Origin of the sequence: Natranaeroarchaeum aerophilus, assembly GCF_023638055.1 — an archaeon.
Classification (GTDB): domain Archaea; phylum Halobacteriota; class Halobacteria; order Halobacteriales; family Natronoarchaeaceae; genus Natranaeroarchaeum; species Natranaeroarchaeum aerophilum.
On record NZ_JAKRVY010000003.1, the window covers coordinates 169,494 to 224,552 of the forward strand.

At 62.0% G+C, this 55,059-nt stretch carries 58 protein-coding genes, 1 tRNA gene and 2 pseudogenes (2 of these 61 running past the window's edge); 29 read left to right on the forward strand and 32 right to left on the reverse strand.

The features are described 5' to 3' along the window. Both AArcSt11_RS07705 and AArcSt11_RS07710 read left to right on the forward strand, forming a co-directional pair. A protein-coding gene (locus tag AArcSt11_RS07705) for a heme-binding protein (protein ID WP_250596038.1) crosses the window boundary here: on the forward strand, window positions 1-967 show its 3' portion. 893 nt of this gene lie to the left of the window's left edge; 967 of the gene's 1,860 nt are visible here — the last part of the coding sequence; its start codon lies beyond the left edge, outside the window; it ends in the stop codon at window positions 965-967. Between the two features lie 123 nt (window positions 968-1,090). Further along, complete coding sequence (locus tag AArcSt11_RS07710) at window positions 1,091-2,428, forward strand: metallophosphoesterase (RefSeq protein WP_250596040.1); 1,338 nt, start codon at window positions 1,091-1,093, stop codon at window positions 2,426-2,428. Here AArcSt11_RS07710 and AArcSt11_RS07715 read toward each other — a convergent pair. Beyond that, the gene (locus AArcSt11_RS07715) at window positions 2,425-2,916 is read right to left on the reverse strand and encodes a Tfx family DNA-binding protein (RefSeq protein ID WP_250596042.1); all 492 of its coding nucleotides are present in this window, start codon (window positions 2,914-2,916) and stop codon (window positions 2,425-2,427) included. The genes AArcSt11_RS07710 and AArcSt11_RS07715 overlap by 4 nt on opposite strands. Before the next feature lie 198 nt (window positions 2,917-3,114). Here AArcSt11_RS07715 and AArcSt11_RS07720 point away from each other — a divergent pair, with 198 nt between their 5' ends. Continuing rightward, complete coding sequence (locus AArcSt11_RS07720; RefSeq protein WP_250596043.1) at window positions 3,115-3,810, forward strand: SDR family NAD(P)-dependent oxidoreductase; 696 nt, start codon at window positions 3,115-3,117, stop codon at window positions 3,808-3,810. A 13-nt stretch (window positions 3,811-3,823) separates the two neighbouring features. Here the strand turns inward: AArcSt11_RS07720 and AArcSt11_RS07725 are convergent, their stop codons facing one another. The 5 genes and pseudogenes from AArcSt11_RS07725 to AArcSt11_RS07745 form a co-directional block, all read right to left on the reverse strand. Next, a complete protein-coding gene (locus AArcSt11_RS07725; protein ID WP_353617729.1) occupies window positions 3,824-4,339 on the reverse strand; it encodes a hypothetical protein in 516 nt (171 codons plus the stop codon). Window positions 4,340-4,427: 88 nt separating this feature from the next. Further along, a pseudogene (locus tag AArcSt11_RS07730) lies at window positions 4,428-5,093 on the reverse strand (cobalt-factor II C(20)-methyltransferase); the annotation flags it as partial. A gap of 85 nt (window positions 5,094-5,178) precedes the next feature. Next, complete coding sequence (locus AArcSt11_RS07735; RefSeq protein ID WP_250596046.1) at window positions 5,179-5,793, reverse strand: MogA/MoaB family molybdenum cofactor biosynthesis protein; 615 nt, start codon at window positions 5,791-5,793, stop codon at window positions 5,179-5,181. Then, window positions 5,790-7,076, reverse strand: coding sequence for a CobW family GTP-binding protein (locus AArcSt11_RS07740; RefSeq protein ID WP_250596047.1), 1,287 nt, complete (start codon window positions 7,074-7,076; stop codon window positions 5,790-5,792). The genes AArcSt11_RS07735 and AArcSt11_RS07740 overlap by 4 nt, the downstream gene beginning before the upstream one ends. After that, window positions 7,076-8,284 carry a GTP-binding protein gene (locus AArcSt11_RS07745; RefSeq protein WP_250596048.1) on the reverse strand — a complete coding sequence of 403 codons (1,209 nt, stop codon included), beginning with the start codon at window positions 8,282-8,284 and terminating at the stop codon, window positions 7,076-7,078. The genes AArcSt11_RS07740 and AArcSt11_RS07745 overlap by 1 nt, the downstream gene beginning before the upstream one ends. A gap of 106 nt (window positions 8,285-8,390) precedes the next feature. On the opposite strand from AArcSt11_RS07745, the gene AArcSt11_RS07750 reads away from it, so the two are divergent. Then, the gene (locus AArcSt11_RS07750; protein ID WP_250596050.1) at window positions 8,391-8,819 is read left to right on the forward strand and encodes a CopG family ribbon-helix-helix protein; all 429 of its coding nucleotides are present in this window, start codon (window positions 8,391-8,393) and stop codon (window positions 8,817-8,819) included. A gap of 3 nt (window positions 8,820-8,822) precedes the next feature. Here AArcSt11_RS07750 and AArcSt11_RS07755 read toward each other — a convergent pair whose 3' ends face one another. Then, complete coding sequence (locus tag AArcSt11_RS07755) at window positions 8,823-9,212, reverse strand: CopG family ribbon-helix-helix protein (protein ID WP_250596052.1); 390 nt, start codon at window positions 9,210-9,212, stop codon at window positions 8,823-8,825. A gap of 184 nt (window positions 9,213-9,396) precedes the next feature. Between AArcSt11_RS07755 and AArcSt11_RS07760 the strand changes: the two genes are divergently transcribed. From AArcSt11_RS07760 to AArcSt11_RS07770, 3 genes are all read left to right on the forward strand, one after another. Beyond that, window positions 9,397-9,579 (forward strand): DUF7501 family protein, encoded by a 183-nt coding sequence (locus AArcSt11_RS07760; protein ID WP_250596054.1) that lies wholly within the window; start codon window positions 9,397-9,399, stop codon window positions 9,577-9,579. Further along, window positions 9,576-9,809 carry a TrmB family transcriptional regulator gene (locus tag AArcSt11_RS07765; RefSeq protein ID WP_250596056.1) on the forward strand — a complete coding sequence of 78 codons (234 nt, stop codon included), beginning with the start codon at window positions 9,576-9,578 and terminating at the stop codon, window positions 9,807-9,809. The genes AArcSt11_RS07760 and AArcSt11_RS07765 overlap by 4 nt, the downstream gene beginning before the upstream one ends. Window positions 9,810-9,965: 156 nt before the next feature. Continuing rightward, entirely contained in the window at window positions 9,966-11,141 is a 1,176-nt protein-coding gene (locus AArcSt11_RS07770) for a hypothetical protein (protein ID WP_250596057.1), read from the forward strand. Here AArcSt11_RS07770 and AArcSt11_RS07775 read toward each other — a convergent pair. The 4 genes from AArcSt11_RS07775 to AArcSt11_RS07790 all read right to left on the reverse strand — a co-directional run bounded on the left by AArcSt11_RS07775 (window position 11,138) and on the right by AArcSt11_RS07790 (window position 15,511). After that, on the reverse strand, window positions 11,138-12,298 hold the full coding sequence (locus tag AArcSt11_RS07775; RefSeq protein ID WP_250596058.1) for a DUF5305 domain-containing protein: 1,161 nt from the start codon (window positions 12,296-12,298) through the stop codon (window positions 11,138-11,140). The genes AArcSt11_RS07770 and AArcSt11_RS07775 overlap by 4 nt on opposite strands. Window positions 12,299-12,434: 136 nt before the next feature. Continuing rightward, window positions 12,435-13,592 (reverse strand): signal peptidase I, encoded by a 1,158-nt coding sequence (locus tag AArcSt11_RS07780; protein WP_250596059.1) that lies wholly within the window; start codon window positions 13,590-13,592, stop codon window positions 12,435-12,437. 103 nt (window positions 13,593-13,695) lie between these two features. Further along, the gene (locus AArcSt11_RS07785; RefSeq protein ID WP_250596060.1) at window positions 13,696-14,835 is read right to left on the reverse strand and encodes a CARDB domain-containing protein; all 1,140 of its coding nucleotides are present in this window, start codon (window positions 14,833-14,835) and stop codon (window positions 13,696-13,698) included. Window positions 14,836-14,914: 79 nt separating this feature from the next. Further along, on the reverse strand, window positions 14,915-15,511 hold the full coding sequence (locus AArcSt11_RS07790) for a hypothetical protein (RefSeq protein WP_250596061.1): 597 nt from the start codon (window positions 15,509-15,511) through the stop codon (window positions 14,915-14,917). Window positions 15,512-15,989: 478 nt separating this feature from the next. Between AArcSt11_RS07790 and AArcSt11_RS07795 the strand changes: the two genes are divergently transcribed. The 6 genes from AArcSt11_RS07795 to AArcSt11_RS07820 all read left to right on the forward strand — a co-directional run bounded on the left by AArcSt11_RS07795 (window position 15,990) and on the right by AArcSt11_RS07820 (window position 24,351). Further along, window positions 15,990-16,475 carry a hypothetical protein gene (locus tag AArcSt11_RS07795; protein WP_250596063.1) on the forward strand — a complete coding sequence of 162 codons (486 nt, stop codon included), beginning with the start codon at window positions 15,990-15,992 and terminating at the stop codon, window positions 16,473-16,475. 42 nt (window positions 16,476-16,517) lie between these two features. After that, complete coding sequence (locus AArcSt11_RS07800) at window positions 16,518-16,940, forward strand: nucleoside 2-deoxyribosyltransferase (protein ID WP_250596065.1); 423 nt, start codon at window positions 16,518-16,520, stop codon at window positions 16,938-16,940. A 281-nt stretch (window positions 16,941-17,221) separates the two neighbouring features. After that, on the forward strand, window positions 17,222-17,752 hold the full coding sequence (locus tag AArcSt11_RS07805) for a DUF7344 domain-containing protein (protein WP_250596067.1): 531 nt from the start codon (window positions 17,222-17,224) through the stop codon (window positions 17,750-17,752). Between the two features lie 297 nt (window positions 17,753-18,049). Next, window positions 18,050-22,426: a LamG-like jellyroll fold domain-containing protein gene (locus tag AArcSt11_RS07810; RefSeq protein ID WP_250596069.1), complete on the forward strand. Its 4,377-nt coding sequence runs from the start codon at window positions 18,050-18,052 to the stop codon at window positions 22,424-22,426. Between the two features lie 46 nt (window positions 22,427-22,472). After that, window positions 22,473-23,345 (forward strand): hypothetical protein, encoded by an 873-nt coding sequence (locus AArcSt11_RS07815; RefSeq protein ID WP_250596072.1) that lies wholly within the window; start codon window positions 22,473-22,475, stop codon window positions 23,343-23,345. Between the two features lie 52 nt (window positions 23,346-23,397). After that, window positions 23,398-24,351 carry a nucleoside recognition protein gene (locus AArcSt11_RS07820; protein WP_254714777.1) on the forward strand — a complete coding sequence of 318 codons (954 nt, stop codon included), beginning with the start codon at window positions 23,398-23,400 and terminating at the stop codon, window positions 24,349-24,351. Here AArcSt11_RS07820 and AArcSt11_RS07825 read toward each other — a convergent pair. The 5 genes from AArcSt11_RS07825 to AArcSt11_RS07845 form a co-directional block, all read right to left on the reverse strand. Next, window positions 24,348-24,764, reverse strand: coding sequence for an RNA-binding domain-containing protein (locus AArcSt11_RS07825; RefSeq protein ID WP_250596074.1), 417 nt, complete (start codon window positions 24,762-24,764; stop codon window positions 24,348-24,350). The genes AArcSt11_RS07820 and AArcSt11_RS07825 overlap by 4 nt on opposite strands. Next, window positions 24,761-25,312 (reverse strand): AAA family ATPase, encoded by a 552-nt coding sequence (locus AArcSt11_RS07830; protein WP_250596076.1) that lies wholly within the window; start codon window positions 25,310-25,312, stop codon window positions 24,761-24,763. The genes AArcSt11_RS07825 and AArcSt11_RS07830 overlap by 4 nt, the downstream gene beginning before the upstream one ends. 48 nt (window positions 25,313-25,360) lie before the next feature. After that, window positions 25,361-26,239 carry a zinc metalloprotease HtpX gene (gene htpX / locus AArcSt11_RS07835; RefSeq protein WP_250596077.1) on the reverse strand — a complete coding sequence of 293 codons (879 nt, stop codon included), beginning with the start codon at window positions 26,237-26,239 and terminating at the stop codon, window positions 25,361-25,363. 465 nt (window positions 26,240-26,704) lie between these two features. Beyond that, entirely contained in the window at window positions 26,705-27,088 is a 384-nt protein-coding gene (locus AArcSt11_RS07840; RefSeq protein ID WP_250596079.1) for a PIN domain-containing protein, read from the reverse strand. After that, window positions 27,085-27,309, reverse strand: a complete 225-nt coding sequence (locus tag AArcSt11_RS07845; protein WP_250596081.1) for an antitoxin VapB family protein — start codon at window positions 27,307-27,309, stop codon at window positions 27,085-27,087. The genes AArcSt11_RS07840 and AArcSt11_RS07845 overlap by 4 nt, the downstream gene beginning before the upstream one ends. Before the next feature lie 152 nt (window positions 27,310-27,461). On the opposite strand from AArcSt11_RS07845, the gene AArcSt11_RS07850 reads away from it, so the two are divergent. The 4 genes from AArcSt11_RS07850 to AArcSt11_RS07865 are packed head-to-tail and all read left to right on the forward strand — an operon-like array spanning window position 27,462 to window position 30,511. Beyond that, a complete protein-coding gene (locus AArcSt11_RS07850; RefSeq protein WP_250596083.1) occupies window positions 27,462-27,755 on the forward strand; it encodes a UPF0175 family protein in 294 nt (97 codons plus the stop codon). Then, window positions 27,755-28,264, forward strand: coding sequence for a PIN domain-containing protein (locus tag AArcSt11_RS07855; RefSeq protein ID WP_250596084.1), 510 nt, complete (start codon window positions 27,755-27,757; stop codon window positions 28,262-28,264). The genes AArcSt11_RS07850 and AArcSt11_RS07855 overlap by 1 nt, the downstream gene beginning before the upstream one ends. 26 nt (window positions 28,265-28,290) lie before the next feature. Beyond that, a complete protein-coding gene (locus tag AArcSt11_RS07860; protein WP_250596085.1) occupies window positions 28,291-29,421 on the forward strand; it encodes a 60S ribosomal export protein NMD3 in 1,131 nt (376 codons plus the stop codon). Continuing rightward, window positions 29,414-30,511, forward strand: coding sequence for a class I SAM-dependent methyltransferase (locus AArcSt11_RS07865; protein ID WP_250596086.1), 1,098 nt, complete (start codon window positions 29,414-29,416; stop codon window positions 30,509-30,511). Before AArcSt11_RS07860 ends, AArcSt11_RS07865 begins: the two co-directional genes overlap by 8 nt. Here AArcSt11_RS07865 and AArcSt11_RS07870 read toward each other — a convergent pair. After that, a pseudogene (locus AArcSt11_RS07870) lies at window positions 30,512-30,983 on the reverse strand (cupin domain-containing protein). A 195-nt stretch (window positions 30,984-31,178) separates the two neighbouring features. On the opposite strand from AArcSt11_RS07870, the gene AArcSt11_RS07875 reads away from it, so the two are divergent. Next, complete coding sequence (locus AArcSt11_RS07875; RefSeq protein WP_250596088.1) at window positions 31,179-32,078, forward strand: NmrA/HSCARG family protein; 900 nt, start codon at window positions 31,179-31,181, stop codon at window positions 32,076-32,078. A gap of 136 nt (window positions 32,079-32,214) precedes the next feature. Continuing rightward, entirely contained in the window at window positions 32,215-32,403 is a 189-nt protein-coding gene (locus AArcSt11_RS07880; RefSeq protein WP_250596090.1) for a DUF7534 family protein, read from the forward strand. Window positions 32,404-32,533: 130 nt separating this feature from the next. Here the strand turns inward: AArcSt11_RS07880 and AArcSt11_RS07885 are convergent. Beyond that, window positions 32,534-32,618, reverse strand: a tRNA-Leu gene (locus AArcSt11_RS07885). 54 nt (window positions 32,619-32,672) lie between these two features. Then, complete coding sequence (locus AArcSt11_RS07890; RefSeq protein ID WP_250596092.1) at window positions 32,673-33,017, reverse strand: ferredoxin; 345 nt, start codon at window positions 33,015-33,017, stop codon at window positions 32,673-32,675. Between the two features lie 106 nt (window positions 33,018-33,123). Here AArcSt11_RS07890 and AArcSt11_RS07895 point away from each other — a divergent pair, with 106 nt between their 5' ends. Continuing rightward, window positions 33,124-33,579 (forward strand): hypothetical protein, encoded by a 456-nt coding sequence (locus AArcSt11_RS07895; RefSeq protein ID WP_250596094.1) that lies wholly within the window; start codon window positions 33,124-33,126, stop codon window positions 33,577-33,579. Here AArcSt11_RS07895 and AArcSt11_RS07900 read toward each other — a convergent pair whose 3' ends face one another. The 6 genes from AArcSt11_RS07900 to AArcSt11_RS07925 all read right to left on the reverse strand — a co-directional run bounded on the left by AArcSt11_RS07900 (window position 33,580) and on the right by AArcSt11_RS07925 (window position 39,294). Beyond that, entirely contained in the window at window positions 33,580-34,095 is a 516-nt protein-coding gene (locus AArcSt11_RS07900; RefSeq protein WP_250596095.1) for a peptidylprolyl isomerase, read from the reverse strand. It abuts the gene before it with no gap. Between the two features lie 48 nt (window positions 34,096-34,143). After that, complete coding sequence (locus AArcSt11_RS07905) at window positions 34,144-35,067, reverse strand: cobalamin-binding protein (RefSeq protein WP_250596096.1); 924 nt, start codon at window positions 35,065-35,067, stop codon at window positions 34,144-34,146. 41 nt (window positions 35,068-35,108) lie between these two features. Next, on the reverse strand, window positions 35,109-36,791 hold the full coding sequence (locus AArcSt11_RS07910) for a hypothetical protein (protein WP_250596097.1): 1,683 nt from the start codon (window positions 36,789-36,791) through the stop codon (window positions 35,109-35,111). A gap of 211 nt (window positions 36,792-37,002) precedes the next feature. Further along, complete coding sequence (locus AArcSt11_RS07915; protein WP_250596098.1) at window positions 37,003-37,422, reverse strand: PIN domain-containing protein; 420 nt, start codon at window positions 37,420-37,422, stop codon at window positions 37,003-37,005. Next, complete coding sequence (locus tag AArcSt11_RS07920; protein WP_250596099.1) at window positions 37,419-37,721, reverse strand: AbrB/MazE/SpoVT family DNA-binding domain-containing protein; 303 nt, start codon at window positions 37,719-37,721, stop codon at window positions 37,419-37,421. The genes AArcSt11_RS07915 and AArcSt11_RS07920 overlap by 4 nt, the downstream gene beginning before the upstream one ends. Window positions 37,722-37,779: 58 nt before the next feature. Further along, the gene (locus tag AArcSt11_RS07925) at window positions 37,780-39,294 is read right to left on the reverse strand and encodes a carboxypeptidase M32 (RefSeq protein ID WP_250596101.1); all 1,515 of its coding nucleotides are present in this window, start codon (window positions 39,292-39,294) and stop codon (window positions 37,780-37,782) included. Window positions 39,295-39,513: 219 nt separating this feature from the next. On the opposite strand from AArcSt11_RS07925, the gene AArcSt11_RS07930 reads away from it, so the two are divergent. From AArcSt11_RS07930 to AArcSt11_RS07945, 4 genes are all read left to right on the forward strand, one after another. Further along, complete coding sequence (locus AArcSt11_RS07930) at window positions 39,514-40,626, forward strand: GNAT family N-acetyltransferase (RefSeq protein ID WP_250596103.1); 1,113 nt, start codon at window positions 39,514-39,516, stop codon at window positions 40,624-40,626. A gap of 164 nt (window positions 40,627-40,790) precedes the next feature. Beyond that, a complete protein-coding gene (locus AArcSt11_RS07935; RefSeq protein ID WP_250596105.1) occupies window positions 40,791-41,738 on the forward strand; it encodes a TylF/MycF/NovP-related O-methyltransferase in 948 nt (315 codons plus the stop codon). 93 nt (window positions 41,739-41,831) lie between these two features. Then, window positions 41,832-42,437, forward strand: coding sequence for a DUF8173 domain-containing protein (locus tag AArcSt11_RS07940; protein ID WP_250596107.1), 606 nt, complete (start codon window positions 41,832-41,834; stop codon window positions 42,435-42,437). Between the two features lie 53 nt (window positions 42,438-42,490). After that, window positions 42,491-44,353 (forward strand): PINc/VapC family ATPase, encoded by a 1,863-nt coding sequence (locus tag AArcSt11_RS07945; protein ID WP_250596109.1) that lies wholly within the window; start codon window positions 42,491-42,493, stop codon window positions 44,351-44,353. Between the two features lie 18 nt (window positions 44,354-44,371). Here AArcSt11_RS07945 and AArcSt11_RS07950 read toward each other — a convergent pair whose 3' ends face one another. From AArcSt11_RS07950 to AArcSt11_RS07970, 5 genes are all read right to left on the reverse strand, one after another. Beyond that, window positions 44,372-44,899, reverse strand: a complete 528-nt coding sequence (locus AArcSt11_RS07950; protein ID WP_250596110.1) for a GNAT family N-acetyltransferase — start codon at window positions 44,897-44,899, stop codon at window positions 44,372-44,374. A gap of 38 nt (window positions 44,900-44,937) precedes the next feature. Then, window positions 44,938-45,357: a hypothetical protein gene (locus tag AArcSt11_RS07955; protein WP_250596111.1), complete on the reverse strand. Its 420-nt coding sequence runs from the start codon at window positions 45,355-45,357 to the stop codon at window positions 44,938-44,940. A 227-nt stretch (window positions 45,358-45,584) separates the two neighbouring features. Further along, the gene (locus AArcSt11_RS07960) at window positions 45,585-45,887 is read right to left on the reverse strand and encodes a hypothetical protein (RefSeq protein ID WP_250596112.1); all 303 of its coding nucleotides are present in this window, start codon (window positions 45,885-45,887) and stop codon (window positions 45,585-45,587) included. 1 nt (window position 45,888) lies between these two features. After that, entirely contained in the window at window positions 45,889-48,666 is a 2,778-nt protein-coding gene (alaS, locus tag AArcSt11_RS07965; protein ID WP_250596113.1) for an alanine--tRNA ligase, read from the reverse strand. A gap of 106 nt (window positions 48,667-48,772) precedes the next feature. Further along, a complete protein-coding gene (locus AArcSt11_RS07970) occupies window positions 48,773-49,345 on the reverse strand; it encodes a hypothetical protein (protein WP_250596114.1) in 573 nt (190 codons plus the stop codon). 89 nt (window positions 49,346-49,434) lie between these two features. On the opposite strand from AArcSt11_RS07970, the gene AArcSt11_RS07975 reads away from it, so the two are divergent. Continuing rightward, window positions 49,435-49,944, forward strand: coding sequence for a metallophosphoesterase (locus AArcSt11_RS07975; protein ID WP_250596115.1), 510 nt, complete (start codon window positions 49,435-49,437; stop codon window positions 49,942-49,944). Window positions 49,945-50,241: 297 nt separating this feature from the next. Here AArcSt11_RS07975 and AArcSt11_RS07980 read toward each other — a convergent pair whose 3' ends face one another. After that, complete coding sequence (locus tag AArcSt11_RS07980; RefSeq protein ID WP_250596116.1) at window positions 50,242-51,033, reverse strand: ArsR/SmtB family transcription factor; 792 nt, start codon at window positions 51,031-51,033, stop codon at window positions 50,242-50,244. Window positions 51,034-51,123: 90 nt separating this feature from the next. On the opposite strand from AArcSt11_RS07980, the gene AArcSt11_RS16950 reads away from it, so the two are divergent. Then, window positions 51,124-51,249: a DUF7859 family protein gene (locus AArcSt11_RS16950; protein ID WP_259371245.1), complete on the forward strand. Its 126-nt coding sequence runs from the start codon at window positions 51,124-51,126 to the stop codon at window positions 51,247-51,249. Between the two features lie 6 nt (window positions 51,250-51,255). On the opposite strand, the gene AArcSt11_RS07985 is transcribed toward AArcSt11_RS16950, so the two are convergent. Beyond that, entirely contained in the window at window positions 51,256-52,290 is a 1,035-nt protein-coding gene (locus AArcSt11_RS07985) for a threonine aldolase family protein (protein ID WP_250596118.1), read from the reverse strand. A 437-nt stretch (window positions 52,291-52,727) separates the two neighbouring features. On the opposite strand from AArcSt11_RS07985, the gene AArcSt11_RS07990 reads away from it, so the two are divergent. The 3 genes from AArcSt11_RS07990 to AArcSt11_RS08000 form a co-directional block, all read left to right on the forward strand. After that, complete coding sequence (locus AArcSt11_RS07990; RefSeq protein ID WP_250596120.1) at window positions 52,728-53,504, forward strand: class I SAM-dependent methyltransferase; 777 nt, start codon at window positions 52,728-52,730, stop codon at window positions 53,502-53,504. A gap of 144 nt (window positions 53,505-53,648) precedes the next feature. Beyond that, window positions 53,649-53,954 carry a DUF433 domain-containing protein gene (locus AArcSt11_RS07995; protein ID WP_250596122.1) on the forward strand — a complete coding sequence of 102 codons (306 nt, stop codon included), beginning with the start codon at window positions 53,649-53,651 and terminating at the stop codon, window positions 53,952-53,954. A gap of 224 nt (window positions 53,955-54,178) precedes the next feature. Further along, window positions 54,179-55,059, forward strand: partial view of an aminopeptidase gene (locus AArcSt11_RS08000; RefSeq protein WP_250596124.1) — the 5' portion only. Its footprint extends 199 nt past the window's final position; only the first 881 of its 1,080 coding nucleotides appear in the window; its start codon is at window positions 54,179-54,181; its stop codon lies off the right edge, out of view.

Here is a 55,059-nt window from a genome sequence, read left to right on the forward strand (position 1 = left end):
CCGCGACGTGCCGAGCGAACTCGATCGGCTCGGCGTCTCGCTGCCCGACGAGGGCGTCGGACTGGTCGTCTACTCCGACGCCCCCACCGACGAGGTCGACGAGGAGGTCGAGGGGCTGCGCGGAAACTTCGAGCACTACGACTCCCATCTCGGCACCGAGGTCGTCGGCGACGGGGAGGGCACCGCCGTCGTCAGCGGCTGGGAGACCGACCGCGCCGCGGGCATCGCCAGCGGCTTCCTCGAAGAGCTGCCGGGCGTCACCGGCTACCTGCAGGGCAGCCTCGACGGCGGGGGAAGCGAGTTCCACGCGGTCGGCGACGGCGAGGACCACGAGGAGGCGGCCGACGAAGCGGAGGATACTCACGACCGGACCGACGAGGACGCCGAGAGCATCCGCGACGAACTCGACGACCACGGCATCTACGCGGGCCAGCCCCACGGCGAGGACGTCTACGCGCTCGTGCTGTATTCGGCGGCAGACGTCGACGAGCTCCGCGAAGAGGTCGCGAGCCTGAGCGACGGCTTCGACCGCTACGACACCCACAGCAAGACGGCGGTGTACACGACCGAGGGCGCAGATCCTGCGGTCGTCAGCATCTGGGAGACCGAGGACGCCGCCAACACCGCGAGTGACTACCTCTCGGACCTGCCCGAGATCGTCCGACAGGCTGGCGACGAGGCCGAGACCTTCGGCACGATGGGGATGTTCTACACCGTCAAGCCCGAACACGAGGACGACTTCGTCGAAAAGTTCGACACCGTCGGCGGCCTCCTCGAAGAGATGGACGGTCACCGCCAGACCGACCTCTACGCGAACGTCGAGGACGACTGCGATATGTTCATCGCGAGCCGCTGGGACTCGAAAGAGGACTGCATGGCCTTTTTCCGGAGCGACGCCTTCAGCGACACGGTCGACTGGGGGCGGGACGTGCTCGCCGACCGGCCGCGGCACGTCTTTCTGGCCTGATCGCGTTCGCTCTTCTCACGTACCCCGGTCGGCGGTGATGTCCGTCGATCGGTAGTCTCCCAGTGACAATACCCACTCTGAGAGGAACAAGGCTATCAGGGTCGACCGCGAATTGGAAGTTCAATGAGCGAGGGGACAACGTACTACGTCATCAGTGATCTCCACATTGGTGGTGACGAACAGCTGGAACACGTCGAATTTCTCGACGAACTCATCGAGTTTCTGGAACGGCTGGAAGCGAACGAGGAAGACGCCGAGCTGATCATCAACGGCGACGCGTTCGGCCTCTGGGAGTTTACGACGATCGGGGGGATCGAGAAGTTCGAGTCCCTCGAAGCGAGCTATCCCGAGCTGTTCGAGCAGTTCCGCGCCACCGGCGAGACGATGCCGATCACGCTGTTGCCGGGGAACCACGACCACGAGCTCGCCGCGTACGACGAGTACATCGACCGGTTCGCCGAGTACAACATCACGCTAGAACCGGAGCTGTCGATCACTCGTGAGGTCGGCGAGCGCGCGATCCACTTCGAGCACGGCCACCAGCAGGACCCGAACAACCGCATCGAAGATTTTGGGAATGAGCACGCGACGCCGCTTGGCTACTTCTACAACACGCACGTGACCAGCCGCGCGGGACAGCTTTCGGACAGGGGGCGATTCAACTGGCTCAAAGACGTACAGGCGGTGACGCCGACCGAACGGATGCCCAACTGGCTCATCTCGAAGTACTTCTATCGCGAGATGAACCCGTTCCTGCGCTATGCCGCCGTTCCGTTCCTCCTACTGTTCAACATCAGCGTGATCCTCGCAGTGCTCGCGGGGCTGGATCTCGCCGGAATCTGGTCGATGCCTGTCGAGCGAACGCAGTCGGCCCTCAGCCAGTTCGGGCTGGCCGGGACCGCGGCGTATATGATACTCTGGCTCAACGCCATCGTGGCCGGACTGCTCTTGCTGGTCGGCATCCCGCTGTACGTCTTCCTGCGGGACGTCAGGCAGACGATCGACCGCTTTGGGGTCTTCGAGACTCCACTGACCGTCGATCCGGAGGAACCCTACGTCGAGGCGGCCAGGGACGTCTTCGAGGAGCGCCCGGAGACGGCGATCTTCTGTTACGGACACACCCACCGACCGGGAATCAGAGAGGTCGACGACCGGCTGCTCGTCAACACGGGGACGTGGCTCAAACGCCTCCATCGCCGTGACGTCGCCGGACGCCTCATTCCCCCGGTGTTCGCCCCGAGCTACCAGATTCCGGTCGTTCGGATCGAGGCTAGCGAGGAGGGCGTGGCCGTCGAGTACGAGGAGATCGAGAAGGACAATCCACGGAAAGAAGAGCTTACCCTCACAGAGCGGTTCCTGACGCGGAGCCGGGAGCCGAACCCGGAGCTCCCCGATCGGACGGTTGTCTCGGACGGCACTGTGTCGGACGATCCGACACGGGCAGAACAGCCAGCCAGCTAGGGCGCGTCGGCCCGCTCGGGCTCCGGTCGCCGGACGTTGATCTCCCCGTTCGTCGTCACGCTCACGACGAGCGACGCCGTCACTTCTCTGCCGATCACCGCATCGCCTGCGGCGTCGCTGACCGCTTTCATCAGGTCCGGTGCGGACTGTGTGACCTTGACGTTTGCGTCGTCACAGGCGTCGTAGACACGGCCGGGCACGTCGTACAGGTCCGTCCCGGCATCGATCCGGACCCGAACCGGAGCCTGCAACGCTTCGGCAAACGCGATCGTCTCGCGGGACTTCCGGATGTTCTCGCGCGCACTCGACTCGATGCTGGAGACGTTCGCCCGCGAGGTGCCGAGTCGCTCTGCGATCGCCGACTGGGAGAGCCCGCGCTCGCGGAGGATCAGCACCTCGGCCTGTCGGCGCGTGAGGACGTTCTCGTCCCCGTCGAACCCGATACTGTCGAGTAGTTCGTCGACGTCGAGCGCCTCGTTCTCGCTCATCGTCCACCTCTACTGTGACGATCGGTGGGATGACCAGTCTCGGACGGCCACGCGATATCGAACGGCATTGGCGGTGTTTCGCCCCCCACTCGCAAAAAAGCACCTGGACGTCGCGTCGCGGCACGCGAGACGGTGACCACGATACTGACCTTTGCCGCCTGAGCCACGTTTAGGATATCCGGGCCCCTAATCGGATGTATGGACGACAGTACCGCGGTCGTGACGGGTGCAACGAGTGGGATCGGCCGGGCGGTCGCCGCCGCCTGCGCGGACGAGGGCGCACACGTCGTCGCCTGTGCGCGCGATGCCGACGATATCGCCGACGTGGTAGCCAAAATCGAGTCCAGCGGGGGGACGGCAACCGGCGTTCGCGCCGACGTTCGTGACGAGTTCGACGCCGAACGTCTCGCCGAAACCGCCGCCCGGGTTGGCAATGATGGCATCGAGTACGTCTTCGCGAACGCCGGTGTGTTCCACGGGAGCCCCGGCGACGAACCGATCGATGCGGAGAGCTACACCACCTACGACGACCATCTGCGAACGAACGGTAGAGGGGTCTTCGCGACGATCAAAGAGGCGAAGCCGCATCTGACCGACACCGCCCGGGTGATCGTCCCGACCGGTTCGGTCGCCCGTGACGCGAAAGCGGGGATCGGCTCGTATGCGGTCTCGAAGGCGACCGCCGAGGCGATCGCCCGCGCGTTCGCGGTGGATATCGAGCAGACCGTCGGCTGCGTCGATCCCGGACAGGTCGCCACGGATCTGTCGGGACCGGGCGGGCGTGATCCCGAAGATGTCGCGCCGATGTTCGTCTGGGCGGCGACAGAGGCCGATCCGGAGGAGCTAAACGGTGCGGTTCTCGGACTGCGTGAGTGGAAGATGGCGACGCGGTGACTCACGCGCCGACTCACAGCTCCCGGTCGCTGTCCGGGTTGTCCAGTTCCCAGAGGATTTCGGGGAGAAAGGCATCGAGTTCGTCGATGACGCGGCGCTCGCTGACATTCAGGCCCTCGCAGTGTTCGTGGGCCGAGTCGCGGATGTCGACGTGAAGCTCGCCGTCTTCGAGCGTCACCGCGAGCGGAAAGACCGAACAGCGTGCGGGCTTCCAGTCGTGTTCGGCGTGGAGCGCACAGAGGCCGTCCTCGCGCAAGAAGTAACAGGCTGCACCGTCCTCGGCGACGTGCTCCTCGCGGTCTTTCTCCTCGCGCCGGACGAAATCGTGGCCGCGGAACTCCGTCGTCGACTCGTTGAGGTTTGCGCGCTCGGCGAGACCGAGAAAGTCACGGTCGTACAGCAAGACGCCGTGCTGACAGCACCAGGTGCAGTCGTCGACACACTCGAACGTGAGGTCGGGATCGAACTCGACGATAACCTCGCGGTCGGGATACACCTCGACGCGCTGGCCCGTCTGATCGGTCGACACGAACACCCGTTCGGGCGGCGCAGCAAAAAGCGCGACGCATCCGGTACCGCGCCGCTCCGTGGCGACGACCGTATCAGGACTCGAAGAGCGCGTGATCGTCGTCGACATCGGCCCGTTCGGCGTACGCCAGCGTATAGTAGTCTCGATCGGCTAGCTCGGTGGGATCGTCGGTGATCACCGTCTCGCCCTGTTCCATGAACAGCCGCCGACCATACGTGACCTCGTAGCCCGCATCGACGAGTTTCTCGTGGGTCACCGGCACGTCGGTCACTTTGAACAGGATCAGCCTGTCCGGGCCAACCGGCGCGTCGCCGCCGGACGCTTCCCGGAGCGTGAGCTCGCTTCCGGCGGCGATTTCGACGTCCAGCGCGGCCGCAAAGGCCGTTACTGAGCTCACGCCCGGCACGACCTCGACGTCGACTCCGGGATGGAACCGTTCGATGGTTCGTCGCAGGTGACCGAACGTCGAGTACACGTTGGGATCTCCAAGCGTAACAAACGCGGCATCGCCGTCCTCGGCCGTAGGTGCTACATCGGAAGCGGCCGACTTCCATGCCTGACGGAGCTCCGCCTCGTCCCGTGTCATCGGAAACTCGAGGTCGCCGATCCGGGACTCGGGGACGTGTTCGAGCGCGACCGATCGCGAGAGTCGTCCCGGCGTGTAGACGACATCGACTTCATCCAGTACCTGCGCACCGCGGACCGTCAACAGGCCCGCGTCCCCGGGCCCGAGACCGACTCCGTACAGCGTCATGTCGCGATCACCGCTGCAGTGTTTGCGTCCATCGTGTCATCCCTTCGGAGAGCTTGCCTCATGGAACTTCCGTGCCGGGTCGGCATCACGGGTCGTCCTCGACGATCGCCCGTCCAGCAGGATCCGACATCTGGTGGCGTGTCGCCAGCCCGGCCAGATGCGGCGTTTCGGGAACGATCAGCGTCTCGGTCGCCAGCTCTACCGCGCTTGCGCTTCCGGGGAGACAGAAGATCGGAACGCCGTCTGCGATCCCGGCGAGCGCACGACTCGCCATTGCCCGCGTACCGACTTCCTCGTAGGAAAGCATACGGAACAGCTCGCCGAACCCGCGGAGACGACGGTCGATCGTCGCCTGGACTGCGTCGGGTGTCACGTCGTCCGCAGTGACGCCGGTGCCGCCCGTGGTGATGATGGTATCGACGTCCTGTCGCGTCAGCAGGGACTCCAGCAGGTCTTCGATACGGTCAGCGTCGTCCGGGACCAGCGCGCGGGCGGTCACGCGATGGCCCGCGGACTCGAAGGTCACTACTGCGGTGTCGCCGCCGGGGTCGTCGACCGTGGAGAGGGCGTCAGCGGGGTTGTGCTCGTCGTACCGGGAGGTCGAGACGGTGACGACGGCGACGTACAGGGGATCGATGACGTCGTGACTGTGGTTGTCAGTACTACGGCGCCGGGAGCGGTCGACGTGGTCGCCCGTCATCGCTGACCCCGTAGCGCCGCCGGTCTGGTCGTTCGGGTACCGGAGCCGTCGATCACGAGCTCCTGACCCGTGCGCCGGGGGAACCGGTCGTCGTCCAGCCCCTCACGTTCGCCCTCACGGACCAGCGTCTCGTCGAGCGCGGCGGTGACCGCGGCCTCGTCAAGTCCCTTGCCGATGACGACCAGGCGGGTCTCGCGATCGCCGACGTCGGGGTCCCAGTCGAGATCGTCGCCGCGTCGGTAGATCTCCTGTCTGGACTCCGGGAGGCTGGCGATCCAGCGCCCTTCCGGGACGACTCGTGTCGCCGATCCCGCGAAACTGGCGGTGAAGGCGTGGCGATCCCGGCCTGCGACCCAGAGGATTCCCTTCATGCGAACGACGCTCGCGGGCAACGACTGGAGGCAGTCGACGAACCGCCCCGGGTGGACCGGCCGGCGTCGGTGGTACGTAAACGAGTCCAGTCCGAACGCCTCCGGGGGATGCCTGTGGTCGTGGCCGTCGTGCGAGTGGTCATCGTGGGAGTGATCGTGGTCGTCATGCGAGTGTTCCGTCCCACTCTCGGCGTTGTCACCGCCGTCAGCGTCGCGCAGGATCTGCTTCCACCCTGCCGAAGACTGTGACTCGTCCTCGTCGAACAGCCCGGTGTCGAGAACGTCCTCCGGCGAGACGTCACCGTGGGTCGTCTCGTGGATCGTCGCGCGCGGCTGGAGGGACCGAAGCGTCTCGGTGAGGGCCGCACGCTCGTCCTCGTCGACCAGATCGCACTTGTTGACCAGCAGGACGTCGGCGAGTTCGACCTGTTCGACGAGCAGTTCCGACAGGGGACGGCTCTCGTCGGCTTCGTCAGCCGCTCCGAGCGGCTGGCCCTCGAGTACTGCATCGTGGAACGTGCGGGCGTCGACGACCGTCACGAGGGCGTCGAGATCGTACCGGGGGGCGACCTGCGGCGAGCGGACGAATCGCTCGACGATCGGCGCGGGATCGCTCACGCCCGAGGGTTCGACCAGCAGGTGATCGAACGACGATTTGCCGTCGAGTTCCAGCAAGGCGGCATCGAGTTCGCCCTGCAGACCACAGCAGATACAGCCGTTCGAGAGCTCTGTGAGCTCGGAGCCACCCGAAAGCTCCGAACGCGACTCGATGAGGTCGGCGTCGACGTTGACCTCGCCCATGTCGTTAACGAGGACGGCCACGTCACGATCGGCGTCGGTCAGCACGCGATTCACGAGCGTCGTCTTCCCCGCGCCGAGGCCGCCGCTGAGCAGGGTGACGGGGGTGGGCATCAGTCGTCGGCCAGCGCCAGTTCGCGCTGGTCGTCGGTCCCGAACGGATCCGGGAACCCGGTCCAGTCCTCGTCCATCTCGGCGTCGGTGAGCACGCACTCTTCCAGAGAGTCGATGAGCGGGTCGGCATCGAACTCCCGGCCGATGAAGACGAGTTCGGTGCCACGGTCGCCCCACTGTTCGTCCCAGTCCTCTTCGATACCGGGACGCGCCTGGAAATACCGTTCCTGCTGGGCGGGCGGCAAGGCGGCGATCCACTGTCCCGCCGGTCCTGCTCGAACCGACGTGCCGGCCTTGTCGATCCCCATCGCGACGTCCTCGCGGCCCGCACTCCAGAAAAAGCCCTTCGCACGGATGATCTGGTCGGGGAGCTCGGCGAGCAGGTCGGCGATCCGCTCGGGATGGAACGGACGGTCCGCCTCGAAGGTAAAGGAGGTTACGCCGTGTTCTTCCTGTGGGTCGTGATGGTGATCGTGGTTGAGTTCGTGTTTCCAGCCGGCGGACTGGCTGGCGGCGTCGAAGTCGAACAGGCCGGTATCGAGGATCCGTCCTGGATCGATATTCCCGTGTTCGGTTCGGATGATCTCCGCGCGGGGCTGGAGCCGTTCGAGCACGGCCTCAATCTCGTCGAGCGCGTCCGCGGGCACGAGATCGCACTTGTTGAGCAAGAGGACGTCACAGAACTCGATCTGGTCGAGCAGTGCCTCCTCGGGAACACGACCGTCTTCCGGGCTGAGCTCGTCGGCTGTCAGCGCCGCTCCGGAATCGAAGGCCTCGTAGAAGCTGTGTGCGTTGACGACCGTGACCGTCGTGTCGAGTTCGTAGGTACCCGTGGGATCGAACTCGGTGTCCTCGAACCCGCGAGCGAACGTCTGTGCGACCGGGATCGGTTCGCTGATCCCCGAGGACTCGACCAGCAGGTAGTCGAAGTCACGGAGCTCGGCGAGGCGGCCGACTTCCTCGAGCATGTCGCCGCGCAGCCGACAGCAGATACAGCCGTTCGACATCTCGATGATCTCCTCGTCGCCCTCCGAGAGCTCCGATTGCTGTTCGACCAGTTCGGCGTCAACGTTGATCTCGCCCATATCGTTGACGACCACGGCGACGTCGAGGCCGTGCTCCTCGTTGAGAACGGTGTTGAGCGTCGTTGTCTTGCCCGCACCGAGGCTACCGCTAAGTATCGTGACGGGAATCGGTGAGTCTGTCATTGGTCCGTGCAGGTTTAACAATTCGGAGGGACTTAATATTAGTTATTCGCTAATTGTGACCTTCATCATAACAACCACTATTATGCCCCGTCACAAAGGCCCAGATATGCCGGTCGTAAGCATCTCGCTCCCGGAGGAACTGCTGGAATCCGTCGACAGTTTCGCCGAGGAACAGGGCTACACGGGACGAAGCGAAGTGTTCAGACAGAGCGTCCGCGGCCTACTCGGCGAGTTCGACGAGTCCGAACTCCGGGGTCGGGAGCTGATGGGGACCGTCACCGTGCTGTTCGAGTACGGGAGTTCGGGCGTCGAAAACGAGGTGACCCACCTGCGTCACGAGTACGAATCGCTGATCGTCTCGAACGTCCACGGTCACGTCGGCGAGCGCTACTGTATGGAGCTGTTCGTCATCGAAGGGGGGCTGGAGGACGTCTCCGAAGTCGTCTCCAGCGTCCGGACGGTCGACGGCGTACTGACTGTCGATTACTCGCTTCAGCCGATCGACGATGTCGGCGGTATCGCCAGTCCGTCCTGACGGTCAGAGATTGCGCAAGGAGAGCAGTTTGACACGCCCGACGCCGTCGAAATCCCGGAGATCGTAGACGAGTTCTCGGATCCGTGCCACTTCGCCCCGACAGAATACCGTCTCCAGGCACCACTCTCCCTCGTGGACGTGACTGGTCGCACTGATGGCGTCCTGATACTGGTGTTGAATCCCGTGGAGTTCACGGATCACCTCCTCGTGCTCGTAATCGAAGACGATCACCGCCGCTACGGATCCCGACATCTCCTCCAGTTTCGAGTGGGCTTCGACGTACTCCTGGATCGCTTCCCGGACCGCCCGCGAGCGGGAATCGAATCCTTCGGCCTGCCAGACGGCGTCGAACTCGGCGAGCACGTCGTCGGGAATGTTCAGACTCGTTCGCATACACGTTGATGGGTCCGAACAGTGTTAGGGCCTGTCGTTTTTTCGGTGTCCTACCCGTCAGCGAGCCAGAGTGTACCATGTGTCAGTGTGCAAGCGGTAATAATACACGTACTAGGAAAATCGAGGCATTGTATACATATGAACCTAAGTTTATATTCGAGTTCCCCATTAGTAACAGATACGCATGAGCCAGAGCGCCTCAACAACGTGGACGGACCCTTCGACCTGCCCGTTTTGCGACGCCGAACTCGCCGATCCCGGCGCGGGATTCGTCGATCATATTCACACGAGTACCGAGTGCAAGAGCGAGTTTGACACCTGGCGCTCGAATATTGCGGGCGATATGGGGGGTGAGTGGAGCGGATGAGTCTCGGACGTACCACCGCGTCGACGCACACGCCGACGCCGATTCCGAGCGAGATCGAAGCGCCGACGGCCAAGCTCGTCTACATGACACTCGACGCCGACGGCCCCCACACTATCGACGAGCTGAGCGACCGGCTGAACATGCAGAAACTGGTGCTGTTGGAGACGCTCCGAACGCTCGAATCGAAAGGGATCGTCGATGCCAACGGCGAGTGCTGTACCGCAAACTAGCGACCGAACACTGGCGCTCTCCTTTTGATGGCAGCGTGGGAACTCCCGTGCCCGCCAGCGGATATTGCGGCTGACTGCCAGGCGACGAATCACATACAAGCCCCCGATCATCGAGTGGCGACAATTGTTAAGTTTGTTCGCCGGTTGGTTGCGGGTATGGAACGACGACGATTTCTCGCCGCCGGTGGTGTCGGTGCAAGTGGCCTGTTGGCTGGCTGTACCGACGTGCTCGGTGACGACGATTCGGTCCCCGAGCGCGACCCCGCAAACGAAGTTGCCGACAGCATTGCGACCGCGGTCGGACTGACGAATACGGCTGCCCTGTCACTCGACAGCGTCGACACCGGTTTCGAGGAACCGGACACAATCGAGTTTGACGAGGACGAACCCCGCGACCGGCTTACCGAGGCCCGAACTGCGCTTGAGGACGCCGAAGCCGACGACGACGGAAGCCGTGAAACAGAGATCGCAGCCGTCCGTGCGTACATCGGAATCGTCGAGTCAATGATCGATATGTTCGTCGAGCTGCTCGACGGTGCGTCCGAACTCTCGGACTCCGACGAGTCGTTCGACCCCGACGATATTGATCGACTCCGCGGGAGTATCACCGCGGCGCGTGATCCGATCGAACGGGCGGTGAGTGCGCGGACGGCGGGCTCCGAGCACCGCGATTCGGCAGACGAGTCAGCGCTGACCGACCTCGACGCCGAGTTCAAGACCGTTACCGACGGGTTCGACGAACTCGTCTCCTTTACCGACGGCTTCGACGTGCTAACCACGGGGTACGCTACGCTGCTCGATGGAGTCGAGTACGTCGAGACCGCACAGGATCAGTTCAGTGCCGAGGAGTACGACGATGCGCGCGTTGGGTTCGCCGATGCGACCGCGGCGTTCGACACGGCAAATTCGACGTTTTCCGACGGTCAGTCCGACGCTCACGAGGAACTCGACGGAGAATTCGATCGGGCGACCGGCCGCAGCGATTCGCTCATTCGCCTGTCATCGAGCCACGAGTCGATGCTCGATGGGCGAGAGCTGCTGGAAGACGGCAAAGAGGAGTTCGAAAACGAAGAGTTCGGGGCCGCAAGCGCTGCGTTCTCCGGGGCACAGGAGGAGTTCACAGCAGCATCCGAAGAACTCGACGCAGAGCCACAGCCAGAAGGAGAGTTCGACGCGGAGTTCAATCAGGCCCAGTGTCGTGCCGACAATCTCGGTGAGGCCGCCGACGAGTTCGCGGCGGCGGCCGACGCTGCCGATCAGGGCAACTTCATCGAGGCGGACCAGCGGTTCGAGAACGGCGAAGACGCGCTCGAAGCAGCCGAAAACTGCTAGAAGTTCCGCCAGACATCCTCGTCCCAGTTGTCGGACTGTTCGGCGTCATCATCCCCGCCGTCCTCTTCACGGGGCGTTTCGCCGGGGGGACTCGTCGCGCCGCCCGCGACGTTTACCGGCTCTTCGGCTTCGGGCAGGTTCAGCTCCGGCCACGCCCCTTCGTCCCAGTCGCCGACCTTGCTGTAGTAGTAGACGACGTTCCCGTTGATCACCGCAAAGAGGTCCCGCCGACGGTCGTGGACGACTCGCTCTTTCGTATCGATGGCGACATCGACGACGTCTTCGAGCGTATCGAGTTCGATGTAGTTGTTGCCGACCCACATCGGAATCGAACCTGTCGAGATCCAGTCCGCGTAGCGGCGGCGGTGGATCTCCTGTTTGATCGCGGCGATATCCATCTCCTCGGGATTCGTCGCACGGACTGTTCCGGCACCGGTCAAAAAGAGCAGTCCCATGAGACCGAACAGCGAGACGACCATCCAGTTCGGCGAACCGGTCTCTTCGATCGTCCGCGTCGTATCACGGGTCTGTGAGTCACGCAGGTCCGACTCGAACCAGTAAGCCCGGTCGGTCACCTCCATCACGCTCGTCGATGTCAACTCCCCTTCGTAGGTGCCCGTATCGTACTCGGTCCGCAGGTGGACGGTGGTCTCGACGCTCCCGACCCCGGAGAGTCGCTCCTGGAGTTCGGCGAGGCGCTGCTGGAGTACCTCGACGTCGATCGAGGTCGACGACGTGGCCTCGCCGTCCTCGACGGTTGCCGTTTCCTCGATGAGCACGTCCTCTTCGTACCAGAACACGTCCCCGTCACGGGTTCCCTCTATCTGTAGTGTCAGTTCGTGCGTTACCGTGGTCCCATCGGGCGCGGACGTTTGTGGTTCGATATCGACAACCGGCGAGGCTTCAATGATGTACGTCGAGCCATCCGAGGAGACGCCAGCCCATTCTTCCTCGTCGACGATCTCGGCACTGACCAGCCCCGTCGTCTCGATCGATTGCTGGTCGGTCTGTTCGGTGGCGGTCGTGGTCGGCGGCGTCAGCGCGATACCCGCCGCGACGACCAGCGCCAGCACTCCGGCGACCGCCAGCGCGATCATCAGGTTCCGTCCGTGGTTTGCGATCAGCAGCTTCGCGCGTGGGTCGTCGATCAGTGGCATTGTGATTGGTGTGACAGTCGTCGACGTCCGAGGCTTCGGAGCGTGCCCTGCCGACCGTCTGTTTCGAGTCGTCTGTAATACCGAACTCCCATGATATAATTTTGTTGGAAAATAACTGGGGCGAACAGATCAGGTATCATAGCCACTTGCGGATCTTCCGGCGGAGCCGATATGCAAGGGGAACGTCCTTGCCCGATCGCAGCCGGATATCGCCCGTCCCGAACAGGGCGACGATCGCGACCAGCCCTCCCATGGCGATCACGGCGTTGATGCTCAACAACGCGACGAGCGGATGGATCGAGTGGAGTCCGCCGATCAGGGTCGGGGGCAACACCACGAGATACCGGTGTTCGGTGACGTGGCGTGTGTATCGCCCCTCCTCTGCGGGGACAGAGAGCGTGACGCTGGTCTCGGCAGTGGACCCGCGGCTCACCCACGTCCGATCGGGCTCGGTTGTGACGTCCTCGCCGGGCTCGAAGAAAACGACGACCGGGACGAAGCCGTCGTTTCGCACGGTGTGTTCGACCGTCGAGCTGCCGCCCGCCTCGATCACCAGCGGGTCCTCCTCGGGTGTCTCCGAGCTCGCGACACCGTACTCCTGGATCCCCGCAGGGACAACCATCGCCGCCGTCGCGGCGACGACCAGCACGACGAGTACCGCGCCGCCGACCACCCAGATCTTCACGACATCGGGGCGTGACGACGAACGTGTGATATCGCGCGCGTTCCGCGAGCCGGTCAGGACGGCCAGCCCGATAAAGAACATCCCAAGAGCGACGAACGCGCCGCCGAGCTGGGTTCGTTCAAGCCCGCCCTCCCCGCCCATGGCAGAGACGACGGACTGCTGAACGCTATCTGCACCCGACTGAAAGCCCATCACGACCGTCCCGAGATGCGGAATGGTCACGACTGTATCACCAACCTGGAGGGCGTGGGCGACAATTTGCCCATCCGAGACCGGCGGCTCGTCACCGTCCTGATCAGTGAACGGGTTGGCGTCGCCTCTCGTAATATAGCCCTCGTCGGTCTCCCCGACAACCCGGTGGGTCGTCAGCCCGCCGCCGTGGAGCTCCTCGGCCTCGAAGACCACCACGTCGTCCTCGCTCGTGTCGCCCGCGAGTAACGAGGGAACCGCCACGAAGCCGTCGCCCGCGTTCATCGCCGGCTCCATGCTGCCCGTCGAGACGAATCCCAGCAGGATGGGCTGGCCGAGCAACTGGCCGAGCAAGAGCGCAAGCACGATGATGACGAGGAAGAGTCCGAGCGCCCACTCGACGTAGGACCTGAGCGTCATGCTGGCCTCCACGAGTCACTTCCCGGGCTGGGCTGGCCCGTACGTATCCGGGAAGTATCGCGCATACGGTGTCTACGCTGGTGATCGGTGATATATTTGTTCCTCAGACGTACCGCCGGGCCAGGTCCCAGATGCTGCTGCGACCGATCGCAAGCAGACCGACCAGTGCGGCCAGCCCGACGCTTGCCGTCGCCGGATTACTCAGATATCGTTGTGTGGTCTCGACAACGGTCTCGCCCGGCGAACCGACGGTTACCTCGCCCGCCTCGCTGCCGCTGACGCTCACCGCGAACGTGCCCTCGTCGGCGAACGCGCGAGTGAACGTCACCGTCTCCTCCTCGCCTGCCGCTACGTCGATCTGCTGGCTCTGGAAGACGACCCCCGCAATCGCGAGTTCCGCTGTAAAGGTCCCGTCCTCGTCGCCGACGTTCGCGACGGTGGCCGTGACGTCGACGCTGTCGCCGAGGTCGATTTCGGTCGCCGACACAGCCGCGTCAGTCACCTCGAAGGAGGGTCCGCTGGGCGGGTCCGTGACAGTTACCGTCCCCGCCTCGGTCGTGTAGATCGTCACGCCGGGGCGGTTCGTCACCGCGATCTCGTACTCGCCGGACTGCTGGAACGTGCGCTCGAAGGTCACCGTCGTGGTCTGTCCCGGTCGAAGACTGATCAGTTGCTGGGAGACGATCGTCCCGTCGACCGACAGCCCAACCCGCGTCGAGCCCGGCCCGTCACCGCTGTTCTCGACGGTCGCGGTCACCGTCGAGGACTCACCGGTCTCTACCGCCCGCGGATCGACGTTTACCTCGTTGATTGATATCGACGACGATCTGTCATCCTCAGTCTCGATGCGGATCGTGAACACGTCGCCGTCGAGATCCTTCGAGCTATCGACTTCGAGGCCCACGCCCACCGACTCGCCGGGGTTCAGGGTTACTTCTTCGACTGGCTCGCCTGTATCGCTCCGGTGGAACTCGACGCCCTCGATGTCGCTGGTCACCCAGACGCGCTGCTCATCGTTTCCGGTCGAGCGGATCTGGAAGGCCTCATCGACGCTCGCCTTTGCGTGCGGCACGATACTTCCCCGGATTTTGATCTCGCCGTCCTCAATGGTCGCCACGCTCTCGTCGGTCGCTTCGATTGTGATAAAGTCCGACGGCGAGTCCTCCTGTGCGGCCACAGTCGGCGCTACGAACAGCGCGAGTAGGCAGAGTGTGGCGACGAGTAGGACTCTTGTTGTGGGCATTCGGAAGGTCTCCGGATCAGACAAGATTACATTTCTCTTAATCGCGGAGGTTGGCAGTTGAACTACCGAATGAGGTCAATCAGGCCTCTTCGATCGTGATAGTAAGTAGCCCATCAGTGTCGTCGCTGTCTCCCGTGGTGAGTTCTGTCTGGGCCATCGTTTCATTACTGTCTTCATCCACCGTTAGTGCGTTATCTGGACTATCCGCAGTGTCCTCGAACGAAAGATCGTAGTTGGCCGTTCCTTCTTCGTCATCGAAGTCGAATGTAACTGTGAAATCATTCTCCCCGGCATCAGTACCATCATTTATTACTGTGAATAGATCGTCGTATGTGACTGTAGAGTTTGCTGGGATTGAATCAAGATTATCGAAATCACCACCACCATCCGTTGCTCCAAATACGATTGTTAGGTCGTCTGCTACCAGACTGGCTGCGTCATCACCCAGATTTGGAGTTTGATCGTAATCAGAGTCCGATACACCGGTAGCATTATCAAGCCCGATGCTATCGTAATCAGTCGGATCAATCACGACATCTACGAATTCATCGGCTATGTCTCCTGCGTTATTGATAACGTTAACTTCAACCGAACGCTCTGCACTAACGCTGCTAAACGCACCCGATCCGAAGACCGCGCCGCCGCCCACTGTCAATGCGCCCAGTCCGACTATCATGTTGCGTCTACTTGTTGGCATGGTTATATTCTCCGTTGAGTCTGCGCCGGAACCCGTAAGGTTGGATTACCAGCCGACCTTCTGATCAGTACTCTACACCCTACCCACTTTGTATTGAGTAGCTTGAACTTACTATCGCTTCGCTTGCCAGCCAGCAAGCCGAGCTTGAACCCCAGTTTTTGGGAAGTCCGGTACGTCGTCGAGGAGTGAGACAGGGGCGATCGACGCCGACTGAGGTCCACAATTTCTAAAAATTCTACAAATTGCAGCTATTTCTGCGGTTCCAGCGGGTCTAGATACCGATAGCAATGGCCGAATTCCCTAAAAATCAATTCACCGGAATCACCAGACACCACCGGTTTCAAGCCCGGCTTGAACGGAATATCGCTCGGCAATCCGAGTTTCAAGCCCCCTAATACAATGTGGGTAGGGTTGTTACGACTGAGTAAGCGCAAACTAAGCGCAACAAGATTCAACCATGAAATCCAATCGACGAAGCGTTCTGATCGGACTCGGTGCACTGACAGTCGGCGGCGGCGCAGTATTCGGTACGGGCGCGTTCAGTAGTGTTGAAGCGAATCGTACTGTTGAGGTGGCCGTAGCAGACGACTCCAGCGCCCTTGTAGGTCTACAAGCCAATGATTCAGATTATGTAACTGAAGAAGATGGTCTTCTAGTGATTGACCTGAGCGATCAGAATCTGGGTGACGCCTCGGGCGTTAATCGAAACGCAACTATCTCGATTGATAATGCGTTTACAATAGTTAATAACTCAGATTCAGATATCGATATTACGTTTGATATTGATGATCCAAGTCCGATTAATATCGAATTCGAGCCAGTTTCTCCAGATGGTATAACTGACGAAGAAGACATCAGTATAGATATAATAACAGATGGTGCTACTGACGGTGATAATTTCAGTGGAGAAGTTACCATCACGGCTACACCATCTCCTGAGTAGTACTTCTTACAATTTAATTTTCTAAATGCGGTATGTTATAAGATGAACCTCTTCTTCAGTGCCTCGATCCGCGGCGGCCGCTCCGACATTGACATCTACGCTGACCTGGTCGACCACCTCAACACCCACGGCGACGTCCTCACTGAGCACATAGCCGAAGAGAACGTCGAAGCCAACGAACAGGCGCAGGGACTCACGGACGCCGACATCTACGAGCAAGATGTCGAATGGCTCAATGAGGCTGACGCCGTTTTCGCAGAGGTTACTACCCCGAGTCTGGGCGTGGGCTACGAACTCGGGCGGGCCGTCGCCTGGGACAAACCGATACTCGCGCTGTACGGGCCCGACGCCGACCACGAGCTGTCGGCGATGGTCCGCGGGAATCCCGATGTCGACGTGATCGAGTACGAAACGCTCGACGACGCCAAGCCGGCGATCGACGCGTTCCTGACCGAGCACGTCTGAGCTGCCGAAGACTCGCCCGCAGATTTCTGCCGCCCGATCCTTCCACGTATAGCACTCGCCTACACAGGAACACGGGTGGGACTGAAAGGGGCTGGCCGGGTCCGGGACGACGGGCGACCCAAGCACCGAACGAAGTGAGGCGCGCAGCGAGCCCCTCGACCGGAGCCGGCCAGGGGCTTTCGGGCTGTTAGTACCGTTAGAACCAGAGCCAACCACGTAAACAAATCGTTCTGTGACCCGAAACAACTAACAACCATCCTTACATCTCCTGCAATAACCGTATGTCTGCCGACGAGATGCCCGACCGGGGCGAGATCTTCGATCTCCTGAGCAACCATCGCCGCCGGTACACCATCCACTTCTGCAAACAGCAAGGCGAGACGGTAACGGTCTCGGATCTCGCCGAGCAGGTCGCCGCCTGGGAGCTCGACAAGGAGATAAACGAACTGGACTCCAAGGAACGAAAGCGCGTCTACACGTCGCTCCAGCAGACGCACCTGCCGACGCTCGACGACGCCGGGATGGTCGTCTACGAGAACGGCGAGGTGACGCTGACCGAGCAGGCCGAACGGATGGAAGTCTACATGGACATCGTGCCGGGCGACTCGATCCCGTGGGGGGAGTACTATCTCGGGCTGTCGATCATCGGCGCGCTGGTGCTCGCTGGGGTCTGGTTCGAGGTATTGCCGACCGAGACGATGCCGGGACTTGGATGGGCGTTTGCGGTGCTGGTGCTGTTTGCGGGCTCGGCAGGATATCACATCTATCAGGGACGGCAAAACCGGCTTGGAGAGATGGAACGGCCGCCGTAATCGTCAGACCAATCCGTTGATCCGTACTACTCACTGACCGAAGCGCAAATTGGACCACTGAAGACGTCTTCGAGCGTAACTACGTTTGTTTTCTAGTTAGTAGTGTTCACAGAAGTTATTATGTTTGAGAATAAACCATTTATTAATGTACCGTCGTGGGGCATGCTGTCCTCCAGAGAATCCGACAGCGACTCATTTAGCCTCGCGTGGTGTTTCCTGCTCGTTCGAGAGACCGAGACGGCCAGTGCTGTTTGACTGTCAAGCAAAATTGCCAGGTGGTAGTTCGGAGTTGCTCGTATGAAATCGCGGGTCTTCATGTCTCTCGGTCTGGTGTTCCTTCTCGTCGCGGGTGTCGTACTGTTCGGACCGACGTTTGGGTTTTCATCGTTTGCCGCAGACCGTGGCGTCTCCGGGGACATCGCCGACGACCAGTCGGAGGCCCTTCTCGGGCTTGAGACGATCGACGAGTCGATAGACGGGCGGCAGGATGACGCAACAGTCGCTCGGATCACGAACAATTTCGGACAGGAGATCACCGACCTACAGACGACTATTAGTTTTGCTTCTGGGGACGGTGACGTACGGATCAGTGACGGATTCGACGATCAGCTACAGGCGGCGGAGTCGACTGAACTGGTAATGGAGTGTGACGGTGGAGGCGGTGAGGGAACGGCGGAACTCACTATCAGTGTCGATCAAGCGGTCAGTGCGGGTATCTCCGTACAGGATGCTTCGTTTACGACGCAGTTCTCGTACACGTGTACGGGAGGTGGTGGCGGTGGCGGTCCGCTCCCGCCAGGAGATCCACTCGTCTGGGAAACACAGGCTGACTGGGCAGACGCCGACGAGCAGGATGGTGTTGTCCACGAGACGTTCGGCGACCGACAGGACGACGCGATCCAGCTGGGCTACGAGGGAACGGACGACGGGCTTGTGGGATACTGGCCACTGGACGAGGAGACCGGGACCGTGGCCGAGGATGTCTCTGGGGCCGGTAACGACGGCGATCACGTTGACAGTCCCGTGATCGGCGCTGACGGGCTGCTCGAAACGACGAGCTACCAGTTCGACGGGGAGAGTAGTCACGTGGAAGTGCCCCACGACGAGAGCCTGGAGATGAGCGACGGCGACGCCGTGACGGTATCCACGTGGGTGAATCAGGCGAGCGATCAGAGCGACGAGAACTGGGTCGCGCTCGTTCAGAAGTCCGACACATCGTACAACCTGCAGTTGGCCAACGGCAACGAGCCAACGTTCACGATCCACGACGGTGACTGGAACGAGGCGAACAGCGGCATCGAGGTAGAGACGGATCGATGGTACCACCTCACTGGCGTCTACGACGGGGATGAGGCACGAATCTACGTTGACGGCGAACTGGAAGGAGCTACGACGGTCGATGGCGATATGACCGACGCAAGTGAGTTCGATGTTGGAATCGGTGAGAACCTCGACGATTCGGACCGACATCTCGACGGGCGGATGGACGAGGTGCGGTTGTACGACCGGGCACTCACCGAAACCAAGGTAACTGCGCTCGAAGACATTAGTACCGGAAGCTACACGAGTGGCCAGAGAACTGCTGCGGACCCGATAGACCTCGAAACGCTTGAATTGACGGGTGTCGACGTACTGACCAACAGTGGTGACGCCTCAGTACGGATCGAAGCATTCTACGACGATGGGTCGACGGCGATCAGCGATCCGATCGAGCTAGATGCTGGCATCGAGACCTATAACGTCGAAGGACTCGTGGGCGAGGCCGACAGCTTCCGTCTGGTGGTCGAGATGGAGACGCCGGATGTCGAGCGTTCGCCGGTACTGTCCAGAGTCGAACTGGCTGGCGATTCCGCGACGGACGAGATCGATCCCGTACGGGTGAACTTCCAGCCACCTGATGGTGAGTTCGACGGCGAGACTCCTGAGGGCTACCTCGCAGATGTCGGCGAGGCATTTGGCGAACACGATGCGGACGTGGACTACGGGTGGATCGACGGCCCGGTCGAGGAATACCGCGAGCGAAACAGTGTCGAGAACGTCAGATACGACACGCTCGCACATATGAACTGGGACACTGCCGAGGAGGAATCCTGGGCAGTGGCTGTACCCGATGGATCGTACGACGTGACGCTCGTGATGGGCGATCCGGACCACACGGACTCCGATCACACGGTTGCAGTCGAGGACACCACCTTCGTCGATGAGGAGGGCGAAGGCGGTTCGAATTTCGTCACCCATCAGGGGACCGTCGAGGTGACCGGCGGACAGCTCCGGATCGACTCGGCAGACCTCGGCTCCAATCAGAAGCTCGCGTTCGTTGAGGTTACGCCCGCAGCCGATCCCGGATTGATCGACGACTTCGAGTACCCCCCAAGCGTCCTCGATGACCAGTACCGCGTCAACTACGACGGCTCGCCGACTGACTCCCACTCGACCGCGGACGATCAGTTGGTTCTCGGGGACAGTTCCCGGCTCTACTCGTCACCCGGGCTCGGTGGTCCGGAGCCGTATGCCGAGCGGGATCTGAACTACTACCCAGATCCGGGCGATACGATCACCGCTACGACTACGCTCGGACAAGAAGATGTCGTCACGACGTTCGGCTTCGGCGTCGACCGGGACGATCCGATCCGCGGCTACACGGTCAAACTCGATCCGACGAGCGAGGAACCTGATAACGACGCAACGGTCCAGTTGTACAGCGAGGACGGCGACTTCGAGAACTACCCGAACCTCGATGACAGGGATATCGATCTCGACGCCGATACGGAGTACGAGATCATGGTCGACTGGGGTGCAAACACCATTGAGCTTCGACTGTTCGAGGTCGACGGTGCAGAACTCACCGACGAGCCGCTTCGGATCGACACCGTCGACGAGTTCGACGACTACCGGGGAGTCGCGTTCCAGAACCGGTACCTCGGTGATCCAGCGGACGGTAAAACGGTCTGGGGTGAGGCCAGTTCCGATATTGGTGAGGGGACGGAACCGAATCCTGCGGAGTTCGCCATTATTGCTGTCGAGCCCGACAGCGGGATGACTGGTGAGACGATTACCTCGACGGTCACAGTCGAAAACATCGGTGATCTCGGCGATACACAGACGATCGGGTACGAACTGGAGGCGTACTCTGTCGCAGTCGTCGACGAGGAACTGGTCCACGGTGAAGATATCGCCGAAACGTTGGACGGCGAACTGCCAGGCGAGTACGACGTCGAGACGATGCGCACCGAGGACATCCTGGGGCAGGTTGACGAGTACGACGTGGTCGTCGTCCAGCGGTTCGGCAGTGACGGCCTGGCAGACGACCTCGTCGACGAGATCGAGTCGACAGATACCGGGGCGGTGTATCTCGGTCAGTGGGCGGATCGAGAAGGGATCGTAGATGAGCCTCCCGAGTCGTATTCGGACGGCTTGCTCCGGTTGGCGGCCATTCGCGAGGATGTAGGCGGATACGCAGAAGTGTACACGGCCGATCCCCCGGTCGTCGTGGATGTCACCGAAGACCATCCCGTGTTCGAGGGAATCGTCGATACTGGTGAACCGTTCACCATTCACGATGGTTCGACGGATGACTTTGCGGACAGGGTATGGATCGACCAGTACAGTGGGACGACTGTCGGGTCTGTCCGATCAGCTGATGGCGAAACTGATGGGCCGACGGTGCTGGTCGAGGACGAACGAGACGAAGTGTTGCTCGGAATCGGGCGGTCGAACTTCGTCTCGGAGGACCAGTACACCGACGATGCAGACCGGCTTCTCGGCAACGCAGTGTCCTACGTTGCCAGCCCGGAAACCGTGACACAGGAACTCGAACTCGACGGGGGAGAGAGCGATACCGTCGAGTTCGAGATCGAGCTTCCAGATGCGACTGGGACGTACGACCACCGCGGAACAAGCGACGACGACGAACGGACCGACAGTATCGAAGTGCGTGATGCTATCGAAGGCACAGTCACGGACCAGTTGACCGGCGATGGCATTGATGGAGCGACAGTTTCCGCGCTGGATGGCGGAACGGTAGTCGAGGAGACACAGACTGATAGTGACGGCTCGTATGCTCTCACTGTTGCTCCTGGCACCTACGAGGTGACTGTCGAAGACGAAAACTACGAAACAGAGACCGTCCCCGACGTCGAGGTAGCTACGGACGACCCGGCGATCGTCGATGTCGAGTTGGTCGACGATGGCTGGATCGAGTACGTACCCGACACCGCAACCGCGTTCGATTTCACCGAGGACGGTGAGCGAGCGACAGTCGGCTTCGACGTCACGAACACCTATACTGAAGACTTGCTGATCACAGACATCGAGGTACGTGGAACAACTGCCGACGCTGACTGGCTAGAATACGAAACCGAAGACCGGGATGAGGTGCTGCTGGACGCGACTGGAGATTTAGCTGCCGAAGCGAGTACAAGCGGGACCTTCGAGGTGGGTGACGGAACGAGCGGTCAGGTGATCGAATTGAGTTACGGTACTGAAACGCCCCTCGACCCGGATACCGATGGCCGATTCAATGTGGGCGAGTTCAGGGAGCAGGCAGGAGCAAGTGACAATACTAACCCGGTCGACATGGAGGACGAGGACATCACTGTTGTCGTCTACTTCGAGGACGATTCGGGTGTCGAACGGTCGGCAGTCCTGGAATTCGAATCAGTTCCGTCATCTTGATCGTCTAGCCGAAGCGAATATGGTTGCTGAATACATATAGTTAGTTATGAAGCGGCGTGCGTTCATGGGGCTGGGGGCCACTTCGATCTCCGTTGGCGCGCTGTACGGCACTGGCGCATTTAGCTCCGTGAACGCCGGGCGCGGGATCTCGGTGAATGCCGTCGATGACTCGGAGGCACTCCTCAAGATCGACAATATCGATTCGACTGACGACCCCATATTTACGAACAAAACCGGGCTGGGAATGGTTGTAACGTTAGAAGAAGTAGATACTACAGTGACCTTCAACGGGGAGTCCTCACCGTACACGTTCCCCGACGATGGAACACTGGATCCGGACGCAAGTCGAAGTGTAGAGATCGAGTCTGACGACGATTCCGAGGACGTACTCGTGGATGTTACAGCGGAACTGTACGAAGACGAAACGAAAAAGGGGACGATCGAGCTACGTCGTGACTTCTCGGTTCCACAGTCGGAGATCGTCAATTTTACTGGGAGAGCAAAAGCGCCGGGTGGGAGCGGAAAGTTCGAGTTTGATATCGAGAACACGGGTACCAAAAACGTGACGTTTACAGGAGTCGGCATCAACGCAACGACACGGGACGACGCTGATCGAGTCGCAGACAAAAAGAACCGAGACGAAGGGACCAGCTTCGTCGGTGACGGTCAGGATCTGGTCACTACTTCGATTCCGATTGATAGCTCGGATCCGGACACTTACACACGCCGAGACTTTGACAGTGATCTCACTCTCCCTGAGGGAGAAGAGTTCGAGTTCGAATTTGACCGGTTCCGAAATGAGGCTGGAGATCAGCTCAAAATGGAAGGCGAAAACGTTCGCATCACGCTGTACTTCGGCGACGATAGCTCCAAAACTATCAACCTCTGCCTCGACAACGCCACCTGTGGCGAGTACTGATCCCGCCCCGAACTAGTAGCTCTTTTTGTCATCTACTCCTGACCGACACGTAGTGACAACCCTCCTCCTCTCCGACGTCCTCCCCCGAATCCTCACCATCGCCCTCGCCATCGGCGTCGGCGTCACGCTCGCGAACCTCGCCGTCGAGTTCGGGGCTGTCGAGTACATCGCCGTCCTCTCGAAACCACTGACCAGCCCGGCAAATCTCCCCGACGAGGTCGGCACGGCCATCCTCACCACCGCAACCTCGACTACCGCGGGGTACGGCATGCTCGCGGAGTTTCGCGAATCTGGGCTGCTCGACGACCGGGCGACCCTGGTCGCCGTCATCATCAACACGTTCTTCGGCTTCGTCCAGCACATCTTCACGTTCTACGTTCCGGTGCTCATCCCGATCCTCGGCGTGCAGGTCGGCGTGCTCTACGTCGGTGCGCGCGCTGGTATCGCGCTGGCGATCACGCTCACCGGGATCCTTGCCGGGGCGTTCTTGCTCTCCGACCGAAACGTCAATCCGACCGCGATGGATGCGGTCGAGGGGCCGGAGAGCGAGGAGCGCACCCGACGAGAGAAGGTCCGCAGCGCGCTCGAACGCACCTGGAAACTCCTCCGGAAGGTCGTCCCCCGGCTGGCTATCATCTACGCCCTCGTGGTCGTGCTGATCGAGTCCTACGACATCGCCGAAGCACTGGATTTCGCCGCGCCGCTGTCGGGGCTGCTCGATTTACCACCGGAAGCGATCCCGGTGATCGCGATCTACGCAGTCGACACGACGGCCGGGGCGGTCGCCATCGCGCCACAGCTCGGCGATCCGTTTACACCGACGCAGGCGGTGATCGCCATGCTCGTCGGCGGCGTCGTCTCCTTTGCCTTCTCGACGTTCAAGCGATCGATCCCGTTCCAGTACGGCATCTGGGGTGCGGAGTTCGGGACGAAGGTGATCGTGGTAAATACGGTCATGAAAATCGTGTTTATCAGCCTGACCGTCGGATTGCTCTTGCTCGTCTAGCGGTCCTCGCTCGTGATCGGCTTGCCGTCCTCGGTCGGCGGCGCGACGGCATCGATAAACTCCTCGACTGACGGCTCGTCGACGTACACGCGAACGTGCATATCGCCGAGCTCGTCCGGGTTGCCAACCGCGAAGTTGACGACACCCTCGAAGGCGGGCTGTTTTTTCAGCTCGAAGGTGAAGACGTCGCGGTTATGGTTCTCGAAGAAGGCCCCGCGGGCGGTGTCGAGGATCTCCTGGCGGTGGAGCTGTTCGGAGAAGTGGTCCATCGAGTGTGCTTCGGCGCGGATCTCGCCGGGCTCCTCTGTAACCTCCGCTTCGGGAAAGAGGTTCGTCACCGCGTCGGCGACGCGGTCGGTTACTTCGGTATCCCGCACCGGTGCCGTGATCTCGATGTCGATGCTGTAGATCATGCGAGTTCACCCTCGATGACACGCTTGACTTGCTCGCGGAATGCGTCCAGACTGTCGGTGTTCTCGATCGTCAGGTCCGCTCGATCCATCGCCCGATCCATCCCGAAGCCGAGTTCGCGCTCGTCGCGCTCGCGGAGTGACTCGCCACCGCTCTCAGCGTCCGCATCGCGACCGCGGTCGGTAACCCGCTCCGCTCGGACCTCGAAGGGGGCCTCGATACTGACGAGGTAGAACGCCTCGCCGAAGGCCTCCTTGAAGACGTCGACCTCGACGTCGCTCCGGATGCCGTCGACGAGGACGGTGTCGTTGTCCTCCAGCGCGTCCCGCAGCAGCGGCAGGGAGCGCTCGGCGACTGCCGCGGGACCGTTCTCCTCGCGGAGCGCTTGCGCGACGGTGCCGTGCTGGGTGGCCGGATCGAACCCCCGGTCCCGACACTCCTCGCGGATCACGTCGCCCATCGTCACGACGGGGACGCCCTGTTCCTCGGCGACGGTCGCGGCTTCGCCCTTGCCGCTCCCGGCGAGGCCGACGGTTCCGATTACTCTCATTGAAAACGGATAGCGCCGACGTGCGCTTAAGCGCTGTGAATCGGCGACTTACCGCCCGCTCATCTCGGCGCTGAGCTGATTCAGCTGTTCGATGCGCTTCTCGGTCGGCGGGTGCGTGCTGAACAGTTTTGCGATCGAGCCCTTCGAGATCGGGATGATGAAGAAGGCGTTCATTTCGGCCTCATCGCGCATGTCGTTGGTCGGGATCTTCTCCATCTCGCCCGAGATCGTCATCAGCGCCGAGGCCAGCGCGTCGGGCTTGCCGGTGATCGACGCCGCGCCGCGGTCGGCCGCATACTCGCGGTAGCGGCTCAGCGCGCGGATCAGGATGTAGCTGATGATCCATACCACGAGCGAGATCAGGATGGCGACGATGATGCCGCCGCCCTGTCGGTTTCGTCCGCCGCCGAAGAACGCGCCCCACCGGACGATCATAAAGGCGAGCGTCGACAGGAACGAGGCGATGGTCATCACCATGACGTCCCGGTTCTTGATGTGGGCGAGTTCGTGGGCGATCACGCCTTCGAGTTCGTCGTCGTTCAACTGTTTGAGGAGGCCGGTCGTCACACAGACCGCTGCGTTGCGCTGGTTCCGCCCGGTCGCGAAGGCGTTGGGAACCCTGTCGTCGGCAACCGCGACTTTCGGCTTTGGCAGGTCGGCCTGCTGTGAGAGGCGGGCGACCTGTGCGTGTAGCTGTGGGTACTCCTCCTCGCTGACCGTTTTCGCACCCATACTTTTGAGTGCCAGCTTGTCGCTGTAGAAGTACTGGATGAGAGAGAAGCCGCCGATCAGCATGGCGGCGAGCAGTATGCTTTGTCCCTCAGTAACCACAATAATCGCCGCGAAGAAGACGATATAGAGGGCAAACAGGAGGAACATAGTGAGACCCATTCGGGCGCGGAGACCCCAGTCGGCTTTCCACTGCATACCCGTATCTATGTGCTGGACGACATTAAGGCGTCCTACATCGACTGGCTGTTACGGTATTCGCAGGAATCATCACCGTCACATTTTTATCAAACTATAGTCGAATAGAAATAATGGGCTCGTCGGAACACAGTCAGGACAACCCCACGCGACAGGTGCTACGTGAGGAGTTGCGGAGACACCGCCGAAAGCTCCTCGCCCTCGTGCTCGGTGTGGTGGCTCTGGTCGGGGGGCTTGTCCAACTACCTGCGGTACCGTATGCTGCACCCTCCCTCGGGCTCGTCTACCTGGTCATTGGTAGTACACTGGCGATAGTCGGAGTCACTCTACTCTGGTGGTCGACGAAGCCAGTGTCATCGTGAACGGGGGAACCGGGCTCCTGACTACATCACGGGAACAGTCGTTACGTAGTCTGAAACGCGCGGATTGTGCAAAATCGGCGAGGATGAGCCGCTATAGCCAGGATCAGTAGCACACAGTCTGAAGGCCCTCGACGTGTTCGAAGTCGCCGTCGCAAGTAACGAGACGTGCACCATTGTGACGACACACACCCGCAATGAGCACGTCGCCGAGATTGATCGGAGTGCCAGCAGCGAGTAGTTCGGCTTCGATTGCCGCGGCCTCCCGAGCGGCCCCGTCGGTTACCGCCAGCGGCTCGATCCAGTCCAGACTGGTTGCAACTCTGTCTACTCCATCGCGACCTGCCGAGGTGGCCGCGCCGCGATACGCCTCAAACAGCGCCAGCGACGGAGCGTAAAACGGTTTGTCCCTGCGCGGTTCGAGGAACTCCTGGACTGCGGAATTGCCGTCGAGATAGTCCACGAGAAACGTGGTGTCCAGGGCGATCACCGCGTGTCACGCTCCCGGAGATCGGCATCCAGTTCATCGCGCGTTGTGGTCACAGCCGCACGGAATCCCTCGACATCCTGCATTGCTCCGAACCCTTTCATTACATCCTTGTCACTTCCCGTAAGTCGAAGGATCGTGTCCGTAAAGCTCTCATCCTCTCGTTTATGCGCTTTCAATCGTTCGTACGCCTCCTCGGTGATCGTGAGACTTTTCGTGGCCATACATGTAGGTATACGTCTACACGTATTTATTCGTGAGGGAGTGATGACCGGGAGCTGACTCGTCCTCATACTGCGATATCCGATCGAACGGCTATATGATACTCAGCGTACCGTTACATCTAACACGTATCGTAACGTAGGTTCTCGTAACGATGAAGACGGTCACAACGCGGATTCCCGAGGACGACGCGGAGGCACTCGCCGAACTCGAAGCGGAGCTAACGGCCGATCGCTCGGAGGTTCTTCGGCGTCTCATCGGTGACGGACTTGCGGAGTGGAAACGCGAAAAAGCGCTGGAGGGCCTACGGAACCACGAGCTAACGCTCCGCAGTGCGGCCGAACTCGCAGAGACGAGCTACGTCGAGATGGTCACCCTCGCCGCAGAGGAGGGAGTCGACGGGGGCTATACGACCGACGATCTCGAACGGGATCTAGAGCGTATCTGATGGTCGTGGTCGATTCATCTGCACTGATCCCACTCGCGCGAGTTGGTCGGCTCGACCTGATCAGTGCAGTATTCGAGGAGATACGGATGATCGAAGCCGTCCGCGAGGAGGTACTCGAAGCGGGCAAGCCCGGTACCGCATCGCTGAAATCGTTCCTCGACGACATCGAAATCACTGAGACGCCCGCAGACGCAGACGAGATGGCCGAGCTTGAGGGAATTACACCGGCTGACGCGGGCGTGATCATTGCTGCCAGAGATGAGGAAACGGTCCTGCTCGCAAACGACAAGGGGCTTATCGAAGTGGGCCGGACACAGGGAGTCGAGTGCTGGTGGGTGACGACGCTGCTGCTCAAGTGTACGAAAGAGGGAGTCATCGACGCCCGGGCGGCCACCGATCTGCTATATGACCTCGTGGATCGGGGGATGAATCTGCATCCGAAAGTGTATACGAAGGTCGAAACGCAGCTTCGAGAGCTCGGTGAGAGTGGGGAAGAACGCGGCGTTTAAACGACATCCCGCCGTACGATCGGTCCATGACCGATTCTCGTGCCTTCTGCCCGCGCTGTGGCGACTCGATCGAGACGCCACTTGACGTCCGCGAGGCCCGCCGCGGCGACGCCGCCCTCTGTGATGACTGCTACTTTGAGGAGTTCGAACTGATCAACGCGCCCGACCGCGTGCAGGTCCTGGTCTGTGCGACCTGCGGGGCGGTCCACCGCGGTAACCGCTGGATCGACATCGGCGCGGAGGACTACACCGACGTCGCCATCGACGAGGTAACCGAAGCCCTCGCCGTGCATATCGATGTCGACGAGTTCTCCTGGCAGGTCGAGCCCGAGCAGGTCGACGAGACGACGATCCGGATGCACTGTTACTTTACTGGGCTCGTCGGCGAGGAACCGGTCGAGGAACAGGTCACTGTCCCAGTGAAAATCTCCCGCCAGACCTGCCAGCGCTGCGGGCGTATCTCGGGCGATTACTACGCCAGCATCGTCCAACTGCGCGGGGTCGATCGGACGCCGACTGCCGAGGAGATCAGCCGGACGAAAGAGATCGCCAACGAGGTCGTCGCGGAGATGGAGGCGACGGGCGACCGGGACGCCTTCGTCACCGAGATGACCGAGAACGACGACGGGCTGAACATCCGCCTGTCGACGAACAAGATCGGGATGAAGGTCTCCCAGCGCGTCGTCGACGAGTTCGGCGGACACTTCACCGACGCCGAGACGCTCGTCACCGAGGATTCGGACGGCAACGAGGTGTATCGCGTGACCTACGCGATCCGCCTCCCTCCCTATCGGCCGGGCCACGTCATCGACCCGAAAGAGGACGACGAGGGACCGGTACTCGTCACCAGCGCCCGCGGCAACCTCAAGGGGACCTACCTCACCACCGGCGAGCGCTACGAGGCGTCCTACGAGGACGGCGACTCCCCCGACGCCCGCCGACTCGGCAGCATCGAGGACGGAGAGGAAACCACCCTCGTGACGGTCGAGGACGACCACGCGGTACAGGTGCTCGACCCCGAAACCTATCGCGCGAATACGATTTCCCGGCCTGACTACCTCGATCCGGACGCCGAGACGGTGATAGTACTGAAAAGCCGGGCCGGACTGCACGTCCTGCCGGAGGACGGACGGGGGCGACAGACTGCCGATGAGTGAAGACGCTCCGCCAAACGACCTTGCCGCCCTCGTCGAGAAACCCAGTGCCGAGGCGGCGATCGACTCCCTGCAGGCGGAGGGCGTGTACGATGCCGACCGGAAGGTCACGGAACACGACGATGGTACTGTCGCGCTTCCGGTGACTGGGCCACCGCAGGAAACGAACGTGCTCGACGTGATGCGCCAGACGGACCCGGAGTTGCGCGCACCCGAACTCAACGACCTGCTCGCAGACCGGGGCTGGACCGACGAGGAACTCGCCCTCGCGCCGTCGTCGTGGGCGGTGATCGGCAGCGTCCTGACAGTACGTCTCAACGGGGACTGCCCCCGCGAAGAGGAGGTCGGGGAAGCACTCCTCGAACTCCACGGCGAGGCAGACACCGTGCTCGCTGACGGCGGCGTCTCGGGCATCCACCGCGAGCCCACCGGCCGTGTAATCGCGGGGATCGGCGAGACGGAGACGATCCACACCGAACACGGGACGCGCTACGCGCTCGATCTCGCGGAGGTGATGTTCTCGCCGGGCAACAAGGCCGAGCGCGCCCGGATGGGTAGCGTTGTTGCGGGCAATGACGGTCCCGAACCGGAGACCGACAACGACGGCCCCGAGCGTGTCTTCGACATGTTCGCCGGGATCGGCTACTTCACGCTCCCGATGGCCCGCGCCGGCGCACAGGTCACCGCGGCGGAGATCAACCCCACCGCCTACCGCTTCCTGATCGAGAACGCCGTGCTCAACGACGTGACGGCGAACGTCGAGGCCTATCGCGCTGACTGCCGGGACGTCGACGTCTCGGACGTGGATCGCGTCGTAATGGGCTACTACGGCGTCGAGACCGAGGACGAGGATGGATCGCGCTCGCTGGAAGCCCACGAGTTCCTCGATACCGCATTCGATGCCGTCGCGCCCGGCGGGATCGTCCACGTCCACGCGGCGACGCCCGACTCACGGCTCTGGGACCGGCCGATCGGGCGGATCGAGGACGCCGCGGGGCGGGCCGGACGTGACGTCAAGATCGTCGAAAAGCGACGCGTCAAGAGCCACTCGGAAGGCGTCTGGCACGTCGTCTGTGACGTGCGGGTCCGGTAGCTACTCGTCCCAGTACTCAACATCGTCGTCCAGCTCGTAGTAGCCGTGCAGCGACCGCTCCTCGTCCGCCGGGGGGTGACCCGACGAAGACGCCGAAGCGGCCCGTCTCGGGATAGATCGTGACGTCCGGTTCGGTCATCGTCGAGAGCATCAGATAGCGGAGCGTCCCGTCGCCGTCGTTGACGATCCGGTGACCGCCGCGCTCGTCCGCCGGAAACGTCACGAAGTCGCCGGACTGGAGCGGTTCAAGCCCGCCCTCGCGTTTGAGTTGCCCGCTCCCGGAGAGCACGTAGAGTGCTTCCTCGTTTGCGGTATGGTAGTGATACGGCCACGACCGGCTTCCCGGGGCTAGTTCGTAGAGGCTACAGCCCAGACGCTGGCTTCCGACCGCACCCGATAGCTCCTTGCGCCGGAACTGGGCATCGCCGCGGTCGTACTCGGTCCAGTCGAGGTCCGACTCGTTGATTTTCATGCCAGAATCATCGCGATCCAGTTACTTGTGTCTGTACTGACTGCTCGGTAACACTCGTGTTACGTAGTGGCTCCACTGTCGCCAAACGCATTTAATGGTTTCAGAACGAACCAAGTAACGTAATGAAACTAACTTCCCGACCCGCACTACAGCGCGTATCGACGACAACCAACACGACGACGGAGGGGATCTAAAATGACGAGCGTACTCGTCACCGGCGCGACCGGCAATCAGGGCGGTGCAGTGGTCGACCACCTGCTCGCGTCCGACACCGAGTTCGACGTGCTCGGCCTGACACGCGACGCTGACAGCGACGCCGCGACGGCACTCTCGGAACGTGGCGTCGCGATGGTCGAAGGGGACCTGAACGAGCCCAACTCGTTCCGTCAGCACGTCGCCGCGGCCGACGCCGTCTTCGCGGTCACGAACTTCTGGACCCAGGGCTACGACGCCCAGGTCCAGCAGGGCAAGAACCTCGCGGACGTTGCCAGCGAGGAGGGCGTCGAACAGTTCGTCTTCAGCGGCGTCGGCAGCCATCACAAGGATACTGGCATTCCCCACTTCGATTCCGCAGACGAAATCGAGACCTATGCACAGGAGCTCGATCTCCCGCTGACGACGCTTCAGCCCGTGTTCTTCTTCCAGAACCTCGAAGCGTTCGTCGAGGATATCGTCGAAGACGAGACACTCGCACTCCCGCTTGCCGAGGGCGTCCCGCTCCAGATGGTCGACGTCGACGACGTCGGCCACGCCGCCGCAGTGGCCTTCGAGCGCCCGGACGAGTTCGTCGACGAGCGCATCGACCTCGCGGGCGACGAGCTGACGCTCGCCGAGACCGCCGCCGTCATCTCCGAGGTGACCGGCCTCGACGTCGAACCGTATCACGTCCCGATCGAGGACGCCTACGAGAGCTTCGGCGAGGAGTTCACCGTCATGTGCGAGTGGTTCAACGAGGTCGGCTACGAGGCCGACATTGATGCCCTGTCCGGACGCTTCGGCTTCGAGTTCACCACGCTTCCGGAGTACCTCCGCGAAAACGGCTGGGAAGACAAAGAGGGCATGGCGTCGGTTCCGGGCTGGGTCAAAGCGCTGTAGAGCGCCGACTGACTCGCTTCGCTGCACGGGCTGTGAGTTCCCTTCCTCGAATCTATTTTGACAGATTACAATGAGTTCCACTGGGAGAGACACACAGACCAGCAGAATTATTTCAAGCTACGAAGTACGTTAGAATATGTCCGACAACGAGTTTGGTCAATTTTTTATTTCGGTCGTTGTTTTCACTATGATTGGATTCATGCTTGCCATGCTGCTCAGTCCCCCAGATCCATTTACGCAGATCATCGCAATTATAACACTTCTACCGGTTATTCTGGCAGCCTCCTACGTCCTCACATACAGAATCGGGTATCGATGGACATAGACGCGGAAACTGCGAGGGCTGGGATTCGAACACGTCGAGACGGTCGCTCACATTCGTTCGCGCTGCGACTCGTCTGCTCGAATCCCATTGGTAGATTTTCACGGCTCTCCCGTACGGTCGAGCCGGAAAATGCGAGGGCTGGGATTCGAACCCAGGAACTCCTACGAGAGCGGGTCTTAAGCCCGCCGCCTTTGGCCTGGCTCAGCCACCCTCGCGCAGGATGCACTCGTCGGTACTGCCCACTATGACAAGTGGGTTTCGTTCAGCACTCACCGCTCCAGACTGAACGTCCCATCGCCGTGGGGATCCGGTGCGACCTCCTCGTCGGTGCGGCGGTCGATAACGTAGATACAGCCAGCACCCTTGTTGGCGGGACAGACCTCCGCAGCACGGATGTTTTCGTCGAGGTCGTCCTCGTCGATGTAGTACGATCGGGGCTTTGCCATCCCGCTTTTGATGTCCATCTCCCAGTTTTTTGCTACCTCGGCACACTTTCCGGCACCGAAACACGCGCTGGCGTCGAAGATGATCTTGTACGGCTTCTCCTCGATCGGTGGCGCGTCGCTGTCCCCGAACGTGGACGGATCCTGCAGTTCGGCGTCGAGATCGCTCATTACCCGACCGAAGGAACCCCACGGTCTTTCGGTTTACGATCGACTTCCCAAAGGAGCGGGCACCGACCGAAAAGAGTTTACTTACCAACATGAACTGGGTTAGTGTATGTCAACTGCCCTGATTACAATCGGTGTTGCCCTCCTCCTCGCTGGCGTCGCGTGTGCGTGGTGCTCATCGATACCGATCGCAGGAGTGGTGAGCGTGTTCAGTGGTGTCGCTTTTCTCGCGGGTTCGACACTCGCGGAACTGTACGGCTGGTCCCCAGCAGTAGTCGCTACAGGCGTGTTCACGCTGACTGGCGTCTCGCTGATCGTGATCGGTTGTACCCTCCATTTCGACGAGCAGTGTCGGTTGCTCGGTCGCCTCGATGCGGGTGAGCGGGCTACCGATCAGCGTCGGATTCTCGGCTACTGGTCGACAACGCTCGGCGTGCTCGTCGTAGTGCTGGGAGTGGCAGTCTACTGGACAATGACTCCAACACCGCTCTGGTTGGCGTTCGCGATCGGTTGCGTCGTCCTCTCGTGGTGGCCCGTGATGGGACTCCGGGGCAGCGTTGCCTGATCAGTCCTCGACCGTCACCGACTCCATGACTGCCTCTTTCTGGGGCTTGTCGTTCCGGTCGGTCGGCAGGTTGCCGATCTCCTCGACGACATCCATCCCGTCGACGACTTTCCCGAAGACGGAATGTTTCCCGTCGAGGTGGGGCTGGGCGTCCAGTGTGATGAAAAACTGCGAGCCGTTGGTGTCGGGGCCGCGGTTTGCCATCGAGAGGACGCCGGGGCCGTCGTGGGAGAGCTCGTCGTCGAACTCGTCGTCGAACGTGTAGCCCGGGCCACCGCGGCCGGTGCCGGTCGGATCGCCGGTCTGGAGCATGAAGCCGTCGATGACGCGGTGGAACTCGACATCGTCGTAGAGGGGTTCACCGTCGACGGTCTCGCCCGTCTCTGGATCTTCCCACTCTTTCTCCCCGGTGGCGAGGCCGACGAAGTTGCCGACTGTCTCGGGTTTTTTGTCCTCGTAGAGTTCGACCTCGATGTCGCCGCGGTTCGTGTGGATCGTCGCAGTCAGTTCGCTCATACCAGTATCGAGGGGCGTCGACGGGAAAAAGGCTTGTAGTCCAGTCGGTCAGAGTGTCCGCAGTTCGGGCCCGGCAAAGGCCGTGGCGACGTCCTCCGGGGGCGCGTCCACCACGTCCGGGTGTAACACGCCTGCGAGGTGTTCGAGGGTATCGACGAGACGCGGCCCCGGCCGATTGACATAGTGGTGGCCGTCCATCGCGTAGACACGACCCGTTTCGACCGCGTGGAGGTCTGCCCAGCCCGGTCGCTCGATCAGATCAGTCCGGTTCTCGGCGGTCTGTTCGAGGTCGAACCCACAGGGGGCGGCGATCAGCACGTCCGGATCATATTCCTGAATCTGTTCCCACTCTCGCGGCGTCGAACGCTGGCCGTGGTCAGCAAGTCCGTACTCGCCGCCCGCCCACTCGACGATTTCGGGCATCCAGTGGCCCGCCACCATCACGGGATCGAGCCAGTCGAGGATCGCGACCTCGGGGCGCTCTTTGACCTCGGCGGTGGCTGCCCGGACGCGCTCGATTCGCGCCTCCAGATCGGTAACCAGTTCCGCGGCGCGCTCCTCGCGGCCCGTCGCCGCGCCCACTGTCCGGATATCGTCGAGCACGTCCCCCACGCTGTGGGGATCGGTCGTCAGTACCTCTGGATCGGCCTCGATCTCCTCGATGGCGTCGGCCACCAGCACCTCGTCGACCGCGCAGACGTCACAGATCCCCTGTGTGACGATCAGGTCCGGATCGACCCGATCCAGCGCGTCGATGTCGATGCCGTAGACGCCGCCGTGTTCGGCCTCGGCTTCGAGCACCTGCGCGTCGATCTCCCCGCTGCTGGCCGTCGGATCGACGTGTGCGTAGTTGATCGAGGGGTGGTCGGTGGCCTCGGGCGGGACGTCACACTCGTGGGAGACGCCAACCGGCTCGATGCCGAGGGCATAACAGATCTCGGTCGCCGAAGGGAGCAGTGAGACGACGTTCATCAGGCCGATGTACGGGCGGGGGCGGCTAAACGCTGACGCCCTCAGTAGTAGATTACTGACCAGAGACGCTCGGCCACGCTTGGGTCGCCAAGTTCGTCGGGCCGGTCGACCGTTGCCGTGGTGTACTCCTCAAAACGGGCCTCGGATCGTGCCATCTCGCCGTCATCCATTCTAATTGCCCACTGTATCTCCGTTGCCAATCCAGTCTCGGAATCGATCGTGACTGTGTAGTGGTTTTCGTGCACCGTGTCGTTTGCTGGGCCGACACCGCCCCAGACGGCCATCGGTACGTCTTCCCCGGTCGCTTCGAGTTCGATCATACCATCGGCCCGTTCCGTTCGTTCCCAGTCGATCGCTGCCGGGTCATCGGGGAAGGCGTAAAGCCCAACGTGTGAATCCGCTGCAATCCCGGGCTCTGCAGCTACAAACCAGCCGTCCTCGCATCGCTGGAACTCGAGGGAAACGCCGGGATCATCGTCCACTGGTTGCTCGCAGTCCGGAACCATAAAGTTGCCACCGGGGTATTTTGCGCTGGTACCACTCGACACGTACGCTCGCCTCCAATCTCCCTCTGCCTCGTGGGCGGCGAAGTTCGCTGCGAAATATTCCTTTCGGTTGTCATGGTCGATCACCGCTGTCCACTCTTCAGTCTCACCGTCTGTACTCGATGCATTCGTCGGTGAGATGCTGGACCACCGATGATTCGTCGTCAGTGTGTACTCCGCAGCGTTCTCGATCAGCGTCGCCGCATCAGCCTCCCCATCGATCGGTTCCGGGGTCGGTCCCTCGTCCGGCCTCACATCGAGCGCCCGGATCGTACTTGCCCCAACGAGTACGCCGAGAACGAGGATGATCACGAGCGCGAACCGTGCCCGATGCTCGATGAGCGGACTAATAACGAACTCTCCCGCCCGGGTTGTGCGTTCGGAACTCACATCGTCAGTGCTGGCTGTGGCCCTCACTGCCGGTCGGACGACTCGCTCGTACGTTTCCGAGTGGACTGCTGCTGCGGCCGAGAGAGAGAATCCCCCAAGTGGAACCACGATGACGCCCGCGACAAGCGGATCGAGAAGGTACCATGCCACCCAGAAGATGCCGACCGGCACGGCGACGAGCCCGAACGAAACGAGCGCGTAGCCACAGATCGTCACCGGGTGCTTGCGCGCCGCGATCACGCTAGGTCGCCACGCTGACCAGGGCGATACATCGCCGTCAAGGACCGCCAGATCGTAGAATCGGGCGGGCGCGAGTGCCAGGATGGACGATGCAGTAATCGTACCGAGGAGGAGTGGCGCGTACAGTACTGGTGGGAGAGTCAATCCGATACCCGCTGCATATCCGGCGTAGCTAACGACTGTATCGACGGCCAGTACAGCCGTCAGTACGGTGACAATCGTCGGTACGAGGAGCACGTACGAACAGAGGAGATACGCCACCGTGGCGGCGAGGAGTCGGCGATCCTCGTCCTGACGTAGTACTACCAGTTCGCGGAGACCGTCTCCAAGACCTGTGTTTCGTTCCGGCACTCGTTCACGGTGTCGACGCACGATGCGACCAAACACCGTTGCGATCAGAACCGCCACCGCTGCCGGGACGAGGAAAATCCCAACGACTCCCGGTAGCCCTGGAAACGAGTGCGGCGTGAGCAGACGCCACAGACCCAGGATAGCAACCATCGCCACCACACCACCAAGATACGCCGGCACGTCATCGGCTGCAGCCACGACAGCCGACCATGTGATCCTGATCACAGTAGATAAATTCTATTTTATATCCACTGTAATGTATATTCCCCTTTTGACGAAAATCAGGCACTCCCCACCGGACGTTCCCTTTTCGAGGGCTGCTCGGTGGGCGAGGGAAGCAGGGGGACAACGTTCATCAGGGTCGTGTAAGAGTGGAGATGGCTAAACGCTGACGCCAGCGGAGCCGGTGCTATACCCCATCCGTCCGGAACCGAACGAGGTCAATATCGTCCACCTCGTCGTAGTCGTCGTCCGCGCCGATCAGAAGCATCCCGTCAACATGTGCGGCCGTCGCCAGCGCAAACGCATCGCCGAGCGCGGGCGAATACCGGGATTTGAACGCTGCCGCCCCGGCCCACGTCTCGCCGGTGTCGACGCGCTCGATCCCGCTTTCTTCGAGGACCTCGACGACGGTGTCAGCTCGTTCCTTTCCGGCGATCGACCGTATGACGTAATGCAGTTCAGCGAGATTGACAGCGGAGATGTAGCCGTCAGCCGCACCTTCGACGGCTGTGAGATAGCTCTCGACAGTATCGCTCCCCGGTTCGTTACAAAAGTACGCGACGAGCGGTTCGGTGTCAAAGACGATCGATTTAGGACCGTCCGTCATCGCTCGTCTCTCCCGCCGTACTCCTGCTCCAGGGCTGATTCGCTGGCACGGTCGCGTTCGCGCTCATCGCGAAGATGTTCGGTCGCAGACCGACCCTGATCGTCGGTCTTCCCTGTGAGGACGCCACGTAGGTCGGTCACCGACCGAATCGGACGGACGACAATATCCCCTGACTCGGTTCGGACGAATTTGACACGTCCGGGCGCGTCGATCCCGAGTTCCTCCCGGTACTCCTTCGGAATCGTCGCCTGTCCCCGAGCAGACACTGAGACGACCTTTTCAGAATCGGATTTGCTCATACTTTCTCTACGTATGAATACGGAGAATTCGTACAAGAAGCTGTCGCCAAAACGCGCCTCAGACCCCGTATAGCTCGCCGAACTTCGCCTCGGCGTACTCGACGAAGTAATCGGCAGTAAACGGCTCGCCGGTGGCTTCCTCGATCAGGTCGTCGGTCGTGTACAGACAGCCGTGGCCGTGGACGTGCTCGTTGAGGTAGTCCATGATCTCGCCGAACTCTCCGTCACGAACCAGCGTGTCGACGTCGAGTTCCTCGCGCATCGTCGCGTCGATCTGGGCGGCCAGCACGCTCCCGAGCGAGTAGGTGGGGAAGTAGCCGAAACTCCCGTGGCTCCAGTGGATGTCCTGCAGACAGCCCTCGGCGTCGGTGTCTGGCCGGATCCCGAGGTACTCCTCGTACTTGTCGTTCCAGACCTCGGGGACGTCCTCGACGTCGAGGTCGCCGCTGATCAGTGCCTGCTCGACCTCGTAGCGGATGATGATGTGCATGTGGTAGGTCAGCTCGTCCGCCTCGACCCGGATGAGGTTGTCATCGTAGACCTGGTTGGCGGCCTCGTAGGCCTCCTCGACGGTCACGTCGTCGAGTTGGGGGAACTCGGCCTGCATCTGGGGCAGGATCAGCTCCCAGAACGCTCGCGTGCGGCCGACGTGATTCTCCCAGAACCGTGACTGGGATTCGTGGACCGAGAGGTCACGCGACTGGCCAAGCGGCGTCCCGTAGTGGTCGTCGGGCAGCCCCTGCGTGTAGGTCGCGTGGCCGAACTCGTGGATCGTGCTCGTCAGCGCGCCGAGGGGATCGGACTCGTCAAAGCGCGTCGTGACGCGGGCGTCGAACTGCGTCCCCGACGAGAACGGGTGGGGAGCGGTGTCGAGCCGCCCGCGCTCCCAGTCGTAACCCAGTTCGTCGAGGACATCCCGGACGAACGACTCCTGTTCGTCCTCCGGGAACTGCCCCGAAAAAGCGCTGGTCGCGAGGTCGACGTCGCTGTCGGCAATGTCGTCGATCAGCGGGACGAGCTCTTCTTTGAGCCGCGTCAGGACGCGATCCGCCGTGTCGAGATCCAGATACGGCTCGTACTCCGCAAACAGGACGGCGTAGGGGTCGGCGTCGGGATCGACGTGTTCGGCGTACTCGCGTTTGAGTTCGACCAGCCGTTCGAGTGTCGGCGCGAAAATAGAGAAGTCGTCCTCTTCTTTCGCTTGCTTCCACTTCGGGTGTGCCTCGGTGGTCGTCTTCGAGATCTCCTCGACGAGTTCGGTCGGGACGCTGGTTGCCCGGTCGTACTCTCTGCGCACCTCGCGGACGACTGCGGCCTGTTCCTGATTCAGGTCGGCGTCTTCGAGCGCGTCCAGTTGGTCGCCCGTCTCCTCGTCGGTCAGCATCTCGTGGGTGACTGCAGATAGCGCGGAGAGCTGCTGGGATCGGGCCGGTGTCCCGCCCTCGGGCATCACGACTTCCTGATCCCATCTGAGGACGCCCGCAGCGTTCCCGACGTTCGTGTAGCGCTGGATCCGTTCGAGGAACAGTTCGTACTCCGATAGCTCCGTCTCGGCGGCAGCATCCGTGGCCATACCCTTCGTTTCGGGCCACTACCTATCAATCTCCTGCAACCGGTAGTTCGTTCTGACCAGTCTCATTTCAGCACTGACCGTATACCGTCTTGTACATGCCAGTAGGAGAGTCTTCCCTACTGATGGTTCAACCAACCCCGATTCAGTAGCTTGATTACTCGATCGTCCTGCTCGCTACGCCGGGGATTACTATGACGATCACCGCAGTGTATCTGAGCAATGGACAGTACTGCGATTACGGACTATCAGATACGTCAATATCGACCAGCCGACCAGGATGGTGTACTGGCTCTCGATTCGATCGTCTGGGATCGTGACCGTGGTGGCGACTGGCTCGAGTGGAAGTACCGGCAGAACCCCTACGTCGATCACACGCCGCTGTTTGTCGTCCGCAAAGACGGTGAGGTCGTCGGTGCGCGCCCGTTCATGGCTTTCGAGATGCGGACGAACGGCGGTACTGTCCTTGCACTGCAGCCGTCGGACACGATGGTACATCCGGAGCACCGTCGACGCGGCATTTTCACCCGGATGACCGAGCACGCGATCGAATACTACCAGGGGACGGACGTCGACTTTTTCTTCAATTTTCCGAACGAGGCGTCCCTCCCCGGGTACGAGAAGCTCGGCTGGCGGCAGATCGACGACAAACGCACGTACTACCGGGTGCAACACCCCGAATCGCTCGCACCCGAGTACGTCAATTCGGATGTGGCGCGAGTCCTCGGCGTTCTGTTCGGACCGTTGCTCAGGAACTACTACGATCGCCGCGTCGCGTCACCGGATCCTGATTCGGACGTACATATCGAGGTGACACCCGGCCTTGCCGTCGACGAGCTCGTCGACCTGTACGACCGGCGGCCACCCGATGCCATCCACGCACACCGGACAGGTCAGTTCTACGAGTGGCGCTTTGGCAGTCCTGTCTGGTCCCGCTCAACGTATGTTGCCGAGGCAGGTGGCGACACGACAGCTGCCCTGATCGTCCGTACTCGCCGGACGAGTGACGCCGTGACGATCACACAGATCGTGGATATCGTCCCGATGACTGGCGGGAAGGCGTGGGAGACCGCACTTGCGAACCTGCTCGATGCTGTCCTTGACGATCATCGAAGCTCTGATCTCGTTGCCATCTCGGGGACGGTCGTCCCCGCGGAACTACTGAAAACCTACGGCTTCCGGCCGGACGATCGACTCCCGCTGTCCTCGTTTTCCGGCCATCGCTGCACACTGGTCTCACGTCCCGTCGACGGCGTCTCGTGGAGGCTCGACGACCGAACGCTCGACGACGCCGAAAACTGGGCACTGACCTACGCGGAACGCGACACGACGTGATATCCTCCGCGCTCTGAAGGGCGGTCCTTTCTCCGTGACGCACGGTAAGCCGAATATATCCATGGGGATAACGACGCCGTAACCCGATCGTAACAGCAGGTAACGCAGGCCACACCGGAACAAACCCCTTCGTTACAAACCCCACTCGCCCCCTCCGACCTGTAATGCAATCCCAACAGCGAACGGGAACGGAAACCGACGAACCACGCCCGTCGAACACAAGCAGTTCACTGCTCGATACGGTCTCACGACTGTACCGACTGGGACTGCTCGCCCTGAGCCTTCCCGTCCTTCTCTCGACGTACTTCGCTCGCGAGACCGGCAAACAGTACGGCGTCGGCCTCGCCGACAAACTCCTCCTGATCGGCCGTATGATCCGGAACAACCGGTCGATCGAGACCGGCTCCTCCTTTGTCGAGCACCTCGCGATAGCGACGCGCATCCTGTCGATTCCGCGTGACGTCGAGGGAGCTATCGCCGAGTGTGGCTGTTACAAGGGCGGGAGCACGGCGAACCTCTCGCTGGTCGCCGGACTCTGTGACCGCGAACTGGCCGTGTTCGACTCCTTCGAGGGGATGCCCGATCCGGACGACGATGACACAGAGCACCTGTTAGTCGCCTCGGAGCGAGTCCACACGTACGAGGCCGATTCCTGGAGCGCGCCCCTGGAGGAAGCGAAATCGAACGTCGAGCAGTACGGCGATCCATCGATCTGTACGTTCTATCCGGGCTACTTCGATACAACGATCCCCGCGTACGACGAGCCAGTCGCGCTCGTGTTTCTCGACGTTGGACTCCGGTCGTCGGCCGAGACTGCGATCGAGGGACTCTGGCCGCTGCTCGGGGACGACTGTGCACTGTTTACCCACGAGGCGAAACACATGGAGATCGCATCGCTGTTTTTCGAGTCCGAATGGTGGCACGAGCGTCTCGGCGTCGAGCCGCCGGGGCTGATCGGTGCAGGAAGCGGTCTGGGCCTTCATCCAACGCCCGACGGCTTCTCCAGCCTGCTCGCGTACACGATCAAGAATCCGGACCGGAGCGCCTTCGAGGTCGTCGCGGAGACCGGCGAGGATAACACAATCGACGCAAGCCTGCGAAAAGACCAGTGATTATGGCCGATAGTATCTGACGGGTGTCATACACCTCTCAGGTTTTCTTTCATTAACCATATCTTATTTATAATCACCGAGCAAGTATAGAACATGAACTGGCGAGTCGGGGGATTCGTCGCTGTCGGGATGCTGGCAGTGCTTCCCTCTATTGTGGCCGCACAGAGCGTTCCGACGGAGTCACTCGTCGAGTTGACCCAGCTCGAACGGGTTGCGATCGAGACGAGCGTGGTGCTGTTCATGGGGATCGCCATCCTCGGCCTGTTCCCTTCCTGGGGCACCTCGGCCATCGAGACGGCACGGGGAAGCGTCTTCGTCTCCGGGTTTTTTGGCGTGCTGGTTGCCGTCACGCTGGTTCTGCTCGGGGCATCGGCGTGGATCTTCTCGCAGGTGATGCTGGGCTGGCTGGCGGCCTACCCACTCGCCCTGCTCGTCCTCGGAACGACGTTTATCGCCCGCGCGATCGGCTTTATCGCCCTTGGAAATACGATCATCGCTCGGTTCGGCGTCGATCACAACTGGGTCGGTCTACTCGTCGGCGTCGCAATCGCCGCCGTGCTCGCCCTGATCCCGCTCGTCGGCGCTGTGTTCGGGCTCTTGCTCACGGTCGTCGGACTTGGAGGGATGGCGCGAACGGCGCTCGGGAGCGGCAAACGAACGGAGCGCGAACAGAGTATGCCGCCCGCCCACCGACTCTGACTGTGGCGTCCGCCGCTTGAAACCCTTTTCACCCCGCGGAGCAAAGCAGGGGTATGAACGTTGTACCGGACACGAGCGTGGTCATCGACGGCCGCGTGTCCGATCGAGTAGAAGACGGCACGTTTGCCGGGGCCACGATTTCGATCCCCGAAGCCGTCGTCGCCGAACTGGAAGCACAGGCTAACGATGGCATCGAGAGCGGCTGGGACGGTCTCTCCGAATTACAGCGGCTCGCGGAGCTGGCCGACGACGGCGAGGTCACACTCGAATACGTGGGCGACCGCCCCGACGCGATCGAGCGAGGCCATGCCAGCGAGGGCGAGGTCGACGCGCTGATCCGAGATCTGGCCGACGACATGGGCGCGACCTTCGTCACGAGCGACATCGTCCAGAGCGAGGTCGCCGAGGCGAAAGGGCTGGACGTCGAGTACATCTCCCCGCGCGTCGAGGACGTCGGCACGCTCTCGATCGAGGAGTACTTCGACGAGCTGACGATGAGCGTCCATCTCAAGACGGGCGTCGTGCCGATGGCCAAACGCGGCGAGATCGGCGAGATGCACTACGAGGAGATCCGCGAGGACGTCCTCTCGGAGTCGACGATGAAAGAGTACGCCGACGAGATCGAAAACAGCGCCAAAGAGTCCCCGGAGGGCTTCATCGAACTCTCGGAACCGGGCATGACGATTGTCCAGTTCCGTGACTACCGGATCGCAATCGCGCGCCCACCGTTCTCGGATGGGATCGAGATCACCGCGGTCCGACCGATCGTCCAGACCGATCTGGACGACTACGAGTACGATCAGGAACTGCGTGATCGGTTGCTCGAACAGCAACGCGGCGTCCTGATTTCGGGGTCGCCCGGCGCAGGGAAGTCCACCTTCGCACAGGCGGTCGCCCGATTCCTCGCCGACAGCGATTACTCCGTCAAAACGATGGAAAAGCCACGGGACCTGCAGGTCGGCCCGGAGATCACCCAGTACACCGAACTCGACGGCCAGATGTCCCTGACCGCCGATTCCCTGCTGATGGTCCGGCCCGACTACACCATCTACGACGAGGTCAGAAAGACCGACGACTTCGAGGTCTTCGCGGACATGCGACTGGCGGGCGTCGGGATGATCGGCGTCGTCCACGCGACCCGCGCGATCGACGCCCTCCAGCGCCTCGTCGGACGCGTCGAGCTGGGGATGATCCCGCAGGTCGTCGACACCGTCGTCTACATCGAGGACGGCGAGGTCCACACCGTCTACGACGTGACGACCGAGGTCAAGGTGCCCCACGGCCTGATGGAAGAGGACCTCGCACGCCCCGTCATCGTCATCCGAGACTTCGAGACCGGCAAGCCGGCCTACGAGATCTACACGTTCAACCGGCAGGTCGTCACGGTGCCGATCGGGGAAGACGAGGATGGCGAGTCAAGCGGCGTCGATCGGATCGCCCGCCAGGAGATCGAACGCGAGATCCGCTCGATCGCACAGGGCCACGTCGACGTCGATCTCAAGAGCCCGAACACGGCGGTCGTCTACGTCGAAGATCGGGACATCTCATCGGTCATCGGCAAGGGCGGTGGCCGAATCACGGACGTCGAGAACAGGCTTGGTATCGACATCGACGTCCGGACTCACGACGAGAAGCCAAACAGTAGCGCGGGAAGCGGTGGCGCGGGCGGTACGTCGCCCGCTGCAGCCGATCGCACGGGACAGATCGTCAAACCGGAGATCACGTCCCGGCACATCGTCGTCCCGGTCGACGGCGAGGCCGGAGAGACCGTCGAAGTCGAGGCCGACGGCGAGTACCTGTTTACTGCGACGGTCGGCCGCGGTGGCGAGGTACAGGTCTCGCGGGGCAGCGCCATCGCCGAGGAGCTGGAGCTGGCGATCGACCGCAAACAGCAGATCACCGTGACGCCGTCCTGATCGGGGTCAACAGTCCGACTACGCTATGGGTCGTCGCATGATCGTCGACGGATAGGGGAGACTGAACAGTTCGACGACGCGCTCGTCGACCGGGTCGAAGCCTTCCGAGCGGTAGAATTTTCGCCCACCTGTGTTATCGCTGAGTACTTCGACCAGCACGGCGTCCGTGTCCCCTTGTAGCCGTTCAATCCCCGCCTCGACCAGCTCGGAGCCCACGCCCGCCCGCCAGTGGTCCGGATCGATGTACAGCGACTGGAGCTGTGTCTCCCCCTCGTCGGGTGCAACGAACGAGTGCGTCTCGGGTCCGGTGGCGAACTGGACCTCGCCGATGACCGCGCCGTCGACGATCGCTACCAGAAACCACAGCTCGTCGGTATCCATCGCCTGTTCCAGCGAATCCGCAGGAAGGAACCGTTCCTCGTCCCCGATAAACGAGAGTGCGTCCGGAGAGAGGAGATCGGCGTACGCGGCCCGCCAGGAGTCGCTGACGACGCGCTGGATCGTTGGAATATCCTCGCGCCGCGCCGGGCGGATCCTGACTCCCATCCCGTAAGACAACGATTTCGCCGCGGATATATCACCGCCTACTCCGAGCTCCTTGCAGCCGCGTAGTAGCGCAGGTTTCTGGCGCTGAAGACGCCGAAGGCGGTGAAGTAGCCGATCACACCGATCACCAGCAGCCGGGGTGTGCTGTTGAGTCCGATCCACTGGACCGTCTGTGCGGTCAGTAGCGTCGCGAGCAGACAGACGGCGAGGATGACGGCGGCATCCGCAAGAATACCGTCGACGCCCTTCTGCTCGTGGTACTCCCGAAACGGGAACTGTCCGGTGACCAGTGCGCCGAAAAAGACGACCGGGACGACGACCAGCGAGAGTCCGATCGCGTCCGCCGTTGCCGGGGTGATGCCGTAGGGCAGCGTCTGTGCGACCACCGCATACGCGATCGCGGCGGCGACCATGGCGAGGATCGTGACGAGGAGTCGCTGGAGCCGAAACGGGTTCATGCCCGCGTCTGCTCGCCGAACCGTGATAAAATCCGCTATCCCCGCCGGCCGAGGTGGTCGGTCCCAGCCTGTTTTCGATCACGGGAGTGTAACATTGTAACATTATTTACAACGTTACACGCCCGCAGAGCTATCGATCGAAGTCCTATTCCGGCCGGGAGTGAGTCGGAGAACCCGTACGCCACGCCATAGTGAGACCAGAACCCGTACGCCACGTCACTTCGTTTTCAGTCCGCCCGCTCGTCGAGCCGCGTCTCGACGTCCTGAACCAGCACTGTCACCGCCCGTGCCCGCTTCCGTTCGGCGTCGGTCGAGTCCCGCGCGGCCGTCACTTCCTCAACGAGTTCGGCGTCAGGTGCCGTCGTCGAGAGCGACAGGATCTGGTCACAGACATCGCCGGTCAGATCGGGGACCCTGTCGCTCACACTCGCCCAGACCTGCTCGTTTTCCGGTGGGTCGGCCCGCGCTCTGGCGTCGGCCACGAGGTCGTCGATCAGCGCGTCGTAGGCGGCTCTGGTGTCTATGTCCATCTCAGGCGTCCTGTACCTGCTGGAGCACGTCCGGGGCGCTGGCGAGGGCGTCCTCCAGCTTCTCCGTGTCGGGGCCGCCGCCCTGTGCGAAGTCCGGTGGCCCACCGCCGCCGCCGCCGACCTCGCTCGCGAGTTGGCTGACGACCTCGCCCGCGTTGACCGCCACGTCGTCGGGGACCGCGACGACGAACTGTGCGCCGTCCGCGGTACTGCCGAGCACGGCGACTTTCCCCTCGTCGACGATGGCGTTGGCCGTCGCCCGGAGCTCGTCGACGTCGCCGTCGAGACGCTGGACCACGGCGGTCACGTTGCCGATCTCGAACTCCGAGGCGTCCGCACCGCCGCCAGCTCGCACTTCCGCGAGCTCTTCCTGTAATTCCTCGATGCGCTTGCCCCGGGCTTTCCACTCGGTGAAAAAGCGCTCTGCCGTTTCGGGCACCTCGGTCGGCGTCACGTCGAGGATCTCGGCGGACTCATAGAGGGCGTCTTCGGTCTCCTGGGTGCCCTCGATCGCGGCCTGTCCGGCCGAGAACACGAGTCGCTCGACGCCATCCTGGACGCGCTCGGCCGACCGGATCTTGATCGTGCCGATCTCGCCAGTTCGACCGACGTGCGTGCCACCGCAGGCTTGCACGTCGTCCTCGACGTGGATCAGTCGGATCTTCTCGCCCGGCGGGATGCCGCCCTGATAGAGATCGAAGCCGTACTCGGCTTCCGCGTCGTTACGGTGGGGCCACTCCTGGGTGATCTGGTGGTTGCCCATCACGAGGTCGTTGGCGACGCGCTCGATCTCCTTGACGTCCTCGCGGGTGATCCGCTCGTAGTGGCGCATGTCGATCCGCGAGGAGTCGACGCCTTTCTGCGCGCCAGCCTGTCGGATGTGCTCGCCGAGGACACGCCGGGCGCTATGGATCACGAGGTGGGTCGCCGTGTGATTTCGCATGAGCTGTCGGCGGCGCTCGCCGTCGATCTGTCCACGAACCATCGACCCCCGATCGAGCGCGTCGTCGGCGCGGTGGACGACAACACCGTCCTCGCTCTGGGTATCGGTGACGCTCACCGTCGCGTCGTCGGTCGAGAGCGTCCCGACATCGCCGGGCTGGCCACCGCCCTCGGGGTAGAACATCGTCTGGTCGAGCACGATATCGTAGCCGCCCTCGCGCTCGAACACGTCGAGGACGACCGCCTCGAACTCGGTCCCCTGCTGGTCGTCGTAGTACAGTTTCTCCGTTTCTGGCAGGTCCTCGAACCGGTCGTCGATGCTGTCAGCCGACAACCCTCCGCCGGTTGCGTCGTCGTGACGCTCGGCGACGAGACTGTAGAAGTCGTCCGGTACGGCGACGCTTGCACCCTTTTCGGCAGCAATCTCCTCAACCATATCGGGCTGGATCCCATGGGAGTCGTACAGTTCGATCAGCTCCTCGGTCGGCACCGGCTCGCCCTTCTCGCTGTACTCCTCGGCAAGCTGTTCGACCCGTCGTGAGCCGCGTTCGAGCGTCTCGCGGTACTTTTCGACCTCGCTGCGGACTACGTCCCGGATCGTATCGCGGTTCTCGTAGCCCAGTCGTTCCGCCTGCATGTCGACGAGTTCGTCGAGGGGGGCGTCGACGCCGACGCTGTCGACCAGCCGCTTTGTCCGGCGAAGGACCATCCGTGCGAGATAGCCCGTCCCGACGTTCGAGGGGACGATCTCGTCGCCGAGCATGTACGCAAGCGTCCGGCAGTGGTCAGCGATGGCGTAGATGTCTTCGAGGGGTTCGAGCAGGTCCTCAAGCTCCGCGACGTCGACGCCGACCTGTTCGGCGATCTCGCCGCGGGCTGCTTCGAGATCCTCGGCCTCGTCGATGTCCATCTTCCCGGCGAGCTTCGAGGCCTCGTGGATGATCCGCGCCTCCTCGTCGGTGTGGTCGATCCCGGCGTTGTCTTTCAGGAACTCGATGGCGTCGGGGTAGACGGCCTCGTAGACCGTCGGCGTGCCCTGGCTGACCCAGGTCCACCGTTCCAGTCCATAGCCGGTATCGACGACGTAGGTGTCCATCTCGGAGTAGCAGTTGCCGTCTTTCATCTCGTACTCACCGTCGGGATCCTGTTCGAGCGACATGAAGACGAGCGTCGCCAGCTCGACGCCCCGATAGATGACCTCGATGGCGGGCCCGGCGTTGCCGCCGCCGACCCACGGGTCCTCGATGTAGATCACTTCGTCGAGGTCGACGCCGACCGCCTCGAAGAGGCCGTCACAGTACTCGACAGTTTCGTTCTTCCAGTAGACTTCGCCGTGGTAGGCGTACTCGTCCTCGTCGACCTCCGCTTTCGTGTTGAACGCGTGATGGGCCATCATCTCGAAGGCCATCGTGTGGCGGCCCGTCTTGCCCACGTTGTCGATGTCCTGCATCCGGATGCAGGGCTGGGAGATGGTAAGCGGGTTCGCGGGCGGCGGCGTCTGCCCGCTCGTAACCAGCGGCTGGAAGTCGTAGATCGACGCCTGCGTGAGCAAGACGTCGTCGCGCCAGCGGTTCGCCGCAACGGGGTAGGGGTCGACGCGCTCGTGTCCCTGCTCCTCGAAGTAGGTGAGGAACTGCTCGCGCATCTCGGTCAGGCTGAACTCATCCTCGAAGCCGGTGTCGTCCATGAACGAGTACTCGCCACACGGCGGCTCGCCACACGTCTCCCGCTCGTGATCGCGGGTCCAGAAGTGTGCACCACACTCCGGACACTGCTTGCGGACGAAGTCCTCCTCCTCGAAATACTCGAGGCGGTACGCCTCCTCCAGTTGACTCATTACTCGCACGTGGCTTCGCAGAGAGTAAAACTGTTCCGCACCGGCGCTGGCGGGCGTGACAGCGTCGTCGAGCGGGCTGCGGTCGGCAATGGTAGTCAGCCACAGATCAGTCGACGATCCGCCACGTCCCATCGTCCCGCCCGACGCCGGGCAGTTCGGCGAGCCGTGGTTCGATGCAGTTCCACCACGCCCCGGCGCTCCCGTATCCGGCGCTGTGTGCTGGGTAGACGTCCTCGCGGAACGCGCCCGCATCGACCGGTCCCTGCTCGCGCAAGTACTCGTAGGCCGCTCGAACGGCGTTACGCCGCCACTCGCGCATCAGCTCGCTCGCCCCGGGGAACGACAACTCGTCCAGCGCGTCCTCAATAGCCTCGCTGTCGTCGACCACGAGGTTGACGGAGCCGCCAGCGAGTCGTTCTTCGGGGAGATACCATAGATCCACTGTGAGAGCGTCGAGCTCCTCGCTCGTGAGCCGCTGTTCGGGGTCATCACGGCCCCGTACCGCTCTGTGACACAGTGCATCCCGATCGACCAGCGCTGCGAGGGTCGCCCGGGCCGTCTCGACGTCGAGTCCTGATTCGGCGGCGACGCTCTCGGCAGTCCGGGGCGTCGCGTCCTCGAACGTCGCGAGTACCCGGTCGGCGTGGTCGAGTGGCGTCTCCTCGCCCTCGGTCGGCATACGCGCCCGTTCTGGGGCCGCGTTCATGGACCTTCGGGTTCCCGACGCGAGCCGAAAGACAGGTTTCGGTCGCACGCGTCGGTTCGGATATGCTCACTATCTGTTCGGACACGCACAGCCACGATGGCCATGCACTTACCGGCCGGACTCTCGAAGCGGTCCGCGACGCCGATCACGTGATTCACGCCGGAGATTTCACGTCGACGAGCGCGCTCGACGCCTTTCAGCAGGAAGCGCAACGACTGGATGCGGTGCATGGAAATGCCGACCAGATGGCGGTACGGGACCGGCTCCCGACGGATCGAACTGTCGAGTACGAGGGTGTCAGATTCGCCGTCACGCATCGCAAGCGTGGCGGTGCGACCGCGCTTGCCCTGTTCGGTCGTCAGCGTGACGCCGACGTGGTCGTCTCGGGCCACTCCCACCAGCCGTCGGTCGCCGACGCGGACGGGCTCACGCTCCTCAATCCGGGCAGCCACGCCGACCCGCGGGGGAATAGGCCGAGTCATGCCGAACTGGAACCAGCTGCTGGTGGACTGGATGGGCGGCTCTGCCAGCCGGACGGAACCGTCTTCGAGGAGTTCAGAATCGAGCCGTAGTGTCAGCGAAGACGGAACCGGGCCGTAGCGTCAGCAGGGACAGAATCGAGCCGGAGCGTCAGCGAGGACCGGTCGAGAGTGACCAGTGCGGCCCGGCGGCGTTGCGGGCCAGCGACGACGCCGGGCCGCGAGGTGGAGGGCTATGGGCCGCGGGGGTGGGCGGCAGCGACCGTTCGTCGCTGTCAGGGCAGCGAAACGGCCGCACGGAGAGCCGGTCGGCAGCTACGTCCAGTATCGGACGCAACCATGCATACGGGGACAGGGGAAAAGTAGCCACCGTAGACTCAAAGAGCAGTTTTACCTATTGATCCGGACGTACCAGAGCAGGAACCACGCGGCCATAACGGTCGCGCCACCCGCGAAAAAGAGCGCGCCGGGTGGTAATCCCGAGATACCGATCAGCCCGAAGTCGTCCTCGACGAACGGAATGTCGAATCCATCGTCTTCGGCTGTCGTCGGCTCGGCATCATCGTCTTCCTCCACGTCGTCGGCTGGCGCATCGTCACCGGGTGGGGCATCCTCCTCGTCGTCGGTTGCGATATCGAACTCCTCCTCTTCTTCCTCCGGAGCCCCCGCGTCTCCGTCTGTCGGTTCCTCTTCGTCGTCTTCCGCGGTCGCCGGAGCACCGTCATCAGCGCCCCCGAGTATCCCTTCGCCCGCGAGCGCCTGGACGAACAGGCTCCCGGCTGCAAGCGCGCCGATGCCGCCGACCAGTCGCTTGAGCGCGGCTCGGAGACCGGTCTCTTTGGACTCGTCGCCAGCGAAGACGACCAGCGGCTGGTCGGTCGGGCCGTAGACGTTCATCTCGCGACCCTTCTCGGAGTAGGCGGTGTCGATTACGCGGACGACGTTTGCGTCCTCCAGCTTGCCGAGGTGATACTGGGCGTTCTGCAGGGAGGTATCGACGCGGTTGGCCAGCTCCGAGGGCGTTCCGGGATCGTCGTGCAGGGCGGTCAGCAGCTGCCGCGCGGTGTTCGCCGAGAGCGCGGCGAGCACGTCGTCGGCTTCGTCGCTGTCGATCCCGACTACTCTGGGGGCCCCGTCGTCGGCCGTGGAGGTGTCGGGGAAGGAGGGCAGTAGATCGGCCATAGTACGGATTCGACGGTCTATCGGCATGAATTTTCTGCACGCTCACGGCACGCCGAAACGCATTAGTTCGGCCCGGATGAACTCGGTAGTATGCTCACAGATCCGTTCTTCCTCGGCCTCGTCGGCATCTTCGTCGGCCTGTTCCTGTTCTTTTTCCTGTTAATTCGCAGGACCATGCTGTCGTTCAAGGAAGGCGTTGACAATTCACAGCGCTGATCCGGGCTACGATTTTTGGACTGTCGCCGCAACCGTCTCGACGGCATCGACAGCTTGCTCGATATCTTCACGATCGACGTCGAGATGCGTACAGAACCGAACCGTCGACTCACCGAACTCGCTCGCCAGCACGTCCCGGGATTCGAGCGCGTCACAGAACGCCGCGACACTCATCCCCAGCCCGCTCGTCTCGGCGAGTACGATGTTTGTCTCCGGCTCCTGCACGTCGAGTCCCTCGATTACCTCCAGTCCCTCGGCGAGTAGCCGGGCATGGTCGTGATCCTCGTCTAGCCGATGGCGGTTCTCCAGCGCCTCCAGACCCGGCGCGGCGATAATCCCCGCCTGGCGCATCCCGCCGCCGAAGAGCTTTCTCACTCTGCGTGCCTCGGCGACGAAGGACTCGCTCCCGGCCAGCATCGAGCCGACCGGCGCGCCCAGCCCCTTCGAGAGACAGAACATGACCGAGTCGACCTCCCGGGTGAGCCGCTCGGCCGGGACGTCGTGGGCGGTCGCGGCGTTGAACAGGCGCGCGCCGTCGAGATGGACTGGTACGTCGAGGTCGTGGGCCGCATCCGCGGCAGCGTCGATCAGCCCGGGGGCGATGGCGATCCCGCCCCTGCTGTTATGGGTGTTTTCAAGGGTTAGCAGTCCGGTTCCGGGTCGGTGAAGATCTTCGTCGACATGGCCTGCCCGGATCGCGTCGGGCGAGGGGATCCCCCGATCACCACCGTCGATGGTCCGCGTCTGGACCTGTGCGTGCTGGGCCAGCCCGCCGAGTTCCCACTTGTAGACGTGACTCTCCTCCTCGATCAGCACCTCCTCGCCTCGCTCGGTGTGGACGCGCACCGCGATCTGGTTACCCATCGTCCCGCTCGGTACGAACAGCGCGGCCTCGAAGTCCGCGATCTCGGCCGCCCGGCGCTCTAGCTCGGCGACTGTGGGATCTTCCTCGTAGACGTCGTCGCCGACCTCGGCATCTGCCGCGGCGGCGCGCATCGACTCGTCGGGCGTCGTGACCGTGTCGCTGCGGAGATCGATCATGGGGCATTTTCGGGCGTCCACCGCAAATAGCCTTGGTCGGGATGACGGCTGGCCGCGGTGCTGTCCCGAACCAGCCGACAAGCGTGCGTATATAATGTAACATTGTAACATTATTTACTACGTCACATGCCGGTCGAGCAGGGGTCTGGAACCGATTGAGCAGCTACGTCGGCGGGGAGTTCCTCGAACGTCCCTGCCCCAGTATCCATCCGATAGCGCCCCGTCCCCCCAGCCGTCTGCGACACTCACTCGACAGAGGGAGACAGACCTGTGGTACGGAGCCAGGGGGTATCTGATAGAGTTGGCGAGCAAAACAAGGCAGATAGTTTCATTTTGATCAACGTGAACTGGCTATTAGCCAGCCGTGCATACTTCCTGAACTGGAGAGATTATCCGATACCAATATCACCATCATACCTTCTGAAAAAATATCATACATGCCTGATTCTGACCCCCGCGTTGCTGAGCACTACGATGACCTCGCGGGCTACTGGGTACAGATTACTGATTCGCCATCTCGACAGCAGCTACTCTGGCCAACGCTGACGGAACTACTGCCAAACTTGGCTGACCGCCGAGTCCTTGATGCAGGCTGCGGTTCAGGCGTTTACACGGCGAAAATCGCTGAGAGGGGAGCTGATGTCGTCGGTGTCGATATCAGTGAGCAAATGGTACGGGAAGCACAAAATCGAGCCCCAGATGCAGAGTTTCGGCAGGCAAATCTCGGGGAACCTTTGGAATTCATCGAAGACAGTTCTGTTGATGTGGTTCTGTGTCAACACGTCTTCTCACATCTCGAAGAATTATCGACTCCGCTGGCCGAATTCGCTCGTATCTTGTCCGAAGATGGCGTTCTCGTAGTTTCCACGCATAACCCAGTCCACGATTATTCTGTCGTTCGGGATGGACAGTATCCGACGACTGGGGAGGAAGCCGACGTAGAGGCGGTCGTTGAAACCGGCCCAGACGCCCCACAATATGATGCGACCGAGCGATATGATATACGCTGGATCGCCGAGGGTGGCGAAAACCGGGGCACGTACTATCGTCGGTCGATCGAGGAGCTATTCACATCAATTATCGACGCCGGGTTCAGTATTCAGAGTGTCGTAGAACCAACCCCCGATAATACGTTTAAACGCGATTATCCACAACTTGCCCAAGCGCTTCAAAATCATCCGCCAGAGTCTATTTGCCTCCGAGCACAACGATAATTGAGTTGCCTTTGTCGAACGATCGGCACATCTGGTCTGTTGGTGGCACCCCTGTACAGCATACGTGCCCTGAACCCCACAGATCCCCCGGACTGACAGCCTCTCCGGCAAAGACTGAAGCTCACTGCAATGATATTCTACAGTATGTCGAAGCAGATGAACACCGTCGTCTCAGGTGACGAGTCGGAGATTCACGACGAACCCCATATTCGAGACCGACGAATCACCGTGAGCCACGTCCATGGGCTGGTCGAAGAGCGCGGCCTCGACGCCCAGACGGTTGCGGACCGTTTTGACCTCACTGCTTCGGACGTCTACCACGCACTGGCGTACTATCACGATCACCCCGAAAAGATGCGGACGGTCGAAAAACGCCGTCGAGAGCTACACGAAGCCGCTGAAGAGGACCCGAGAATTGTCACCGGCCCGGAGGATCTTCCAGAATCGTAATCATGGGGGTGTCGTTTATATCATCCAGCGCGTTCCGGAAGCGTTCCCCAATCGGGACGCGATGGACACAGTGACGTACCTTACTACGGATTGGCTTTGATTCAGGAGTGAAGTCAGTGGGCAGTGAGTTCGTGACGAGGTAGCCGACCTCTGTGCGGCCCATCCCCTGTACGAGTAGTTCCGGGAACCGAACGATTTTCCACGATGCCGGACCAGATGCGGGTATGGACCCGCGAATCCGCGAACACGCAGAGATCATCGCGCATCACTCCGTTGACCTGCAGGCGGGCGACGACGTCGTCATCACCGCGCCGCCGGTCGCCGACGATCTGGTCGTTGCGCTTCACGAGGTTATCGGCGACGTGGGCGCGAACCCGATCAGCCTCTCCAGCGACGATCGCGCCCAGCGCGCGTACCTTCGCGCGAGCGAGGAGGACGACTTCGAGACGCCGAGTCACACCGAGGCGCTCATCGAGGAGACGGACGTCTACATCGCCATCCGGGCCAACGAGAACGTCACCGAGACCAGCGACGTCGACGCCGAGATCAACGCCGCCTACCGGCGCGCCCAGAAGCCGATCACCGCCGAGCGGCTCTCCAAGCGCTGGTGTCTCACGCAGTTCCCCGCGCCCGCGAACGCCCAGCTCGCCGAACTCTCCACCGAGGGCTACGAGAACTTCGTCTGGGACGCCGTCAACAAGGACTGGGACGAACAGCGCGAGTTCCAGGCCAACATGGTCGAGATTCTCGACCCCGCAGACGAGGTCCGGATCAAAAGCGGCGACACCACCGACGTCACGATGTCGGTCGCGGGCAACCCCGTGCTCAACGATTACGGCGAAAAGAATCTCCCCGGCGGCGAGGTCTTTACCGCGCCCGTCGCCGACAGCGTCGAGGGCGAGGTGCTGTTCGACAAGCCGCTCTACCATCAGGGCCGCGAGGTCACCGGCGTCTACCTCGAATTCGAGGACGGCGAAGTCGTCGATCACGCGGCCGACAAGAACGAGGAGGTCCTGACAGAAGTGCTCGAAACGGACGAAGGAGCGCGTCGGCTCGGCGAACTCGGGATCGGAATGAACCGCGAGATCGACCAGTTCACCTACAA

Excerpts from the sequence above, each read along its gene's own strand:
- AArcSt11_RS07710 (WP_250596040.1), top strand. The coding sequence starts at position 1,091 with ATGAGCGAGGGGACAACGTACTACGTCATCAGTGATCTCCACATTGGT.
- AArcSt11_RS07715 (WP_250596042.1), bottom strand. The coding sequence starts at position 2,916 with ATGAGCGAGAACGAGGCGCTCGACGTCGACGAACTACTCGACAGTATC.
- AArcSt11_RS07720 (WP_250596043.1), top strand. The coding sequence starts at position 3,115 with ATGGACGACAGTACCGCGGTCGTGACGGGTGCAACGAGTGGGATCGGC.
- AArcSt11_RS07735 (WP_250596046.1), bottom strand. The coding sequence starts at position 5,793 with ATGACGGGCGACCACGTCGACCGCTCCCGGCGCCGTAGTACTGACAAC.
- AArcSt11_RS07740 (WP_250596047.1), bottom strand. The coding sequence starts at position 7,076 with ATGCCCACCCCCGTCACCCTGCTCAGCGGCGGCCTCGGCGCGGGGAAG.
- AArcSt11_RS07745 (WP_250596048.1), bottom strand. The coding sequence starts at position 8,284 with ATGACAGACTCACCGATTCCCGTCACGATACTTAGCGGTAGCCTCGGT.
- AArcSt11_RS07750 (WP_250596050.1), top strand. The coding sequence starts at position 8,391 with ATGCCGGTCGTAAGCATCTCGCTCCCGGAGGAACTGCTGGAATCCGTC.
- AArcSt11_RS07755 (WP_250596052.1), bottom strand. The coding sequence starts at position 9,212 with ATGCGAACGAGTCTGAACATTCCCGACGACGTGCTCGCCGAGTTCGAC.
- AArcSt11_RS07760 (WP_250596054.1), top strand. The coding sequence starts at position 9,397 with ATGAGCCAGAGCGCCTCAACAACGTGGACGGACCCTTCGACCTGCCCG.
- AArcSt11_RS07765 (WP_250596056.1), top strand. The coding sequence starts at position 9,576 with ATGAGTCTCGGACGTACCACCGCGTCGACGCACACGCCGACGCCGATT.
- AArcSt11_RS07770 (WP_250596057.1), top strand. The coding sequence starts at position 9,966 with ATGGAACGACGACGATTTCTCGCCGCCGGTGGTGTCGGTGCAAGTGGC.
- AArcSt11_RS07775 (WP_250596058.1), bottom strand. The coding sequence starts at position 12,298 with ATGCCACTGATCGACGACCCACGCGCGAAGCTGCTGATCGCAAACCAC.
- AArcSt11_RS07780 (WP_250596059.1), bottom strand. The coding sequence starts at position 13,592 with ATGACGCTCAGGTCCTACGTCGAGTGGGCGCTCGGACTCTTCCTCGTC.
- AArcSt11_RS07785 (WP_250596060.1), bottom strand. The coding sequence starts at position 14,835 with ATGCCCACAACAAGAGTCCTACTCGTCGCCACACTCTGCCTACTCGCG.
- AArcSt11_RS07790 (WP_250596061.1), bottom strand. The coding sequence starts at position 15,511 with ATGATAGTCGGACTGGGCGCATTGACAGTGGGCGGCGGCGCGGTCTTC.
- AArcSt11_RS07795 (WP_250596063.1), top strand. The coding sequence starts at position 15,990 with ATGAAATCCAATCGACGAAGCGTTCTGATCGGACTCGGTGCACTGACA.
- AArcSt11_RS07800 (WP_250596065.1), top strand. The coding sequence starts at position 16,518 with ATGAACCTCTTCTTCAGTGCCTCGATCCGCGGCGGCCGCTCCGACATT.
- AArcSt11_RS07805 (WP_250596067.1), top strand. The coding sequence starts at position 17,222 with ATGTCTGCCGACGAGATGCCCGACCGGGGCGAGATCTTCGATCTCCTG.
- AArcSt11_RS07810 (WP_250596069.1), top strand. The coding sequence starts at position 18,050 with ATGAAATCGCGGGTCTTCATGTCTCTCGGTCTGGTGTTCCTTCTCGTC.
- AArcSt11_RS07815 (WP_250596072.1), top strand. The coding sequence starts at position 22,473 with ATGAAGCGGCGTGCGTTCATGGGGCTGGGGGCCACTTCGATCTCCGTT.
- AArcSt11_RS07825 (WP_250596074.1), bottom strand. The coding sequence starts at position 24,764 with ATGATCTACAGCATCGACATCGAGATCACGGCACCGGTGCGGGATACC.
- AArcSt11_RS07830 (WP_250596076.1), bottom strand. The coding sequence starts at position 25,312 with ATGAGAGTAATCGGAACCGTCGGCCTCGCCGGGAGCGGCAAGGGCGAA.
- htpX (WP_250596077.1), bottom strand. The coding sequence starts at position 26,239 with ATGCAGTGGAAAGCCGACTGGGGTCTCCGCGCCCGAATGGGTCTCACT.
- AArcSt11_RS07845 (WP_250596081.1), bottom strand. The coding sequence starts at position 27,309 with ATGGCCACGAAAAGTCTCACGATCACCGAGGAGGCGTACGAACGATTG.
- AArcSt11_RS07850 (WP_250596083.1), top strand. The coding sequence starts at position 27,462 with ATGAAGACGGTCACAACGCGGATTCCCGAGGACGACGCGGAGGCACTC.
- AArcSt11_RS07855 (WP_250596084.1), top strand. The coding sequence starts at position 27,755 with ATGGTCGTGGTCGATTCATCTGCACTGATCCCACTCGCGCGAGTTGGT.
- AArcSt11_RS07860 (WP_250596085.1), top strand. The coding sequence starts at position 28,291 with ATGACCGATTCTCGTGCCTTCTGCCCGCGCTGTGGCGACTCGATCGAG.
- AArcSt11_RS07865 (WP_250596086.1), top strand. The coding sequence starts at position 29,414 with ATGAGTGAAGACGCTCCGCCAAACGACCTTGCCGCCCTCGTCGAGAAA.
- AArcSt11_RS07875 (WP_250596088.1), top strand. The coding sequence starts at position 31,179 with ATGACGAGCGTACTCGTCACCGGCGCGACCGGCAATCAGGGCGGTGCA.
- AArcSt11_RS07880 (WP_250596090.1), top strand. The coding sequence starts at position 32,215 with ATGTCCGACAACGAGTTTGGTCAATTTTTTATTTCGGTCGTTGTTTTC.
- AArcSt11_RS07890 (WP_250596092.1), bottom strand. The coding sequence starts at position 33,017 with ATGAGCGATCTCGACGCCGAACTGCAGGATCCGTCCACGTTCGGGGAC.
- AArcSt11_RS07895 (WP_250596094.1), top strand. The coding sequence starts at position 33,124 with ATGTCAACTGCCCTGATTACAATCGGTGTTGCCCTCCTCCTCGCTGGC.
- AArcSt11_RS07900 (WP_250596095.1), bottom strand. The coding sequence starts at position 34,095 with ATGAGCGAACTGACTGCGACGATCCACACGAACCGCGGCGACATCGAG.
- AArcSt11_RS07905 (WP_250596096.1), bottom strand. The coding sequence starts at position 35,067 with ATGAACGTCGTCTCACTGCTCCCTTCGGCGACCGAGATCTGTTATGCC.
- AArcSt11_RS07915 (WP_250596098.1), bottom strand. The coding sequence starts at position 37,422 with ATGACGGACGGTCCTAAATCGATCGTCTTTGACACCGAACCGCTCGTC.
- AArcSt11_RS07920 (WP_250596099.1), bottom strand. The coding sequence starts at position 37,721 with ATGAGCAAATCCGATTCTGAAAAGGTCGTCTCAGTGTCTGCTCGGGGA.
- AArcSt11_RS07925 (WP_250596101.1), bottom strand. The coding sequence starts at position 39,294 with ATGGCCACGGATGCTGCCGCCGAGACGGAGCTATCGGAGTACGAACTG.
- AArcSt11_RS07930 (WP_250596103.1), top strand. The coding sequence starts at position 39,514 with ATGGACAGTACTGCGATTACGGACTATCAGATACGTCAATATCGACCA.
- AArcSt11_RS07935 (WP_250596105.1), top strand. The coding sequence starts at position 40,791 with ATGCAATCCCAACAGCGAACGGGAACGGAAACCGACGAACCACGCCCG.
- AArcSt11_RS07940 (WP_250596107.1), top strand. The coding sequence starts at position 41,832 with ATGAACTGGCGAGTCGGGGGATTCGTCGCTGTCGGGATGCTGGCAGTG.
- AArcSt11_RS07945 (WP_250596109.1), top strand. The coding sequence starts at position 42,491 with ATGAACGTTGTACCGGACACGAGCGTGGTCATCGACGGCCGCGTGTCC.
- AArcSt11_RS07950 (WP_250596110.1), bottom strand. The coding sequence starts at position 44,899 with ATGGGAGTCAGGATCCGCCCGGCGCGGCGCGAGGATATTCCAACGATC.
- AArcSt11_RS07955 (WP_250596111.1), bottom strand. The coding sequence starts at position 45,357 with ATGAACCCGTTTCGGCTCCAGCGACTCCTCGTCACGATCCTCGCCATG.
- AArcSt11_RS07960 (WP_250596112.1), bottom strand. The coding sequence starts at position 45,887 with ATGGACATAGACACCAGAGCCGCCTACGACGCGCTGATCGACGACCTC.
- alaS (WP_250596113.1), bottom strand. The coding sequence starts at position 48,666 with ATGAGTCAACTGGAGGAGGCGTACCGCCTCGAGTATTTCGAGGAGGAG.
- AArcSt11_RS07970 (WP_250596114.1), bottom strand. The coding sequence starts at position 49,345 with ATGCCGACCGAGGGCGAGGAGACGCCACTCGACCACGCCGACCGGGTA.
- AArcSt11_RS07975 (WP_250596115.1), top strand. The coding sequence starts at position 49,435 with ATGCTCACTATCTGTTCGGACACGCACAGCCACGATGGCCATGCACTT.
- AArcSt11_RS07980 (WP_250596116.1), bottom strand. The coding sequence starts at position 51,033 with ATGGCCGATCTACTGCCCTCCTTCCCCGACACCTCCACGGCCGACGAC.
- AArcSt11_RS16950 (WP_259371245.1), top strand. The coding sequence starts at position 51,124 with ATGCTCACAGATCCGTTCTTCCTCGGCCTCGTCGGCATCTTCGTCGGC.
- AArcSt11_RS07985 (WP_250596118.1), bottom strand. The coding sequence starts at position 52,290 with ATGATCGATCTCCGCAGCGACACGGTCACGACGCCCGACGAGTCGATG.
- AArcSt11_RS07990 (WP_250596120.1), top strand. The coding sequence starts at position 52,728 with ATGCCTGATTCTGACCCCCGCGTTGCTGAGCACTACGATGACCTCGCG.
- AArcSt11_RS07995 (WP_250596122.1), top strand. The coding sequence starts at position 53,649 with ATGTCGAAGCAGATGAACACCGTCGTCTCAGGTGACGAGTCGGAGATT.